The sequence below is a fragment of the Actinomyces israelii DSM 43320 genome (assembly GCF_000711965.1).
GTDB classification, from domain to species: domain Bacteria; phylum Actinomycetota; class Actinomycetes; order Actinomycetales; family Actinomycetaceae; genus Actinomyces; species Actinomyces israelii.
In genome coordinates this window covers 1-57671 of sequence record NZ_JONS01000004.1, presented here as the reverse complement: position 1 = coordinate 57671, position 57671 = coordinate 1, and the positions used below count along the sequence as shown (strand labels likewise).

52 protein-coding genes and 2 pseudogenes (1 of these 54 running past the window's edge) are annotated in these 57671 nt (G+C 69.1%); 27 read left to right on the top strand and 27 right to left on the bottom strand.

The genetic code is table 11. From position 1 onward, the window contains the following. Positions 1-237: the 3' end of an alpha/beta fold hydrolase gene (locus O145_RS16355; protein WP_052374583.1), read on the top strand. The gene continues 414 nt to the left of window position 1, outside the view; the window shows 237 of its 651 coding nt (coding positions 415-651); its start codon lies off the left edge, out of view; its stop codon occupies positions 235-237. Positions 238-514: 277 nt separating this feature from the next. Here O145_RS16355 and O145_RS02880 read toward each other — a convergent pair whose 3' ends face one another. Next, positions 515-1141: an HAD family hydrolase gene (locus tag O145_RS02880; RefSeq protein ID WP_052374581.1), complete on the bottom strand. Its 627-nt coding sequence runs from the start codon at positions 1139-1141 to the stop codon at positions 515-517. A gap of 551 nt (positions 1142-1692) precedes the next feature. Between O145_RS02880 and O145_RS02875 the strand changes: the two genes are divergently transcribed. The 5 genes from O145_RS02875 to O145_RS02855 all read left to right on the top strand — a co-directional run bounded on the left by O145_RS02875 (position 1693) and on the right by O145_RS02855 (position 7958). Then, on the top strand, positions 1693-2760 hold the full coding sequence (locus O145_RS02875; protein ID WP_043559517.1) for a LacI family DNA-binding transcriptional regulator: 1068 nt from the start codon (positions 1693-1695) through the stop codon (positions 2758-2760). A gap of 101 nt (positions 2761-2861) precedes the next feature. Further along, on the top strand, positions 2862-4190 hold the full coding sequence (locus O145_RS17905) for an ABC transporter substrate-binding protein (RefSeq protein ID WP_043559514.1): 1329 nt from the start codon (positions 2862-2864) through the stop codon (positions 4188-4190). A 6-nt stretch (positions 4191-4196) separates the two neighbouring features. Beyond that, a complete protein-coding gene (locus O145_RS17900; RefSeq protein WP_043559512.1) occupies positions 4197-5153 on the top strand; it encodes a carbohydrate ABC transporter permease in 957 nt (318 codons plus the stop codon). After that, positions 5146-5985, top strand: a complete 840-nt coding sequence (locus O145_RS02860; protein ID WP_043559508.1) for a carbohydrate ABC transporter permease — start codon at positions 5146-5148, stop codon at positions 5983-5985. Before O145_RS17900 ends, O145_RS02860 begins: the two co-directional genes overlap by 8 nt. Before the next feature lie 56 nt (positions 5986-6041). Further along, a complete protein-coding gene (locus tag O145_RS02855; protein WP_052374580.1) occupies positions 6042-7958 on the top strand; it encodes a cellulase family glycosylhydrolase in 1917 nt (638 codons plus the stop codon). 54 nt (positions 7959-8012) lie between these two features. Here the strand turns inward: O145_RS02855 and O145_RS02850 are convergent, their stop codons facing one another. Then, positions 8013-8447, bottom strand: a complete 435-nt coding sequence (locus O145_RS02850) for a hypothetical protein (protein WP_156966573.1) — start codon at positions 8445-8447, stop codon at positions 8013-8015. 152 nt (positions 8448-8599) lie between these two features. Here O145_RS02850 and O145_RS02845 point away from each other — a divergent pair, with 152 nt between their 5' ends. Together O145_RS02845 and O145_RS02840 are read left to right on the top strand one after the other, a co-directional pair. Then, positions 8600-9232 (top strand): SGNH/GDSL hydrolase family protein, encoded by a 633-nt coding sequence (locus O145_RS02845; protein WP_043559503.1) that lies wholly within the window; start codon positions 8600-8602, stop codon positions 9230-9232. Positions 9233-9331: 99 nt separating this feature from the next. Beyond that, on the top strand, positions 9332-10351 hold the full coding sequence (locus O145_RS02840; RefSeq protein WP_043559501.1) for a LacI family DNA-binding transcriptional regulator: 1020 nt from the start codon (positions 9332-9334) through the stop codon (positions 10349-10351). Between the two features lie 81 nt (positions 10352-10432). Here the strand turns inward: O145_RS02840 and O145_RS02835 are convergent, their stop codons facing one another. The 4 genes from O145_RS02835 to O145_RS02820 form a co-directional block, all read right to left on the bottom strand. Then, a complete protein-coding gene (locus tag O145_RS02835) occupies positions 10433-12514 on the bottom strand; it encodes a PTS sucrose transporter subunit IIABC (protein WP_229118318.1) in 2082 nt (693 codons plus the stop codon). A gap of 206 nt (positions 12515-12720) precedes the next feature. Further along, the gene (locus tag O145_RS02830; protein WP_043559497.1) at positions 12721-14271 is read right to left on the bottom strand and encodes a glycoside hydrolase family 32 protein; all 1551 of its coding nucleotides are present in this window, start codon (positions 14269-14271) and stop codon (positions 12721-12723) included. A gap of 96 nt (positions 14272-14367) precedes the next feature. Beyond that, on the bottom strand, positions 14368-14604 hold the full coding sequence (locus O145_RS02825; protein ID WP_043559494.1) for a hypothetical protein: 237 nt from the start codon (positions 14602-14604) through the stop codon (positions 14368-14370). After that, positions 14601-15839, bottom strand: a complete 1239-nt coding sequence (locus tag O145_RS02820; RefSeq protein ID WP_043559491.1) for an inorganic phosphate transporter — start codon at positions 15837-15839, stop codon at positions 14601-14603. Before O145_RS02820 ends, O145_RS02825 begins: the two co-directional genes overlap by 4 nt. Positions 15840-16144: 305 nt before the next feature. Here O145_RS02820 and O145_RS02815 point away from each other — a divergent pair, with 305 nt between their 5' ends. Next, the gene (locus O145_RS02815) at positions 16145-17737 is read left to right on the top strand and encodes an Hsp70 family protein (protein WP_043559490.1); all 1593 of its coding nucleotides are present in this window, start codon (positions 16145-16147) and stop codon (positions 17735-17737) included. An 82-nt stretch (positions 17738-17819) separates the two neighbouring features. On the opposite strand, the gene O145_RS02810 is transcribed toward O145_RS02815, so the two are convergent. The 5 genes from O145_RS02810 to O145_RS02790 form a co-directional block, all read right to left on the bottom strand. Next, positions 17820-18761: an aldo/keto reductase gene (locus O145_RS02810; RefSeq protein WP_043559487.1), complete on the bottom strand. Its 942-nt coding sequence runs from the start codon at positions 18759-18761 to the stop codon at positions 17820-17822. A gap of 87 nt (positions 18762-18848) precedes the next feature. Beyond that, on the bottom strand, positions 18849-19367 hold the full coding sequence (locus tag O145_RS02805; protein WP_043559485.1) for a MerR family transcriptional regulator: 519 nt from the start codon (positions 19365-19367) through the stop codon (positions 18849-18851). Between the two features lie 355 nt (positions 19368-19722). Further along, positions 19723-20196, bottom strand: coding sequence for a DUF151 domain-containing protein (locus O145_RS02800; protein ID WP_043559482.1), 474 nt, complete (start codon positions 20194-20196; stop codon positions 19723-19725). Positions 20197-20292: 96 nt separating this feature from the next. Then, entirely contained in the window at positions 20293-21039 is a 747-nt protein-coding gene (gene ftsR / locus O145_RS02795) for a transcriptional regulator FtsR (protein ID WP_404975915.1), read from the bottom strand. Continuing rightward, entirely contained in the window at positions 21036-21488 is a 453-nt protein-coding gene (locus tag O145_RS02790; protein ID WP_043559479.1) for an FHA domain-containing protein, read from the bottom strand. Before O145_RS02790 ends, ftsR begins: the two co-directional genes overlap by 4 nt. A 285-nt stretch (positions 21489-21773) precedes the next feature. Between O145_RS02790 and O145_RS02785 the strand changes: the two genes are divergently transcribed. Then, on the top strand, positions 21774-23792 hold the full coding sequence (locus tag O145_RS02785) for a variant leucine-rich repeat-containing protein (protein WP_156966572.1): 2019 nt from the start codon (positions 21774-21776) through the stop codon (positions 23790-23792). Between the two features lie 91 nt (positions 23793-23883). Here O145_RS02785 and gndA read toward each other — a convergent pair whose 3' ends face one another. Next, positions 23884-25359, bottom strand: a complete 1476-nt coding sequence (gene gndA / locus O145_RS02780; protein WP_043559472.1) for an NADP-dependent phosphogluconate dehydrogenase — start codon at positions 25357-25359, stop codon at positions 23884-23886. 282 nt (positions 25360-25641) lie between these two features. On the opposite strand from gndA, the gene zwf reads away from it, so the two are divergent. From zwf to O145_RS02755, 5 genes are all read left to right on the top strand, one after another. Then, positions 25642-27138 carry a glucose-6-phosphate dehydrogenase gene (gene zwf, locus O145_RS02775; RefSeq protein WP_229118317.1) on the top strand — a complete coding sequence of 499 codons (1497 nt, stop codon included), beginning with the start codon at positions 25642-25644 and terminating at the stop codon, positions 27136-27138. Beyond that, positions 27135-28121, top strand: a complete 987-nt coding sequence (locus O145_RS02770) for a glucose-6-phosphate dehydrogenase assembly protein OpcA (protein WP_043559466.1) — start codon at positions 27135-27137, stop codon at positions 28119-28121. The genes zwf and O145_RS02770 overlap by 4 nt, the downstream gene beginning before the upstream one ends. Then, a complete protein-coding gene (pgl, locus tag O145_RS02765; protein WP_043559463.1) occupies positions 28118-28897 on the top strand; it encodes a 6-phosphogluconolactonase in 780 nt (259 codons plus the stop codon). Before O145_RS02770 ends, pgl begins: the two co-directional genes overlap by 4 nt. A 135-nt stretch (positions 28898-29032) precedes the next feature. After that, a complete protein-coding gene (locus O145_RS02760) occupies positions 29033-30031 on the top strand; it encodes an HNH endonuclease family protein (RefSeq protein WP_084682329.1) in 999 nt (332 codons plus the stop codon). A gap of 9 nt (positions 30032-30040) precedes the next feature. Next, positions 30041-30508 carry an RNA-binding S4 domain-containing protein gene (locus O145_RS02755; protein ID WP_043559459.1) on the top strand — a complete coding sequence of 156 codons (468 nt, stop codon included), beginning with the start codon at positions 30041-30043 and terminating at the stop codon, positions 30506-30508. A 36-nt stretch (positions 30509-30544) separates the two neighbouring features. On the opposite strand, the gene O145_RS02750 is transcribed toward O145_RS02755, so the two are convergent. Beyond that, a complete protein-coding gene (locus O145_RS02750) occupies positions 30545-31399 on the bottom strand; it encodes a Cof-type HAD-IIB family hydrolase (RefSeq protein WP_043559457.1) in 855 nt (284 codons plus the stop codon). A 61-nt stretch (positions 31400-31460) separates the two neighbouring features. Between O145_RS02750 and O145_RS02745 the strand changes: the two genes are divergently transcribed. After that, positions 31461-32141 (top strand): DNA-3-methyladenine glycosylase I, encoded by a 681-nt coding sequence (locus tag O145_RS02745; RefSeq protein WP_084682328.1) that lies wholly within the window; start codon positions 31461-31463, stop codon positions 32139-32141. A 49-nt stretch (positions 32142-32190) separates the two neighbouring features. On the opposite strand, the gene O145_RS02740 is transcribed toward O145_RS02745, so the two are convergent. Further along, a complete protein-coding gene (locus tag O145_RS02740) occupies positions 32191-33501 on the bottom strand; it encodes an anaerobic C4-dicarboxylate transporter family protein (protein WP_043559454.1) in 1311 nt (436 codons plus the stop codon). A 247-nt stretch (positions 33502-33748) separates the two neighbouring features. Between O145_RS02740 and O145_RS02735 the strand changes: the two genes are divergently transcribed. The 9 genes from O145_RS02735 (at position 33749) to O145_RS02695 (ending at position 45738) form a co-directional block, all read left to right on the top strand. Beyond that, on the top strand, positions 33749-34966 hold the full coding sequence (locus O145_RS02735) for an ROK family transcriptional regulator (RefSeq protein WP_043559451.1): 1218 nt from the start codon (positions 33749-33751) through the stop codon (positions 34964-34966). 146 nt (positions 34967-35112) lie between these two features. After that, a complete protein-coding gene (locus O145_RS02730) occupies positions 35113-36021 on the top strand; it encodes a TIM barrel protein (protein WP_043559447.1) in 909 nt (302 codons plus the stop codon). Further along, entirely contained in the window at positions 36018-37220 is a 1203-nt protein-coding gene (locus tag O145_RS02725; RefSeq protein ID WP_043559443.1) for a Gfo/Idh/MocA family protein, read from the top strand. The genes O145_RS02730 and O145_RS02725 overlap by 4 nt, the downstream gene beginning before the upstream one ends. Positions 37221-37318: 98 nt before the next feature. Further along, on the top strand, positions 37319-38740 hold the full coding sequence (locus O145_RS02720) for an extracellular solute-binding protein (RefSeq protein ID WP_458859317.1): 1422 nt from the start codon (positions 37319-37321) through the stop codon (positions 38738-38740). Positions 38741-38746: 6 nt separating this feature from the next. Continuing rightward, a complete protein-coding gene (locus tag O145_RS02715) occupies positions 38747-39670 on the top strand; it encodes a carbohydrate ABC transporter permease (protein WP_043559437.1) in 924 nt (307 codons plus the stop codon). After that, positions 39667-40533 (top strand): carbohydrate ABC transporter permease, encoded by an 867-nt coding sequence (locus O145_RS02710; protein WP_084682325.1) that lies wholly within the window; start codon positions 39667-39669, stop codon positions 40531-40533. The genes O145_RS02715 and O145_RS02710 overlap by 4 nt, the downstream gene beginning before the upstream one ends. Then, positions 40530-41618, top strand: a complete 1089-nt coding sequence (locus O145_RS02705) for an ABC transporter ATP-binding protein (protein WP_043559434.1) — start codon at positions 40530-40532, stop codon at positions 41616-41618. Before O145_RS02710 ends, O145_RS02705 begins: the two co-directional genes overlap by 4 nt. Further along, a complete protein-coding gene (locus tag O145_RS02700) occupies positions 41615-44446 on the top strand; it encodes a glycoside hydrolase family 38 N-terminal domain-containing protein (RefSeq protein WP_156966571.1) in 2832 nt (943 codons plus the stop codon). Before O145_RS02705 ends, O145_RS02700 begins: the two co-directional genes overlap by 4 nt. Further along, positions 44443-45738, top strand: coding sequence for a CehA/McbA family metallohydrolase (locus O145_RS02695; protein WP_052374577.1), 1296 nt, complete (start codon positions 44443-44445; stop codon positions 45736-45738). Before O145_RS02700 ends, O145_RS02695 begins: the two co-directional genes overlap by 4 nt. Before the next feature lie 97 nt (positions 45739-45835). Here O145_RS02695 and O145_RS02690 read toward each other — a convergent pair whose 3' ends face one another. The 4 genes from O145_RS02690 to O145_RS02675 form a co-directional block, all read right to left on the bottom strand. Continuing rightward, the gene (locus O145_RS02690; RefSeq protein WP_043559431.1) at positions 45836-47581 is read right to left on the bottom strand and encodes an SWIM zinc finger family protein; all 1746 of its coding nucleotides are present in this window, start codon (positions 47579-47581) and stop codon (positions 45836-45838) included. A gap of 146 nt (positions 47582-47727) precedes the next feature. Next, complete coding sequence (locus tag O145_RS02685; protein ID WP_043559429.1) at positions 47728-48114, bottom strand: DUF4259 domain-containing protein; 387 nt, start codon at positions 48112-48114, stop codon at positions 47728-47730. A gap of 714 nt (positions 48115-48828) precedes the next feature. Then, positions 48829-49830, bottom strand: coding sequence for an alpha/beta hydrolase (locus O145_RS02680; RefSeq protein WP_052374576.1), 1002 nt, complete (start codon positions 49828-49830; stop codon positions 48829-48831). Between the two features lie 62 nt (positions 49831-49892). Further along, a complete protein-coding gene (locus O145_RS02675) occupies positions 49893-50159 on the bottom strand; it encodes an NAD(P)H-dependent oxidoreductase (RefSeq protein ID WP_267489908.1) in 267 nt (88 codons plus the stop codon). Between the two features lie 136 nt (positions 50160-50295). Between O145_RS02675 and O145_RS18860 the strand changes: the two genes are divergently transcribed. Then, the gene (locus O145_RS18860; RefSeq protein ID WP_338072404.1) at positions 50296-51018 is read left to right on the top strand and encodes a transposase family protein; all 723 of its coding nucleotides are present in this window, start codon (positions 50296-50298) and stop codon (positions 51016-51018) included. Positions 51019-51586: 568 nt separating this feature from the next. On the opposite strand, the gene O145_RS19515 is transcribed toward O145_RS18860, so the two are convergent. From O145_RS19515 to O145_RS02660, 9 genes and pseudogenes are all read right to left on the bottom strand, one after another. Next, a complete protein-coding gene (locus tag O145_RS19515) occupies positions 51587-51712 on the bottom strand; it encodes a hypothetical protein (RefSeq protein ID WP_267489903.1) in 126 nt (41 codons plus the stop codon). A gap of 78 nt (positions 51713-51790) precedes the next feature. Beyond that, positions 51791-51919: a hypothetical protein gene (locus O145_RS19510; RefSeq protein ID WP_267489902.1), complete on the bottom strand. Its 129-nt coding sequence runs from the start codon at positions 51917-51919 to the stop codon at positions 51791-51793. A gap of 80 nt (positions 51920-51999) precedes the next feature. Continuing rightward, the gene (locus O145_RS19805) at positions 52000-52377 is read right to left on the bottom strand and encodes a lasso peptide biosynthesis B2 protein (protein ID WP_411265940.1); all 378 of its coding nucleotides are present in this window, start codon (positions 52375-52377) and stop codon (positions 52000-52002) included. Positions 52378-52427: 50 nt separating this feature from the next. Then, on the bottom strand, positions 52428-52688 hold the full coding sequence (locus tag O145_RS16990) for a lasso peptide biosynthesis PqqD family chaperone (protein ID WP_267489907.1): 261 nt from the start codon (positions 52686-52688) through the stop codon (positions 52428-52430). Between the two features lie 40 nt (positions 52689-52728). After that, the gene (locus tag O145_RS16985; RefSeq protein ID WP_084682321.1) at positions 52729-53376 is read right to left on the bottom strand and encodes an asparagine synthase-related protein; all 648 of its coding nucleotides are present in this window, start codon (positions 53374-53376) and stop codon (positions 52729-52731) included. A 270-nt stretch (positions 53377-53646) separates the two neighbouring features. After that, positions 53647-54561, bottom strand: coding sequence for an asparagine synthase-related protein (locus O145_RS17895; protein WP_156966570.1), 915 nt, complete (start codon positions 54559-54561; stop codon positions 53647-53649). A gap of 429 nt (positions 54562-54990) precedes the next feature. Beyond that, complete coding sequence (locus tag O145_RS16980; RefSeq protein ID WP_084682320.1) at positions 54991-55740, bottom strand: ABC transporter permease; 750 nt, start codon at positions 55738-55740, stop codon at positions 54991-54993. Next, entirely contained in the window at positions 55740-56483 is a 744-nt protein-coding gene (locus O145_RS02665) for an ABC transporter permease (protein ID WP_043559708.1), read from the bottom strand. Before O145_RS02665 ends, O145_RS16980 begins: the two co-directional genes overlap by 1 nt. 32 nt (positions 56484-56515) lie before the next feature. Beyond that, a pseudogene (locus O145_RS02660) lies at positions 56516-57355 on the bottom strand (ABC transporter ATP-binding protein); the annotation flags it as partial. A gap of 112 nt (positions 57356-57467) precedes the next feature. Here O145_RS02660 and O145_RS17890 point away from each other — a divergent pair. Then, positions 57468-57671, top strand: a pseudogene (locus tag O145_RS17890) (IS1634 family transposase); the annotation flags it as partial.

The following is a 57671-nucleotide window of genomic DNA, read 5'->3' as shown; positions in this document are numbered from 1 at the left end:
CCCGGCCTCGTCGTCGGCGGGACGGACGACCCCCACTGGGACGGCGGCCCCGCCCTCACCCCGGTGGCGGCAGACGTGCAGGTCTGGGATGTCCCTGGTGCCGACCACTCGCTGCAGGTGCCCTCATGGCGCGCCTCGGTACGCACCCAGTGCGAGGTCACCGACCGTGTCCTGGCGCTGGCGCGCGGGCTGCCTGCCGGGCGAGCCCTCAGCGGCCCAGGCGCGCAGGTGTCCTGACACTGGCGCGCATTGCTCACTGGCCTCCGGCTCCGGTTGACGGGCGCCCGGCCCGGCGCTGGCGGGGAAGTGGGCGGTTCGTATGGCGGCGCAGGTCGTCCTGGACGCCGTGCGCGCCGCCGGGGCGGCCCAAAGCGGCTCACGCGGGGCCGAGCAGGCCGATCCAGTGCCGATCCAGTGCCGGCGGCGCAGCGGCCCGTCGCCCAGTCGACGGCGGTCCTCCAGCACCCCGGGGAAGGCGAGTAGACCGGCCGGCACGTGGACCGCACTGAGCCTCTCAGAAGAACGGGATGAGGTCGCGCAGGCTGGCCACCACCGCCGTGCCGTCCACCGCGTCCCGTAGGGTGAGCACGGTGCCGGGGGAGACCAGGAGCGCGGCGTTCATCCCCGCGTTGGCGGCCGCGACCGCGTCGATGGGCCGGTCGCCGACGCACAGCACCTGGGTCGGGTCCAGGCCGTGGCGTCGGGCGAGCAGCAGATTCATCTCCGGGCTGGGCTTGCGCGCTGGCCCGTCGGGGGCGCAGACCATGTCATCGAGGTCGAGCCCCAGGACGGTGACGAGCATGGTGGCGCTGGCGCGATCGCGGTGGGTGGCCACGAGGTTGAGGCCGCCCTTCTCCCAGACCCGTGCGATGAGCTCGCGGGCGCCGTCCATGACCGGGGCGGGGCGGGTGCGCCACCGCGTCTTGAGCTCCTCGTAGGCGCGCTCCAGATCGGCGCGCGGCACTTTACGTGAAACCGAGAGCGACTCGATGGCGTGCGCGATCGAGTGCTGCGTCAGGGCGCCGATCTCACGCAGGTGGGAGGGATCGGTGTCCCCGTAGGCCGCCCGGCTCAGGGTGCGCACCACCTCGGGGTAGGTGTCGATGAGGGTTCCGCCCATGTCCCAGATAATGTGCTTCATGTCAGTAGTGTCCCTGGATGCGGGGCGGATGTCAGCGCTATCGGAGAGCCGCCGGAGGGCGGTCCGTCGAAGAGGGTGAGGCGACTCCATAATTAACCCCGCACATCGAGCGACCAGCCTGGGCCGGGCGCTGCTCGGCGCGCTGACCATAGCGCGCCCACCGGCCTCCTGCAGCGGGTCTGGGCAACTCTCCTGGGCATCTCTCCTGGGGAACGAGAGGGCACGACGCCTGCCGATGTCGGGCGCACTGGCAGCACCGATCAGCTTCCACCTGGTCTACCTCACCGCCAACCGCGTCGCCCTGGGAGGCCTGAGCCGGCTCGGTTCCGGCGTGAGAATCGAGCTCGCCAGTCCCGTTGCGATATCGGTGATATCATGAGGATGGATCGATCGGGTGGAGGCGCGCACATGGCAGCAGCAGTCGTCACGACCGTCGTCTGGGAGCCACTGCGGCCGAGCCCGGATCCCGCCATGATTGGCGGACTGAGCGCCTCGGGCCCTTTCGATCCGGAGCCTTGCGCCATTGACGCATCGCTCAACGGCAAGTAACCGTGCCCGCCCGGCCGACCATCTCCGACCTCGCCCGCGAGCTGCGCCTCTCGATCTCCTCAGTCTCCTGCGCGCTCAACGGCCGGCCGGGGGTCAGCGAGAAGACGCGGCGGCGCGTCATCGCGTACGCCGCCCGGGTCGGGTACCGCCCCAGCCTGTCGGCGCGCGCCCTGTCCCGCTCGCGCGCCGAGGCCCTCGGGATCGTGGTGCGCGACGAGCTCTCCGTAATCGGCACCGAGCCCTACTACCTCCGGTTCATCGCCGGAGTCGAGTCGGTCCTGCAGGACACGAGCGTCGAGCTCACCATCAAGCTCATCGACGCGGGCATCGACGAGGAGCTCGCGATCTACCGGCGCTGGGCCGCGGAGCGACGCGTCGACGGCGTCATCCTCCTCGACGAGCCCGTCGAGGACCCCCGGGTCCCGCTGCTGCGCGAGCTGGACCTGCCCGCGGTCATTCACGGGACGGCTCCGACCATGCACCCGGGCGCGCCCGCGGTACTGGTCGACGACGCCAGGGACGCGGTCACCGTCGTCGACCACCTTCACTCCCAGGGGTGCCGGCACATCCTTCACGCGCTCGGCCCGCAGAGGCACCGCCACGAGCTCCGCCGCCGCCAGTGCGTCGCGCAGCGCTGCTCGGAGCTGGGGATCCTCTACACGACGGCGATCGGCACCTACACGATCGAGCACGGCGAGCGGGCCGCTCAGGCCCTCGTCGCCTCCCGCGAAGGCCGACCCGACGCCATGATCGCCGCGAACGACCTCATCGCCGTCGGGGCCGCGCGCAGGCTCGAGGCGCTCGGCGTGAGCGTGCCGGACCAGTGCCGCATTGTGGCGTGGGACGACTCGGTCCTGTGCGCGGTCAGCACGCCGACCATCACCGCGCTCGACCGCCACCCGGAGCGGTACGGGGCCGACTGCGCCTCCATGCTCCTGAGCCTGCTGTCCGCGGGGGACTCGCCGGGCGGCGAGGACTCCCGTCTCCTCGGGCGGACCGATGCCGGCTCTCCGCTCATCGCCCGGCAGTCAACGCTGCGGGCCGCACCCGCACCCGCGGGCGACTCATAGCCGTGACCCTTGACTCGCCAGGCGATATCGCATACCGTCTAACCGAAGCGCTTCGGTTGACTACCCATCGCCGAAGGCCCCTAGGTTTCAAGGAGGAAACCATGGTTCACACCCTCACCCGTCGCGGCTTCGTCCAGGCGTCGAGCCTGGCCGCCGCCCTTGCCGCCATCACCGCCTCCTCCGGCTGCTCGGGATCGTCGTCGTCCGGCGGAGACTCGAAGACGCTCACGTACTGGGCCTCGAACCAGGGCACCAGTATCGACGCCGACAAGGAGGCGCTCACCCCGCTGCTGGAGACCTTCACCGAGGACACGGGCATCACCGTCAACCTGGAGGTCATCGGCTGGAACGACCTGCAGACCCGCATCCAGACGGCCGTCACCTCCGGCGACGCCCCGGACGTGGTCAACATTGGCAACACCTGGGCCGTCTCGCTCCAGGCCACGGGCGCGTTCCTGGAGCTCGACGACGAGGCGATGACCGCCGTGGGCGGGGCCGACAAGTTCGTCGCCACCGCCCTCGAGACCTGCGGGGCCGCCGAGACCGTGCCCACCTCGCTGCCGCTCTACGGCCTGGCCTACGGCCTCTACTACAACCGCAGGATGTTCTCCGACGCCGGGCTGGAGCCGCCCAGGACCTGGGAGGAGATGGTCGAGGCGGCCAAGAGGCTGACCAGCGCCGCCAACGGCGTCTACGGACTGTCCCTGGCCGCGGGCAGCTACACCGAGAACGCCCACTACGCCTTCATCAACGCCGCGCAGAACGGCAGCGACCTCTTCGACGACCAGGGGAGCCCGACCTTCACCGGGCAGGGCGTCGTCGACGGCATCCTGCGCTACCTGGACCTCATGCAGACCGACAAGGTGGTCAACACCTCGAACGCCCAGTACGACAACGGCACGGACTCCGTCGCGGACTTCGCCAACGGGAAGGCGGCGATGATCATCAACCAGAACAACGCCGACACGACCATCGCCGCCAACGGCATGACCTCCGACGCATTCGGCGTCGTCCCCTACCCGGCGCCCAAGGCCGCCGCCGCAGACGTCGCCAGCCATGTCGCCGGCATCAACATCTCGGTCTTCGCCGGCACGAAGAACCGGGACGGGGCGCTCCAGCTCGTCAAGTTCCTCACCGAGCCCGCCCAGCAGGCCACGCTCGGCAGCGCGTTCACGACGCTGCCCGTCCTCAAGGACGAGGCCCCGACTTTCACCGAGGACCAGGAGGAGATCACGACCTTCACCGAGGTCTACGAGAAGCGCTCGAAGCCGCTGCCGCTCGTGCCCGCGGAGGACCAGTTCGAGTCGACGGTCGGGCAGGCCATGAACGACATGTTCGCGAAGATCGCGACCGGCTCCGTCCTGACCGCCGACGACGTCCGCGCCACTCTTCAGAGCGCCCAGGACTCCGTCTCCGCCGCCATCGGCTGACCGGTCATGAGCACGCGCGCTGCCGGCGCGCGGGCCGGGCGCCTCCGGGACCGCCCGGCCCGCAAGCAGGGCTGGTACCTTCCCTACCTCATCATCCTTCCGGCCGTCATCTTCGAGCTCTTCATCCACGTCGTCCCGATGCTCACCGGCATCTGGATGAGCTTCAAGAAGCTGACCAAGTTCTTCATCAGCAACTGGGCCGCCGCCCCGAACGCCGGCCTCGACAACTTCCGCAAGGTCCTGGACATGTCGAGCTCGACCGGCCAGGGATTCCGCAGCTCCCTCCTCGTCACCTGCGCCTTCACCGTGCTCGTGGTCGGGATCTCCTGGGGCCTGGGAATGCTCGCCGCCGTCGTCCTCCAGCGCCCCTTCCGGGGCAGGGCGGTCGTCCGCACGCTCTTCCTCATCCCGTACGCCCTGCCGATGTACGCCGGTGTCATCGCGTGGAACTTCATGTTCCAGAAGGACAACGGCGCCATCAACCACATTCTCGTCGACAACCTGGGGATCCTCGACGAGGGCGCCTTCTGGCTCATCGGCGGCAACGCGTTCGTCGCCCTGGTCGTCGTCGCCATCTGGCGGTGGTGGCCCTTCGCCTTCCTCATGCTCATGGCGGGGCTGCAGTCCATACCGGACGACGTCTACGAGGCCGCCTCCCTGGACGGCGCCCGGCGGTTCCGCCAGTGGTGGTCCATCACCCTGCCGATGCTCCGCCCGGTCAACCTCGTCCTGCTGCTCAACATGTTCCTGTGGACATTCAACGACTTCAACACCCCGTACGTCCTGTTCGGCACCTCCCAGCCGGCGGCCGGGGACCTCATCTCCTTCCACATCTACAACGCCTCCTTCCTCACCTGGAACTTCGGCGCGGGCTCGGCGATGTCGGTCCTCCTGCTTCTGGCCCTGCTGGCGGTCAGCGGGCTCTACATCGCCTACCTGAACAGGAGGTCGGAGGATGCGTGACACGGCGGCCTTCAAGGCCCTGAGGCTCGTGGTCGTCGTCCTGCTGAGCCTTTTCGTGCTCCTTCCGCTCTACGTGATGGTCAGCTCCTCGCTCAAGCCGCTCCAGGACGTCCAGGGGGACTTCACATGGTGGCCCACGAGCCTGACGGTCTCTCCGTTCCTGGACATGTGGAAGACGGTGCCGCTGGGGAGCTACTTCCTCAACTCGATCATCGTGTCGACCATTGCGACGCTCTTCAGCATGATCATCGCGGTCTTCGCCTCCTACGCCGTCTCCCGCTACCGGTTCCACGGCAGGACCCTGTTCACGACGACGATCCTGTCGACGCAGATGTTCCCGGGCGTGCTCTTCCTCCTGCCGCTGTTCATCATCTTCGTCAATATCAACACGGCGTTCGGGATACAGCTCGTCGGAACCCGCGGTGGGCTGATCCTCACGTACCTGACCTTCTCCCTCCCGTTCTCCATCTGGATGCTCTCCGGCTACTTCAACGGCATTCCCCGCGAGCTCGACGACGCCGCCAAGGTGGACGGCTGCTCGCCCCTGGGGGCTCTTATCAGGGTGATCCTTCCGGCCGCCCGGCCCGGCCTGGTGGCGGTGGCCATCTACTCCTTCATGACGGCCTGGGGAGAGGTCCTCTTCGCCTCGGTGATGACGACCGACGCCAACCGCACGCTCGCGGTGGGGCTGAGGCTGTACTCGACCCAGACGGCGGTCTACTGGAACCAGATCATGGCCGCCTCGCTGGCCGTGTCCGTGCCCGTCGTCATCGCCTTCCTGATTCTCCAGAAGAGCTTCGTGGCAGGCCTGACAGCCGGCTCCGTGAAATAATCCCGCCCCCGAGAGCGCGACAGGAACGCGCCCCCGCCTATCACCCGAGGACCGCTATGCCCACCCGCCCCATGCACATGATCAACAGCTCCGGCCAGTCCCGGCCGTGGATCGGAGCCAACTTCTGGTCGCGCACGGGCGGTCCCAGAATGTGGTCGCGCTACGACCCCGGCATCGTCCGCGAGGAGCTCCGGGTCCTGCACGAGCACGGCCTGACAATGACGCGCTCATTCTTCTACTGGCCCGACTTCATGCCCGCTCCCGACACGATCGACGAGGGGGCCTGCGACCGGTACCGGGACTTCCTCGACGCACACCGGGAGGTGGGGATGGGGACGATCCCGACATTCATTGTCGGCCACATGTCGGGGGAGAACTGGGACCCGTCGTGGCGTCACGGCAGGGACCTCTACACGGATGTGTGGATGGTGGCCCGGCAGGCGTGGTACATCACGGAGCTGACCCGCCGTTTTCACGACCACCCGGCCGTCATCGGATGGCTCATCTCCAACGAGATCCCGATCTACGGGGGAGAGGGCGATGAGGAGGTCATAAGCGCCTGGGCCCTGCTCATGGTCGGTGCCGTGCGCGCGGGCGGCGGGCACCAGCCGGTGAGCCTGGGGGACGGCGCCTGGGGCGTCGAGACCACGGGGCACGACTCGGGATTCTCCTCGCTCACCTACGGCGAGCTGGTCGACTTCATCGGCCCCCACGTGTACCGGATGGAGAACGACCGGTTGCGTCAGCACCTCAAGGCCGCATTCGTGTGCGAGCTCGCCCAGGTCGCGGGCAAGCCGGTCATCATGGAGGAGTTCGGGCTGTCGAGCGACTTCGTCTCCGCGCGGGGGAGCGCGTCCTACTACCGCCAGCTGCTCCACTCCACGCTCGCGGCCGGAGCCTCGGGCTGGGTGGCCTGGAACAACACGGACTTCGACGACCTCAGGGAGCAGCGGCCCTACAGCCACCACCCCTTCGAGATGCACTTCGGCATCACTGACGCCGCCGGTGCGCCCAAGCCGCCGCTGGAGGAGCTGCGGATCTTCTCCGAGGAGCTGGCCGGGACCGACCTGGCCGGTCTCCGGCGCGCGCCGACCGCGACCGGGATCATCGTCCCGTCCTGCCTGACCGCCCGTTACCCCTTTACGACCGAGGAGGAGCGCGCGCTCATCGTCGACGCGAGCGAGCAGGCCTATGTCGCGGCGAAGGAGGCCGATCTCGCCCCGGGCATCGTCCACGAGCCCGAGGACGGCCTGGCCGGCGGCATCGAGAGCGGGTACGACCTGTACCTGGCGCCGTCGACCAAGCAGCTGGCCGCCGCCACCTGGCCCCGTCTGGTCGAGCTCGCGCGCGGCGGCGCCACCGTGTACGCGTCCTACTGCGCGGGCGAGACGACCGCCCAGCGCGGGCCCTGGTGGACCGGTCTCGACTGCCTGTTCGGGGTCGCCCAGGAGCTCACCTACGGGCTCAACGACCCCGTCGAGGACGAGACGGTGGAGATCACCTTCGTCGAGCCGCTCGGGCCGCTGCCCGAGGGCGCCACCCTGCGGTTCCGCGCCGCCGGCAACCGGGAGGCCCGTGCCTTCCTGCCCGTGCGCGCCCTCGACGGCGCCGACGTCGTCGCGCACGACTCGCACGGCCGTCCGGCGATCGTCGTCAAGCGCCACGGCCCGGGACGCGCGGTGCTGTGCACCTATCCGCTGGAGTACTTCGCCGCGCGCCTGGGGCGCGTCAACCCCGAGGACACGTGGCGGCTCTACGACGCGCTCGCCGAGCTGGCCGGCGTCCGGCGGCCCGCCCACGTCGAAGACCCGCGCGTCCTGGCCGACGTCCTGGTCGACGACGACGGCGGGGAGCTCGTCGTCGTCCTGTCGCAGCACGACGAGCCGGTCGAGCGGACCGTCATCCACGCGGACGGACGGCGCACGGAGATCCGGCTCCCGGGGCTCGGAGCCACCATCCTACATCGCCGATAATGCACATTATGACATTACAAGTGCAGGAGGAGGCGCCTGAGGACCCGCGGTCCCTCAGCCCCTGCGGTCGCCCGGCGCCGGGCGGTTCACCGACGAGCCGCGGGCCGGCGACGAGGTGAGCGTCCTGCGCGCCAGGCGGCGGGCCGTCCACGCCCCCCACAGGGCGCTCGCGGCGACGATCATGGTGAAGCCGCCCAGCGGCCACAGCACGACGGCGGCGAGGCCGCTGCTCAGCGCCACCATGAGCGCTCCAGCGACGAAGGCGACCGCCGCCCACACCAGCGCGGTGCGCCACACGGGCTCCAGGGCCCTGACGCTGGACGAGCCGAGCTCGACAGAACTCACGCGACAGCTCATGTGCACGAACATCGCGGGCCGCTCGCCCGCGTCGTCCCGGCCGGCGTCCAAGCCGCGCGGCGCCTCGATCGGCCTCCCGTCGGCGTCGATGTAGGTCACCGGAACCCCGTGCGTCCTGCCCTGCCCGCTCATGGCGGCAACGGTATGAGCCCGACCTTCATCGCTCCCCCGCATAGCCTGTGAACCTGCTGAGACACCTGGGACGTGTGGGACGAGATGGGACGAGAAGAGGCCGCGGGCGCACCTCACCGGCCCGCGACGTTCCGTGGCCGTATGGTCGGTGGGTGTCCTCCGTACCGCGTCCGCAGTCCTTCCCCACCGCCGTCTTCCTCGGCGACTCGGTCACCACCGGGTGGCGGGCCGTCACCCACCCGCGCAACCGGTGGAGCTCCCTGGTCTGCGAACACCTGAGATGGCGCGAGGCGAACCTCGCCGCTGACGGCGTGGGCTTCTTCGCCCGCCGCGGAGGGCGCCTGCCCGGAGGCGACCGCGCCCCGTCCTGCCGCGACGCCATCTGGCTCGAGGCGGCGCTGCGCGCGGAGCCCGACGTCCTCACCGTCAGCCTGGGCCTGAACGACGCCGCCTTCCTGCCCTCCCAGCTCGACCTCGTGCGGCAGGCGGTCGACCATGACCTGTCGTTCCTCGCCGCGCGCCTGCGCGGCACGCCCGTCGTCGTCGCCCCCTACTTCCCGGCGCTCGGCACCGGACCGCGCTTCGGCGTCGTCAGGCGCATGGTGCACGAGCGGGCCACAGAGCTCGGACTGACCTCGACCGATGCCATGAGCACTGCGATCAACGGCGAGCAGGACAGGCTCTCGATGGACGGCATCCATCCCGACAACGCCGGCCACGCCGCGATCGCACGTGCCATGATCGGCTACTATGAGGGCTTTGTGCCCGCGCTGTGCCACGCGTGACCTCGGCAATCCTGCCGCACGGTGACGCGGTCTTCACCAGATGGTGGCACCCTGGCATAGGCTTAGGCGGCATTTGTCTGATAACCCGAGGAGACCATGATGAGCTCGCGCCGAGAGCCGACCCTGGCTGACGTCGCTCAGGTCGCAGGCGTCTCCTTGACGACGGTCTCCCGCGTGCTCAACAACCGCGGCTACCTCAGCCAGGGGACCAAGGACCGCGTCGCCGACGCCATCGCCGAGCTCAACTACCGGCCCAACCAGGTCGCGCGGGCGCTGCACGGCAAGTCCACCCACATCGTCGGGGTCATCGTCCCCACCGTGGCCCTGCCCTTCTTCGGCCAGGTGGCGGCCGAGATCGAGAACGCCCTGGCGGACCACGGCTACCGGATCCTCGTGTGCAACTCGATGGGCCGGGCGGACCGTGAGCGCGAGTACCTCGACCTGCTCGTCTCCCACCGCGTCGACGGCATTATCTCGGGCGCCCACAACGAGACCCTGCCCGAGTACCGCACGGTGCGCATGCCGCTGGTGACCGTCGACCGCCTCCTGTCCCCCACGATCCCCAACGTCGCCTGCGACAACGAGGCGGGCGGGCGCGCGGCGACCGAGCACCTGCTGGCGCGCGGGGCGCACAGGCCCGCGCTGCTCACCTCGCGGACCGGGCCGCACAACCGCCGCGAGGCCGGCTACCTCGCCGTGCTGCTCGGAGCCGGAGTCGAGCCGGTGGTGCGCACGGTCGACTTCCACACGCCGGACTCCGAACGGGCTGGACTCATTGAGGCCGGCTTGGACTCCATGCCCGCCGATGTCGACGCCGTCTTCGCCACCGACGACCTGACGGCGGCCGCGGTCCTGGAGTGGGCCCGCAAGCGCGGTCGCAGCGTGCCTGGGGACTTCAAGGTCATCGGCTTCGACGCCACGGCGGCGGTGCGTCGGGCGCTGCCGGGACTGACCACCATAGAGCAGCCGATCGCCGACCTGGCCGCGTGCGCCGTCGACATCCTGCTCAGGCAGATCGACGCCCGCGCCGAGAGCGCCGGCGACGCCGAGCCCCCTGCACCCAGGAGCCTGTCCCCCGCTCCCCTGCCCGTCCGGCTCCTGGCGGGCAACACGACCTGAGGCCGTCGGCCGCCACTCGATGACGGCGGTGGCCCGCCCTGGACCAGGGCGGGCCACCGCCGTGGCGCCGGACGGGAGAGGTCAGGAGGCGCTGCTGCCGGCCGGCTCGGGGGTCTTCTCCTCGCTCTCGGCGGCCTCGACGACGTAGAGCGCGTCGCCGCGTTCGACGTCGCCGGTGCGCTCATCGGCGATGCCGGCGAAGGATGCGCCGTTGGAGACCACGATGGGCGTCACCGTCTCGTAGCCGGCCTCCTTGACCGCGGCCCAGTCGACATCGACCAGGACCTGGCCGCGGCGGACCTTGTTGCCGGCCTTGACCTTGGGGCTGAAGTGCTTGCCGTCCAGCTCGACGGTGTCCATGCCGACGTGGATGAGCAGCTCGACGCCGCTGGCCGAGCGCAGCCCGTAGGCGTGACCGGTCGGGAAGGCGACGAGTACCTCGCCGTCGACCGGGGAGACGACCGGCCCCTCGGCGGGGGCGACGGCGAGGCCCGGGCCGAGCATGCCGGAGGCGAAGGTCTGGTCCTTGACCTCGGACAGGGGGACGGCGCGGCCCCGGATGGGAGAGGTGACGGAGAAGTCCGCCGCGGCCTCCTCCGGGATCTCGATATCGGCCTGCGCGGCCAGGATCTCGGCCTCGAGGGCGGCCTCGTCCACGTCGTCGGCCTCACCGGCGAGCGAGGCCCTGCCGCGGGTGGAGCCGTAGGCGAAGGCGGCGGCGAAGGCGACGATGAAGACGATCGCCTCGAGGAGGAGGTACTTGGGGATGTCCTCAGGGACGATGGAGGCGAAGCCCATGAAGCCGGCGGCTCCCAGGGCCTGGGAGTGGATGCCGAGCAGGGCGACCGCGGCCCCGCCGAGGGAGGCGACGCCCATGCCGATGTAGAAGGGCCAGCGCAGGCGGAGGTTGACACCGAAGATGGCGGGCTCGGTGATGCCCATGACGGCCGAGGCGCCACCGGCACCGGCCAGAGCCTTCATCTTGGCGTCCCTGGCCTTGAAGAAGACGGCCAGCGTGACGGCGCCCTGGGCGACATTGGCCATGGAGGCGATCGGGAAGATGAAGGAGCCGGGGCCGCCGTTGCCCATCTCTGCGATGAGCGGCAGCTCGACGGCGGGGAAGGACTGGTGCAGGCCGGTCACCACGATCGGCGAGTAGACCATGCCGAACAGGAAGCCGCCGATCGGGCCCAGGGTGTTGTAGGTCCAGGCCAGGCCGTCGGTGATCCAGTCCGACAGCACGCGGGTGACGGGGCCGACGACGACGAAGGTGAGGAAGCCCGTCGCCAGCAGCGTGGCGAGCGGGGTCAGCAGGAAGTCGGTCGTGCCGGACAGGCGCTTGTGGAGCCACTTCTCAATGACCGACAGGATCCAGGCCACGCAGAGCACCGGGATGACCATGTTCTGGTAGCCGATCTTGTCCACGTGCAGGCCGAAGAGGCTCCAGTTGTCCACGGCGCTGGTGATATCGCAGCCGTCGGAGCCGATCACGCAGGACGTCGTCCCCTTGAAGATCCAGAAGTTCGCGCGCGCCGTGCTGTTGCTCATGGAGTCGGCCGGGAGCAGCGAGGTGGAGACCATGGCGGCGCCTATGGCGGCACCGAGGTAGACATTGCCGCCGAAGCGCTTGGCGGCGGAGTAGCCCACGAGCACGGGCAGGAAGGCGAAGGCCGCCGAGGAGATCATGTTGATCAGGTCGGCGTAGTCCTTCAGCCAGGCCCAGCGCTGAACCAGCGACTGGCTGCCGAACAGGCCCTCGGCTGTCAGGACGTTGTTGAGCGCCATCATAAGACCGCCGGCGATCAGGGCCGGCAGGATCGGGACGAAGATGTCCGCGATCGTCTTGATGAACCGGGAGACTGGGTTGCCGCCCTTGGCGGCCGCCTCCTTCGCCTCGTCCTTCGAGACCTCCTTGACACCGCCCTTGGTGATCATCTCGGAGAAGACATTGTCCACGTCGCCGGGACCGACAATAATCTGGAACATGCCTCCCGCGATGAAGGTCCCCTTGAGGTCGGGGTCCTTGTCGAGAGCTTTCTGGTCCACCTTGTCCATGTCGTTCAGGACAAGGCGCAACCTGGTTGCGCAGTGCGCCGCTGCACTGATGTTCTCTGCGCCGCCGACATACGTCAGGACGTCTTTCGCCACTCGGGCGTGGTCCATCGCCACCCGGGTTTCCTTTCTCTGGGGCCTGGGCGCTCGGCGGTGAGCTCAGAGGGGAGATGACGCGTGGGAAACAACCGTGAGACCCGGGCGTCCAGACCTTGTGTCAAACGATCGTCATAGTATCGTTGAACAGTGGTTCGTTGCAAGCGTAAGTGAGAAGTCAGTCTCATGCGGGTGCCGGACCCCAGGGGCGTCCGGCGTCCTCAGTCGAGTGTCCGCGCCCCGGCCCGCCGCAGCCTCAGGACGCCGTCGGTCCTCACGGTGGCGCCCGAGGCGTCGGGAGGCAGGAAGCTGCGCAGGGTGAAGGCGATATCACCGTCGCCGACCAGGACCTCGGTGATCGAGCGGTCGTGGAGCACCTCCAGGCGCGGGCGAACCCGCTCGGGCAGCGTGACCCGCCGCCTCGCGCCGTGGATGGCGTACCTCGACGTCGTCCGGTCCACCACCAGCTGCGCGCCGGAGGCGGAGGCCACCAGGTCGATATCGACGCAGCACGACTCCTCCCCGATGCGCAGGCCCCACCGGCCGGCCTCCCCCGTCGCCTCGAGACTCTCTGCCTCCATCTCAAGGTGCCAGGAGCGATGCCCCCGGAGCTCGGCGACCCGGGCCCGCCCCGTCACCGGCACCCCGCCCAGACCACTCACCCCAGGTGCCGCCGCGTCGTCGGGAGGCGGAAGCGCCAGACGCTGGATGAGGCGGCCCGCGCGCAGGGTGAGCGCGCGGGGAGCCGTCATGGCGTGGGCCCAGCCCCCGGAGTCGACGCTGGGCTGGTCGTCCTCGTCGGCGTTGCCGGCCCACCCCATGAGGAGTGCCGGCCCCGGCCGCGAGGGGTGCCTTGCGAAGACCTGCGGCGCGTAGAACTCGAAGCCCCGATCGACCTCTCGGATCTGGCCGTCGCAGTCCCGCAGCTCGTTGCCCACCAGGCGCCCGACCGCGTAGACGCAGGGGAAGACGTTCTCGTACCCCTCCTCCTGGGGCCGAATGCCCTGGGGGCAGAAGATGAGGACGTCGCGCTCGCCGCCGGTCGTCTCGTCGGGCAGGCGGACAATGCCCGGGCACTCCCACATGTAGCCCAGCGAGTCGAGGGCGCCGTGCGCGTCGGGGAAGCGCAGCTCGCCCTCGAAACGCCATGCGGCCAGATCGGTTGACCGGTACAGCAGGGCCGCCCCCGTTGCGTCCAGGCGCTGCGCGCCCACGATCATCCGGTAGGCGCCCGGCGCGTCGGGGTCGCGCCACACCTGCGGGTCGCGGAAGTGGGCCGTGTAGCCGTCGGGGCGCTCGATAATCGGGTTGCCGGGCCACTTGGTGAAGCGGGCCAGATCAGGACTGGTCACCAGCGCCTGGGTGGAGGTGCGCACGCCGGTCACCGGGTCCTTGAGGTTGCCCGTGTAGAACAGCTGGAAGCGGGCGCCGGCCGGCGCGCGGGCGGCCTCGTCGTCGTCGAGCACGAGGGCGCCGCCCGAGTAGGCGCCGGAGCGGTCGTAGGCGGAGTCGGGGACGATCGCGGGACCGTGCTGGCTCCAGGTGAGCAGGTCGGGCGAGGAGGCGTGCCCCCAGTACACGAGCTTGCGGCCGGGGTGAAAGGGACCGAGCTGGTAGAAGACGTGGTAGGCGTCCCCGTCGACGAGCAGCCCGTTGGGGTCGTTGAGGCGCCCGATGGGCGGAGCCAGGTGGATCAGGGGGTAGTCCGGGTCCCGGCTCGCACGGGACGAGGCGATCGTCTCCCGGGCGAGCGCTGCGAGGTCCTCCGCCATGAGCGAAGGGTAGCAAGCCCCGCCGTCGGAATCGACGGCCGTTGGCCGCCTGCTCGGATCCGTCAGAAACCCGCGCGCGGCGGCCGCGCTGAGACCTCAGTGGTAGTAGGGGATCATGAGCCACAGGCCGAAGAGGACGATGCCCAGGGCCAGCGCCAGGAAGAAGCCGGCCGCCAGCTCGGCGGCGCGCAGGCCCCTGACCTGCCCGGCCGTGCGCTTGAGCCGGGCCTCGCCGAGCATGCGGACCGCCGAGGAGGTGATGGCCAGGACGAGGCCCGTGCCGAGCACGGTCACCGCCGCGACCAGCCCGAGGGACGCCCAGTCGATGCTCATGCGACGCTCTCCCTCTGCTGCGGCGCGGCGGTGGTGACCGTGGCCGCGCCGACGAGCTCTTTCTTGACCTCGTTGAGGGTCTTGGGGGCGCGGCCGAGCTCGGGGTCGGGCTGCTTGGCCACGACGACGGAGTCGGCGTCGTTGACGTTGGAGAAGTCGACCCGGTTGTGGCCGGCCTGGCGGATAATGATCCAGGCCCCGGCCAGGAGCAGGACGATGACGGCGATAGTGCCCGGGACGCCGCCCCTGACGGCGATCAGGGACGTCACCGCGCCCACCACGGCGGCGCAGGGCAGGGTGACGAGCCAGGCGATGCCCATCTTCCCGAAGGTCCCCCAGGACACCTTGGCCCCTCTGCCCACTCCGGTGCCCAGGATCGAGCCCGTGCAGATGTGGGTGGTGGACAGGGCGAAGCCCAGGTGGGAGGAGGCGAGGATCGCCACTGTTGAGGCGGTCTCGGAGGCGAAGCCCTGCGGCGGGTCGATGTGGACCAGTCCCTTGCCCATCGTGCGCATAATGCGCCAGCCCCCCGAGTAGGTGCCCAGGCCGATGGCCAGCCCGGCCGCGCCGACCACCCACCACTGGGGGCCGGTCCCCGTCTCCTGGTAGCCGGCGGCGATCAGGACCAGGGTGATGACGCCCATGGTCTTCTGCCCGTCGGAGGTGCCGTGGGCGAGTGCCACCATTGATGCCGAGATCCGCTGCCCGTTGCGGAAGATCGTCTGACTGAAGCGGTCGGTGGGCCGGGCGATGCGGTAGGCGATCCAGGTGGCCAGCGCCGACGCCGTCCCGGCCACGCAGGGGGCGATGATCGCGGGCAGGATGATCTTGGAGATCACCGTGCCCCAGTGCACGCCCTGGATGCCCGCGGCCATGATGACGGCGCCGATCAGCCCGCCGAAGAGCGCGTGCGAGGAGGAGGACGGCAGTCCGAAGAGCCAGGTGGCCAGGTTCCACAGGATCGCGCCGGCGAGGCCGGCGAAGACCATTGCGGGCGCCGCCTCGATGAGCGCGTCGTTGAACATGCCGTGAGAGATCGTCTTGGCGACCTCCGTGGAGATCATGGCGCCGATGACGTTCAGCACGGCCGCGACCAGGACAGCGCGCCTGGGAGTGAAGGCCCCGGTGGCGACGGATGTCGCCATGGCGTTGGACGAGTCGTGGAATCCGTTGGTGAAGTCGAAGACCAGCGCGGTCGCGACGACGACCACCACGATGAACAAGGTTGCAGTCATACTATTCTCGGTCGGGTGAGCGGATCTGGGTCCCGGGTGCGGCTGACGCCGATCGGGCCGGGGATCCGGACCGCACGGACGCGGTCCACCTTCATTGTTACCAGCGGCCGACCCCGCCCGACAGCGAGATTCTGACTGTTCACCAACTGTTCACCCGGTCCCTCGGCGGTGCCGGAGACGGCACCGCGGCATCCGTCGCCGCCCGACCCGCGTGAGCGGCCGCTCGCCGTCGGCGAAGCAAGACGAGGCCGACTCCCCAGCGCGCCCTGAGCGTTATATCGGGACAGCAACGATAGGGTCGGACCATGGCAGCCCGAAGTGGAAGCACACGCTCTTCCAAGTCCCGGAAAGGCCGCACCGCGGCCACTTCTCACCTGGACCTCGGAATCGACCTGGGCACGACCAGAACGGTCGTCGCCCGCGCCGACCGGGGCAACTACCCTGTTCTGTCCTTCACCGATACGAACGGCGACTCCCACGACTACTACCCGTCCCTGACGGCGCTGACCGATGACGGCCTGGTGCACGGCTTCCGCGCGCGCCAGGCCGCCCGCGAGGGCGCTCCGCTCCTGCGCAGCCTCAAACGCACCCTGGCGGCGCCGTCGGTCAGCGCGTCGAGCACGGTGACCCTCGGCGACCGCACGCTGAGCGTCGGCGAGGTACTCGTGTCCTTCCTGACCGACCTGCGCCGGCAGATGGCCACCTCCGGGGTGCTCGACGGCGCCGACCCCGGCAGCGAGGACGCGCACGTGGTGGTCGCCGTGCCCGCGCACGCCTACGGGGCGCAGCGCCTGCTCACGCTCGACGCCTTCCGGGCGGCGGGGTTCCACGTGACCGCCATGCTCAACGAGCCCAGCGCCGCCGGCTTCGAGTACACCCACCGCAAGGCGTCCACCGTGTCCTCCCGGCGCACGCGCGTCCTGGTCTACGACCTGGGGGGCGGAACCTTCGACACCTCCCTGGTGGACGTCAACGGGCCCTCGCACGAGGTGCTGGCCTCCCGCGGGCTGGGCGACCTAGGCGGCGACGACGTCGACCTCATCCTGGCCCAGCTGGTGCTAGCGCGCGCGTCCGTGGACGAGGCCTCCCTGAGCGGCACCCAGCTCGGCGACCTGCTCGACCAGTGCCGCGACGTCAAGGAGGCCCTGGCGCCGCAGTCGCGGCGCATGGTCGTCCGCGTGCGCGACAACGACGTGGTGCTGCCCGTGGCGGACCTCTACGAGGCCACGACGCCCCTGATCCAGCGCAGCGTGGACGTGATGGCGCCCCTGGTCGGCAGGCTGGAGGACGGCGGCCCGGACCTGACCGACATCGCCGGGATCTACCTCGTCGGCGGCGCCTCGGGCCTGCCGCTGGTGCCCAGGATGCTGCGCAAGCGGTTCGGACGCCGTGTCCACCGCTCCCCCTACCCGGGGGCCTCCACCGCCATCGGCCTGGCGATCGCCGCCGACCGTGACGCCAACGTCCGGCTGACGGACCGGCTCTCGCGCGGCTTCGGCGTCTTCCGGGAGGCCGACGGCGGCACGCGCACCTCCTTCGACGCGATCCTGACCGAGGACTCCATCCAGAAGGGCGGCGGGGTCAGCGCCACCGTGGCCACACGCCGCTACCAGGCGGTCCACAACATCGGGCGCTACCGCTTCGTGGAGTGCGCGGGGGTCGACGACGACGGCGAGCCCCGCGGGGAGCTCGCGCCCTACGAGGACGTCCTGTTCCCCTTCGATGCCTCATTGCGCGATATCGACGACCTGTCCTCGATACCTGTGACGCGCACGGGCGGCGGCCCGCAGATGGAGGAGCGCTACGAGGCCGACGAGTCCGGCCTGGTGCGGGTGACGCTGACCGACCTCAGCGACGGCCACAGCCGCACCTACGTCCTCGGGCGCCGCACCGCCTGAGGACCCCGGCACCCGGAGTCATGAGGGCGGGGGCGGGCCGGCCCTCGGGCACGGCCCGCTCTCATCCGCGTAGACGGCCTGTTCAGACGGCGCCCGACAGCGAGGTGAGCCGGTCGGTCTCCTCCGGTGCGAGTCGAAGAGTGAGCGCCGTCAGGATCGGGGCGAGCTGTTCGGTGGTGCGGGCCGAGGCCAGCGGGGCCACCACGCCGGGGCGGTCGCGCAGCCAGGTCAGCGCGACCGCGGCCGGCTGCGTGCCGTGGGCCGCTGCGATCTCGCGCAGCGCGTCGACGACGGCGAAGCACTCCGGGCGCATGTAGTCCGCCACCATCGAGGAGCGCGCGGTGGTGGCCGCCTCGCCCCGGCGGTACTTCCCGGTCAGGAAGCCCGCGGCCAGCGAGAAGTACGGGACGAGCCCCATGTCGTGGGCGGCCGCCGTCTCCCCTCGGTTTCCGGGCCCCTCGACGTCGCCGCGGTGGAGGAGGTTGTAGTGCGGTTGGAGCGCGACGGGCGCCTGTGCCCCCATGGACTCGGCGATGGCGCACCACTGCTCGATGCGCCGGGGGTCGTAGTTGGACAGCGCCACGTAGCGGGTCTTGCCGGCGGCGCGGAGCTCCTCGAAGACCGCCACGGTCTCCTCCAGGGGCGTGTCCGGGTCGTCGAAGTGCGCGTAGTAGAGGTCGACGTAGTCGGTGCGCAGGCGCGCCAGGGACTCCCCGAGGGCGGTGCGGACGTTGTCGGGCGCGAGTCCGGCCCGGTCCGGCTTGGTGGAGACCTTGGTGGCGATGACGACGTCGTCGCGGCGTCCGCGCCTGCGCAGCCACGAGCCGATGATCGTCTCGGACTCTCCCCCGGCGTTGCCGTCCGCCCAGGCGGAGTAGCCGTCGGCCGTGTCGATGAAGTTGCCGCCCTCGCCGGTGTAGGCGTCCAGGACGCGGCGCGAGGCCTCCTCGTCGGCCGTCCAGCCGAAGACGTTGCCGCCCAGTCCCATGCGGCTGACATCAAGATCCGAGCTGCCAAGTTTCATTGCGGAGCCTTTCTGCTCAGGTCGTGTAGGAACTGTGAGGTGAGGGCGCGGGGCGATCGGCACCGCCCGCCGCCGACACGCGCTCGCTCAGCCGAGCCGGCACTTGGCGGCGCGACGCTTGGCCAGCTCGTCCTCAATCACCGGGGGCCGGTTCGCATGGTCGACCGGAAGCTCGGACAGGGAGCCCTCAACCTCGTGCCATACGCGCCCCACGGCGATGCCGAAGACGCCCTGGCCCCCCTGGACGAGGTCGATGACCTCATCGGCGCTGGTGCACTCGTAGACGGAGGCGCCGTCGCTCATCAGCGTTATGGAGGTCAGGTCCTCCACGCCGTGCTGGTGAAGGGCGTTGACCGCGGTGCGGATCTGCTGGAGGGAGACGCCGGTGTCGAGCAGCCGCTTGACGATCTTGAGCAGCAGGATGTCGCGGAAGGAGTACAGACGCTGAGAGCCTGAGCCCCTGGCGCCTCGGATGGAGGGCTCGACCAGTCCGGTGCGGGCCCAGTAGTCCAGCTGCCGGTAGGTGATGCCGGCGGCGCGGCAGGCGATTGGTCCGCGGTAGCCTGTGTTGACATCAAGCTCGGGAAGCGGGTCGCCGAAGAGCATCCCCTGGCCGCGCTGAAGTGCTGGGGCATGAAGACTGGCCTCGTTCGCGCTCAACTGACCTGCTCCTGTCGGAATGGGGGCGTGCGCGCTGGGCGCGCCCCGTGGCGGTGGGGGTCGGGCGGGTGTCCCCGACCAGGACCCACGATAGGGCCACTGCCCGCGGTGCTCAATGAAGGGCGCGCCGCGTCCGCCTGTCGAGGATGTCTCAATCTCAGGGCGAGGTCAAGTTTTGCCGCATTCTGTTAGCGATTTGCGGCCTGATTGCAGGGCAAACGGGTGGATCCCCTACGACAGAGCATGTGATTCACATCACATTATTCGTCACATGCGTCACTTCCGTCTCGCGTGTCGCGGATCAGGCTGACGACGCCGCCTCATCGACCGCCACCGCCTCCAGCTCCCGGCGCCACTGCGCGAAGCGCAGGCACAGCCCCTGAGCATCGAGGTCCAGCCCCCGCAGCCGCAGGAGCCCTGCGGTCGCCACCACGGGACGGCCCAACGACTGCGCCGCGACCAGCGCCTCCGCCGGCGAGCACGGGACCCGGTGCTCGATCTCGCCCTGAAGGAGCACCACGCAGGCGCACAGCGCCGCATCGGCGTCGACATCGAGCTCGACAGCACTGACGCGGCCGCCCAGCGCCCGGCACGTCTGCCCGAGCAGAGTCGTCCAGGTCAAGGTGCGCATTACCTCGCTGGCCTCACCAGAGCTGAGCAGCAGGCCCTCACGAGGGGTGACGGGGACTGCCACCATCGCAGGACCGCCGTCCTCAACGAGGATGGCGACCAGGCCGTTCTGGGACGTTGTGGAGCGGACGCTCACCAGTGTCATGGTGCTCACGGACCCAAATCTACGGGCGCGCGGGCGCCGTGTCCGGCGAACGGAGGCGGAACCTCGACCGGTTCGGTCCCTCCCCGGGGGCGCCTCTCAGCCCAGCGCCGAGACCGCCTGGTGGAGCAGAGCCGTGTGCAGGTCCGCGAGGACTCCGGCGAGCTCGGAGGCGGCGTCCTCGGCGGCCGTGCTCGACCGCAGCCGCTTGTACCGCACAGCCAGGTCGACGACGTCGGCCTCGCGCTCGGCCGCGGCTCGCACCGAGCGCAGGTTGCGCAGAGGAATGCCGAGCCGGTGCGCGCGCAGTGCAAGCGACACCGTCCGCAGGGAGCGCGCGTCGAAACGGCCGTGGGCGTCGGGCGCCACGACGCCGATCGCAACCAGCTCCTCCAGCTGGGCCACGGAGGCGCCGGCGTGGTGGGCCAGCGATGCGGCGTCCAGGCTGGTGCCCACCACCGCATGGCCGCCGGCCGCGACCACGCGCGGGACCGGGGAGGGCTCGGGCGCCTGAGGCGAGGCATCCAGCTCGGCGAGCCGCTGCCGGATGACCGACAGCGGCAGATACTCGTCGCGCTGGGCCGTCAGCGTGTAGCGGAGCCGCTCGACATCGGCCTGGGAGTAGCGCCGGTATCCGTTGCCGACCCGAAAGGGGGCGATGAGACCCTCCCCCTCGAGGTAGCGGACCTTCGACAGGGAAAGGGCCGGGAACTCCGCCTTGAGCCGGTCCACCACCTCGGAGATCTTCATCTCCGGCTTGCGGGAGACGTCTCGGGGCCAGGGCGGGACCTCGGCGTCGGCCGCATCGCGCTCAGCGGGACGACGGCGTGCGGGGACGGCGCTCACTGCGCAGCCGCGCCCGCGACCGGGCCGGGGTGGTAGGTCATTCGGTACTTGCCGATCTGGACCTCGTCGCCTCGACGCAGAGCGGCCTGCTCGACACGCTGGCGGTTGACGTAGGTGCCGTTGAGCGAGCCCGAGTCGCGCACGGCGAAGCCTCCCTCGGGCAGCGCGAAGAAGATCGCGTGCTTGCGCGAGACCGTCACGTCGTCGAGGAAGATGTCCGCGCGCGGGTGACGGCCCACGGTCGTCTCGGCCGCGTCGAGCAGGAAGCGGGCGCCGGTGGTCGGGCCCTGCTGGACCAGCAGCAAAGCCGTTCCTGCGGGCAGGGCGGCGATCGCAGCGCGATCCTGCTGCGACAGTCCGATAAGCGACGCAGCCGAATCAGCACTGAAATCCATAGCACCGAAGGACTGGGTCGTGCTGGGATCCGGCTCGATCGGAGTGCTCGGCATCTGTTCCCCTCGGGTCGGGCGGCGCGGGTCGCGCCGGTGTGGTCACACCATACCGTCGCGGCGCGTGCCACTGACAATATAATCGCGTTCTCTACGCTCAGCGCGTTCCAGGCCGCCGCTGCTGCCGGCCGGGACGCCCATCGCCCCGGCGCCCGGAGCAGCGGGCACGACGCGGATGCTGTATCAGAAATTGTATCTGGTGAGGAGGCGCACGGCTCACTATCCTGAGTGCCGTGTTGCGGTCCGCACGACCCGCTTCTCTATGTCATCCCACGGAGGTAGACGATGACTGATCCCGCCGGTCCCCCCAGCCCCCCAGGCTTCTCCCCCGAGCAGGCCTCCGATCCCGGCACGAGTGCCCATGACATGGCCAGGATCGCCGCTGAGCGTCCCGACCTGTGGCCCGCTCTGGCGGCCAACCCGGCGCTCTACCCGGATCTGCGGCAGTGGCTCGGGCAGGTCGATGACCCGGCGGTCAAGGAGGCCCTGGCCGCTTCCGAGCTCCGGGCGGACTCGATGCGCGCCGAGCAGACTGAGACTCAGGCGGAGCCGGCCCCCGCTCCCATGCCCACGCCCCTTGCCCCGCCGCCTCCGCCCGCCGAAGGCCAGGGCGCCCCCACGCCGCTGCCGGCGTCGGCTGCGTCGGCCCCGGCTGTCGCCTTCAGTCAGGCTCCGCCCCCGCCCGTCTCGCCCGTCCGGGGCGGCCGCAAGCGATGGACCAGAAAGACCCGGGGCATTGCGGCCGCGGTGCTCGCCGTCGCCCTGGTGCTCGGAGGCGGCGCCTACACCGTCTACTCCCACTTCTTCCAGCGCGGGGCCTCCTCCCCCGAGGCCGCCATGGACTACCTGTCCCAGGCCGTGCAGGACAAGGACGTCATGACCCTGTTCAAAATGGTGTCGCCCGCCGAGATCGACACCGTCTCCGACTCCGCCGAGGCGGTACGGAAGAACGACGGCGGCGATACCGACAAGTCCTCCAAGACAGATCCCGACAAGCTCATGTCCAAGGACGCGCTCGACAGCTACCTGAAGGCCATCAATGTGACGTCTTCCAACATGGAGTACTCCATCGACAAGAAGTCCGACAGCCTGGCCATCGCGACCGTCTCCTCCTGGAAGCTCAAGGTCAATGTCGACCAGAGCCTGGCCACGACGCTGCGCACCCGCTACGAGTCGGCCAAGGGGGAGCCCCTGGACGGGGACGAGAAGGACTTCTTCAACGACCTGGATTTCTCGGACGCGTCCTACAACGGCGATGTCGCCAAGAGCTTCTCGGACGACATCCCGCTCGAGCTCGTCATGGTCCAGGAGGACGGGCGCTGGTTCGTCTCCCCGACGATGACCGTTGCGCAGTGGGCCTACCGGGAGCGGGCGCGCTATGACGATAACATCAAGACACCGAGCTACAAGGCCGACTTCACCTCGGCCAAGGGGGCGTCCTCGGCCGAGGACGCGGTCGAGAAGCTGACCGACGCCGTCCTGGACGCCCGCCGTCCCAGCGACCTGCTCGACGACAACGTCGTCGGCATGCTCTCTCTGCCCGAGCGCCGCCTGGCCATGGTCTACGGACCCACCATGATCGGCGAGGACCAGGAGTTCTCCGAGAGGGCCTCGAAGTCGGTGCAGATCGACTGGAACCTGACCTCCACGAGCATCGGCAGCGGCAAGACCGTCGTTCACCCCGGCAGCTCCACGGTGACCCTCCACCCCGATGACAGCAGCCGGAAGGTCACTCTGGCCTTCAACGACGGCAAGGTGGACGTGACCACATCCGCGTCCGAGAACAACACCGCATCTGTCGACTTCACCCGTCAGCTCGCCAATCCCGATCACCTCGGAGTGGTGGTGGAGAAGAGCGACGGAACCTGGCACGTGTCCTCCTCGGGGACGATTGTCAACATCTTCAACCTGCATCCCTCGCAGGGCGCTCTCAACAAGCTCGCCGACACCCTCACCGACTGGGGGGTGGACTCCGATGACGCCGACGACTTCGCCGAGGAGGTCACCCAGTCCGCCGCGATCGCCACGCCCATTCTCGTGGTCGCCGACGTCGCCCAGCAGCTCAAGGACCTGGAGTGGGAGGACCACTCGTACTCCTCCCCGAGTCGCCCGCCATACGGCTCGTCGTCGAACAGCAGCCTGAGGAGCTCGTGCTCCGCCGGGAACATGGCCGACTGCGACAGCCTCTACTACAGCTCCTCCTACGGAAGCGACGATGAGGCCTTCGGCAAGAGCTGCGGAGGACGCAGCTACTCCATGAGGTACGGGGGCGACTGCAGGTCGACATACGGCTCCCGCTACTGACTCACCGGCCGGCCCGCACCCCTGGACGGGTGCGGGCCGGGCCCGGCGGCCGTCTCAGGCCGGTGAGGAGGAAACAGGCCCGGTCGCCCGGTCAGTCCCACTTCTCCTCGGGGCGGCCGTCCCGGGCCCACAGGACGTGGTAGACGCCGGCGGGGTCGTCGACCCGGTGGTAGGTGTGGGACCCGAAGAAGTCGCGCTGCCCCTGGATGAGAGCGGCGGGCAGACGCGGTGCGCGGAGCTGGTCGACGTAGGCCAGCGAGGACGCGAAGGCCGGGGCGGGCACGCCCGTCAGGGCGGAGGTCGCCACCACCTCGCGCCACGCGGGCAGCACCGTCTCCAGGGCCCGGGCGAAAACAGGCGCCGTCAGCAGGCCGGCCGGCTCGCGGCCGTCCTCGTAGACGCGGGCGATATCGTCCAGGAAGCGGGCGCGGATAATGCAGCCGGCGCGCCAGATGCGCGCCATGGCGCCCAGATCCACATTCCAGCCGTCCCGCGCGCTGGCGGTGGCGATCTCGTCGAAGCCCTGGGCGTAGGCGGCGATCTTCGAGCCGTACAGCGCCTGCTTGACCGCCTCGACGAAGGCCGCGGTGTCCTCATCGGAGTCGAAGGCGATCGTGCGGGCCCCGGCGTCCAGGTCGGCCTCGCGCACGGCGGCGCGGGCCGCGGCCGAGGAGGACACGGCGCGCGCGAAGGTCGCCTCGGCGATCGCCGGCACCGCGGTCCCGAGCTCCAGCGCGGTCTGGGTGGCCCACACGCCCGTGCCCTTCTGACCGGCTGCATCAACGATCACGTCGACGAACGGCTCGTCGGTCGCGGGGTCCGTGCGGTCGAGGACCTCCGCGGTGACGTCGATGAGGTAGGAGTCGAGCTCGGAGTCCTTCCAGGAGCGGAAGACCTCGGCGATGGCGGGCACGTCGAGCCCGGCGACGCGCCGCAGCAGGTCGTAGGCCTCGGCGATGAGCTGCATGTCGGCGTACTCGATGCCGTTGTGGACCATCTTGACGAAGTGGCCGGCGCCGTCGGGCCCCACGTGCGCGCAGCAGGGGGCGCCGTCCACGTGCGCGGAGATGGACTCGAGCATGGGGCCGAGCCGGTCGTAGGACTCCCTGGTGCCCCCGGGCATGATGGAGGGGCCGAGCAGAGCGCCCTCCTCCCCCCCGGACACGCCCACGCCCACGAAGTGGATGCCGTCCCTCCTCAGCTCCGCCTCACGACGCTGGGTGTCCTTGTAGAAGGTGTTGCCGGCGTCGACAATGATATCGCCGGGCTCGAAGAGCTCGCGCAGCTGGCCGATCACCGCCTCGGTGGCCGCGCCCGCCTGGACCATGATGATGGCCACGCGCGGGCGGCGCAGAGAGGCCGCGAAATCGGCCAGCCGCGTCGCCGGCACGAAGTCGCCCTCGGTCGAGTAGCGCTCCATGAGACGCTCGGTGCGGGCCCGAGTGCGGTTGAACACGGCCACGGAGTGCCCGTGACGGGCCAGGTTGCGGGCGAGATTCGCCCCCATCACCCCCAGCCCGTAGACGCCGATGTCCGCGCTCGACGGGGCCGGGACAAAATCGCTCATGATGCTCCTCTCCCGCCCGCGCTGAGATCGGCGGGCGACCATGGTGCGCAAAGGGCCTGCGGGGAGCCTACAGCAACAGCGAGCACGGGAAGCAGGGCGCGCCCGGGCCAGGCACGGTTCTTGTCCCGCCCGGGTGCTCGACGTCTAAGGTGGAACTCGTATCCTGTCCGGGACACACACCACCACAGGAAGGCACTCGTGGACGACTCCCCCGCCCCGACACCCGGCCGCAACGCACCGGCCACCGGTCTCAACCCCCTGCTGGACTCCCGCGATCTGCGCATGCCCCGGATCGCCGACCCGTGCGTGCTCGTCATGTTCGGCATCACCGGCGATCTGGCGCGCCACAAGCTGCTTCCGGCCATCTACGACCTGGCCAACCGCGGCCTGCTCTCGCCGAGCTTCTCCCTGGTCGGCGTGGGCCGGCGATCCTGGAGCGACGATGACCTGCGGGCCTACGTCGCGCAGGCGGCGCGCGCAGGTGCGCGCACCCCCTGGCACCAGGCCATCTGGGACCAGCTGGCCGCCGGCATGCGCTTCGTGGAGTTCTCCTCCTTCGAGGACGACGGCGCCTACTCCCGCCTGACCGCTGTCGTCGCGGATCTCGACGCGACGCACGGCACCAACGGCAACCGCGCCTTCTACCTGTCGATCCCGCCGGGCTGGTTCCCGGCGGTCACCCAGCGCATCGCCGCCTCCGGCCTCGTGGACGAGTCGCCGGGCTCCTGGCGGCGCGTGGTCATCGAGAAGCCCTTCGGCCACAACCGGGCCAGCGCGGCCGAGCTCGACGCCCTCGTGGGCCGGATCGTGCGGCCCGACGACGTCTTCCGCGTCGACCACTACCTGGGCAAGGAGACCGTCCAGAACATCCTGGCGCTGCGCTTCGCCAACACCATGCTCGAGCCGCTGTGGAACCATCGCTACGTCGACCACGTCCAGATCACCATGGCCGAGGACATCGGCATCGGCACGCGCGCTGGCTACTACGACACCATCGGCTCGGCCCGCGACGTCATCCAGAACCACCTTCTCCAGCTGCTGGCGCTGACGGCCATGGAGGAGCCGACCTCCATGACCGCTGCGGCCGTGCGCGCGGAGAAGGAGAAGGTTCTGGCCTCTGTGCGCCTGGAGCGCCGCGGCGAGCTGGACCTGGACGCCACGACCGCCCGTGGGCGCTACGACGCCGGGTTCCAGGGCGGCGTCCCCGTCAGGGGGTACCTCGAGGAGGACGGCGTCGCCCCCGGCTCGCGCACCGAGACCTTCGCGGCCATCCGCCTGGAGATCGCCAACCGCCGCTGGGCGGGTGTGCCCTTCTACCTGCGCACCGGCAAGCGCCTCGCCCGCCGCGTGACCGAGGTCGCCGTCGTCTTCGAGCGGCCGCCCTTCCTGCCCTTCGACGGCGCCGCCACCGCCGGGGTGGGCGCCAACACGATCGTCCTGCGGATCCAGCCCGACGAGGGCGTCACCATGCGCCTGGCCTCCAAGGTCCCCGGCTCCCACATGGAGCTGCGGGACGTGTCCATGGACTTCGGCTACGGCGGCACTTTCAACGAGGAGTCCCCCGAGGCCTACGAACGGCTGATTCTCGACGCCCTCCTCGGCGACGCCCCGCTGTTCCCCCACCAGCGGGAGGTGGACCTGTCCTGGCGGATCCTGGATCCGGTCATCGATCGGTGGGCCGCCGCAGGCGAGCCCGACGGATACCGGCCGGGCTCGTGGGGACCGGCGTCGGCCCACCAGCTCCTTGCCCGCGACGGCCGTACCTGGAGGCGCTCATGATCACCACCCTCACCGCCACGACCACCGACCGCATTGTCTCCGCCCTCCTGGCGGAGGGGGGCGCCTCCGGCGGCTCCCACGTGCTGACCCTCATGATCGACACCGACGCCGCCGGGCTGGAGGACGCCCTGGCCGCAGCGCACGGCGCGAGCCTGGACCACCCGTGCCGCATTGTCGCGGTGGTCCGCCCCGACCCCGAGGACGACGCGGCCACCGGGCCCCGGTCGCGCGACGGGCACGTCCCCTCCGACCTGCCCGGCCACCTCGACGCCGAGATCCGGGTGGGGCACGACGCCGGTGCCGGCGAGACCCTGGTCCTGCGGCCCTGGGGGGAGGCCGCCAAGCACACCGACACCCTCGTCGTCCCCTTCCTGCTGTCCGACGTCCCGGTGGTGACCTGGTGGCCGACGACTCCGCCCGTCTGCCCGTCGACGAGCCCCCTGGGACAGCTGGCCTCCACCCGCATCACCAACACCCCGGCGCTCGACGACCCGGTGACGGCGCTCAAGGCGCTCGCACCGTCCTTCACCCCGGGCGACATCGACCTGGCCTGGACCCGGACCACCCTGTGGCGGGCCATGGTCGCCTCGACTCTTGACCCGGTGCTGCGCGAGGGGACCGTGCGCGGCATGGTCGTCGCCGGAGAGCCGGAGAACGCCTCCATCGCCCTCATGATCCAGTGGCTGGGGCTGCGCACCGGGGTGGGGGTGGAGCAGGTCGACGTCCCCGGCTTCAGCGGCATCGCCTCGATCACCGTGACCACGCCGGCGGGCGAGATCGTGATCGCCCGCACGGACCAGGAGCGCGCCACCATCACCCGCCCCGGGGGCGGCGCCCCGCAGCTCGTCACCATGCCCCGCCGCGAGCCGATCACCACCATGAACGAGGAGCTGCGCCGGCTCACCCCCGACCTCGTCTTCGGAGAGGTCCTGGCCTCCTTCGCCGCCGAGTGCTGCCACGAGCCCGGAGGGGGCCGTCGGTGAGCACCGCCGGCACGATCGAGCAGAGGGCCGCCGGCCTGCCCGCGGCGAGTATTGTGCGCCGCCCGTCCTTCGACGAGGCCTGCGCCCTGGCCGCCGGGCGGACCGCGGGCCTTCTCGCCGAGGCGGCGGCCGCGCGCGGCGCCGGCCACCTCGCCCTGACCGGCGGCTCGGCCGGGACCGCCCTGGCGCGCGCCCTGCCCGCGGCTCTCACCGCCGCCGGGATCGTCCCCTCACGGGGCCTGGAGAGCATTCACCTGTGGTTCGGCGACGAGCGCTTCGTGCCCGCCGGGCACGCCGACCGCAACGACCTGCTGGCCGCAGGACTGGTGGAGGCGGGCGTGCCCGAGACCAACGTCCACCGCCTGTGCGGCCCCGAGAGGGCCGCCGACGTCGAGGACGCCGCCGGACGCCTGGCCGCGGACCTGGCCGCGGCCGGCCCCGCGCAGGGGCGCTTCGACGTCGTGCACCTGGGGGTCGGGCCGGACGCGCACGTCTGCTCCCTCTTCCCCGGGCACCCGGCCGCACGGACCACCGGGACCGACGTCGTCGCGGTGCGCTCCTCCCCCAAGCCCCCGCCCGAGCGGGTCTCGCTGACCTTCGACGTCCTGCACCGCTCCCGGTGCCTGATGCTGGTCGCCGGCGGCAAGGGGAAGGCGGGGGCGGCCCGCGCCGGTCTGGGGGCCCCCGATGCGGCGGCCGCCCCGGCGTCGTGCGCCCGCGGCCTGGTCACGACCTGGTACCTCGACGACGCCGCCGCTGGCGCTCTGGGCGGTTGAGCGCGACGGTTGACGGGCCGGTCCGGCGCCGCGCGCGGCCCGGCCCGTGTGGACGGGCTCAGCGGGCGCGGGCCGCGTACCCTTGGCGCATGCGCCCCCAGCCGCCCGACCCGGCCGTCCCCGTCAACCGCTGACATGCTCGCTGTACCGAATGCGCTGCGCGCCGCAGCCGTCGCTCTCTCGGCGGCGCTGGTCGCCGCGGGCCCCACCGCGCCCGGGCAGTGGGACGACCGCGGGGACCAGGCTCTCAGCGCCGCCGACGCGCTGACGGCCCTGGACTCGCTTCCGGCCGATGCGCCGGCAGCCGTCTCCTGGGGCGAGGGAGGGTCGCGCACCGGCTGGTTCGGACAGGCCTGGGAGGACGTCGACGGCGACGGCTGCGACACACGCAACGAGATCCTGTCCCGGGACCTCACCGATGTGGACTACTCGCGCGCCAAGGGCATCCAGGGCCGCGACCAGGGGGTCGGGCAGGGGGCGGCCGTGTGCCCCGACGCCACGGTGTGGTCCGGCACGCTCCACGACCCCTACACGGGGTCCACCATCGAGTTCCAGCGCGGGCAGGGCACCTCCGAGGCTGTCCAGATCGACCACGTGGTGCCCCTGAACTATCTCTACGCGCACGGCGCCTGGGCGTGGGACCAGCGCACGCGCCTCCTGGTGGCCAACGACCCCCTCAACCTGCTGGCCGTCGACGGAAAGGCGAACCAGGCCAAGTCCGCCTGCGGCCCGGCGACCTGCCCGACGGGCTCGACCGAGACCGGCTCGTGGGAGACCGCGTCCGGTCGGGGATGGTGGCCCCCGAACGACTCCTACAGGTGCACCTACGCCGCCCGGTTCGTCTCCGTGGCGGCCGCCTACGACCTCGGGCTCCCCCAGGCCGATGTCGATGCGCTGCGCACGACGCTGACGGACTGCGCGGCGGGGGGCGACGGGGCTCCCTCGGCCCTGGAGCGCGCGGCCGGCACCGCGCAGAGCACCGTCGAGGTTCTCAGGTCGACCCCCGCGTACCGGCTGGCGGCGATCATCGGGACCGCTCTGGTCGGAGCCGGCCTCATGGCGCGCTCCAAGCACGTCCTGGGGGCCGGCCGGCGAGCCGGGAGGCGCCGCAGACGGCGCTCTCGCCGCCGGTAGGATCGGGCCATGAGCACCAGGCAGTCACGAGGCGCACGGCCGCCCGGCACGACCGGGGCCGGCGGCAGCGGGCCCGCCTCGGCGAGGATCGACGTGTGGCTGTGGAGCGTGCGCCAGGTCAAGACGCGCTCGGCGGCGACGGCGGCCTGCCGCGCCGGGCACGTGCGCGTCAACGGGGAGACGGCCAAGCCCGCCCAGCACGTGAGAGTCGGCGACGAGGTCCGCTACCGGGTCGACGGCTTCGACCGGCACCTCATTGTCGAGCGCATCCTGCTCAAGCGCGTCGGGGCGCCGATCGCGCGCGCCGCCTACACCGATGTCTCCGCACCGCGCCCCTCCCCCATGGACGTGCCGGCCGCCATTATCCGCGACCGGGGGGCGGGCCGCCCCACGAAGAAGGAGCGCCGCCGGCTCGACGCCCTGCGCGCCGCGCCGAGCGAGATCGACATCGAGCACATTCTCGACGGCGACCGCTGAGGGCGCGGCCACCGGAGAGGCGGCCGGGCCTCAGCGTCACGGCAGGCGGTCCAGAAGGGCCTCGATTGTGCGCAGCACCCCGTCCTCGGTGTTCGCCGGGGCGATGTAGCGGGCGCGGGAGATAATGCCCGGGTGGGCGTTGGCCATCGCGAAGGACAGGTCGGCGTGGTCGTACAGCTCGGCGTCATTGAGGTAGTCCCCGAAGACCGCGGTCTGGGCCGGAGCGACGCCCAGGCGCTCCTGCACGGCGACGAGCGCCCGGCCCTTGGAGGCCGAGCGGGCCATCATGTCGACCCAGTGCGCGCCTGAGACCACGGCCTGCACCTCGGGCACGGCGGCTGCCAGGGGGCCCCGGCACTCGGACTCGGCGTCGCCGAAGGTGTAGACGGCGATCTTGATGACATTGCCCAGGGGAAGATCCAGGAGATCCCGAACCGGGTCGAGGGCCGTGTAGTAGAGAGCGCACTGGCGGACGAAGCGCTCGTCAATGCGGTCGACGTAGGCACGGTTCCTGGTGGCGACCACGACCCCGACGTCGAGCCCCTGCTCGCCCAGCGCACGTGTCGTGCGCACCGCGGCGGCGGCCTGGGCGCGGGTGACCGTCTCGCAGTGGATCTCGGCGGCGCCCTGGACGACGACCGTGCCGTTCTCCGCGATCACCGGGCTGTCGGCGATCGCGGCGCCGAAGGTCGCCCTGAGGTTGTCGAGCTGGCGGCCCGAGGCCGGCACGAGGACGACGCCGCGCTCGCGCATGCGCGCCAGGACGGCGTCGAAGCGGGGCGGGAGACGGCCCTCGCCGTCGAGCAGGGAGCCATCCATGTCGGTGACCACCAGCCTGAGGTCCACGGGATCGGGAAGAGCGCTGAGCGGGGTCGGAGCGGGAGGGGTCATGACCCGATCCTTCCAGATCCGGCTCGCCGCGCGGCGCCGGGTGCGGTGAGACACTGGACCCATGGCCGACTCGCCCAGGACGCTCCGCTCCCCCGGTGGCCCTGTCGGCCCTGGGGTCGCGCCCGCCGAGCGGAAGCAGGCGTCCGCCGACCTGGTCGTGGGCGCGGACGGACTCGCCCGGCCCGCCTGGGCGGCCTCGGACCCGCTCCTGCGGGAGTACTACGACACCGAGTGGGGCATGCCGGTGCGCGACGAGCGCGGCGTCTTCGAGCGCGTGAGCCTGGAGGCCTTCCAGTCCGGGCTGTCGTGGGCCACGATCCTGCGCAGGCGGCCCGCCTTCCGGGAGGCCTTCGCCGGCTTCAGCCCGGACGCCGTCGCCGCCTTCGACGACGATGACGTCGCCCGGCTCATGGCCGACTCCTCCATCGTGCGCAACCGCGCCAAGATCCTGGCGACGCTGACCAACGCGCGCGCCACCGTCGCGCTGCGCGAGGACACCGCCGTCGGCGGGCTGGCCGGCCTGGTGTGGTCCTACCGGCCGGAGCGCACCCCCGAGCCGCGCCGGGTGGCCGACATCCCCATGCGGTCGACCGAGTCGGCCGCCCTGGCGGGGGAGCTCAAGCGGCGGGGCTTCCGCTTCGTGGGGCCGACGACCTGCTTCGCGCTCATGGAGGCCATCGGGATCGTCGACACCCACCTGCTCGGCTCCCACCGCCGCGGCTCGTCGGGAGTGTGGGGCTGAGGGCCGGGGAGGAGCGCGGCGCGGACCGGGCGCACCGCGCGGGAGACTCTCAGACCACCAGCTGCGCCAGGAGGAATCCGAGTACGACGCAGACGACGATCGAGACCGTTCCCGGCAGGACGAAGGGGTGGGCGAAGACGTTCCTGCCCACGCGCGTGGAGCCGGTGTCGTCCATCTCCATGGCCGCGACCGTCGTCGGGTAGTTCGGCAGCAGGTAGTAGTTGGCGACGGCGGGGTAGCTCGCCAGCAGCGCCACTGCGGGCAGGCCGAGGCTCACCATGAGCGGCATGAAGGCCGTCGTCGTCGCCGCGTGGGAGAACATGAGCGGAGCCGTGAAGTAGAAGAACACCGCGGCCAGCCACGGCTGGGACTGCAGGGGCGCCGACAGCGCGTTGGAGATGGTGTCCGTGTAGTGGTTGACGAAGGTGTTGCCGAGCCAGGCCAGGCCCATAATGCAGATGGCGGCGGTCATACCGGCGCGGAAGGTGTCCTGGGTCGCGATCGCGGCGGTGTGCTTCTTGGCCACGAGGCAGATCACGATGGCGGTGACCAGCATGATCGTCATAATGGCCGCCGTCGAGTCCATTGGCGGGTTGTCGACGATGCCGAGCTCCTTGGAGGTCACCGTCGCATAGGCGACGACCAGGACGAGGGAGACGAGGAAGATGATCAGGCCGGACACTGCGCCGGGCGCCGCCCTGTAGTCGTCGGAGCCCGCCGCGCTCGTCTTGAGGAGCCCCTTCGCCCTGCGCTCCTGGTAGACCGGGTCGTCCTCGAGCTCCGATCCCTGGCGCGCGGCGACGACGGCGCCGACCGCCAGGCCGATGAAGGTGGTGGGCAGGACGACGGCGAGGCAGGCCAGGTAGCCGACGTCCAGGGGCGCCAGGGCGACGACGAGGGCGACCATGGCCGCCGAGATGGGCGAGGCCGCAACGCCCACCTGCGAGGCGACGACCGCGATGGACAGCGGGCGGGAGGGGCGGATCCCGTGCTCCTTGGCCACATCGACGATGACGGGGATGACCGAGTAGGCGGTGTGGCCGGTGCCGCACATGACGGACATGAGGAAGGTGACGAAGGGCGCCAGGAAGACGACCTGCCGGGGGTGCCTGCGCAGCAGGAGCTCGGTGAGGTGGACGAGGTGGTCCATGGCGCCAACCACCTGGAGGGCGGCCACGGTGCAGATCACCGACATAATGATCCCGATGACCTCCCAGGGGACGCCGTCGGTCGAGATCTGCACGCCGGTCGCGGCGAGGACCAGGATGCCGGCCGCACCGGCCAGACCGATGCCGATGCCGCCGAGCCTGGCGCCGACGACAATGAATAGCAGGACGACGAGTAGGTGGAACCAGATCATGGGCGGTCTCCCTCCGCTCCGGGGCAGCGGTTGCCCCGATGATCATGCGCCGGCCCCGCGCCAGGGCGTCCGGAGCCGCTGGGCCGGCGGAACATGACCGCACAGTGGCGGCGCAAGGCTCATTTTATGCGGCGTTCTGTCATCTCGCCGGCTTTTGACACGGAAGGAAGCGGCTTTTCGGTCGCAGCGGGGCGCTCCTATGGTAAGCGTGTGCCGGATGGCACGAGCTCCACGGAAGGGCGGTTCAATGAGGACGGGCACCAGTCTGGTCGACCTGGGCAAGTACAACGAGAACGTCGTCATCCACGCTTTCCGCCGCCTGGGCGCCTCCAGCCAGCGGGACGTCGCCGCCTCGACGGGGCTGTCGGTGCAGGCGGTGTCCACGATCGTTCGCGGCCTGGTCAGGCAGGGGCTGTTGACGGAGGTGGGGACCAGGATCAGCGGGCCGGGGCGCCCGCACACGATCCTCAACATCGTCGGCTCGGCGCGCATCGCCGTCGGGGTGCACATCGACCCCTCCCTGATCACGGCCGTCGCGCTGGACCTCAACGGCGAGGTGGCGGCATCCGCCTCCTCCACCGACGTCGACTCCGACGACCCGCGCTCGGCAATGGCGAATGTCGCCGCAATGGTGCAGCGGCTCATCCAAGAGAGCTCCATCGACGACCAGCAGCTGGCGGGCACCTGTCTCGCGCTGCCGGGACCGGTGGACCCCTCGACCGGAGCCCCTGGCAGCGCCGTATGGCTGCCGGGCTGGGCCAAGGTGCCCCTGGGCGAGGTCCTGGGAGAGCGCCTGGGGAGGATGCCCGTGCCGGTGGTCAAGGACACGCTGGCGGCCGTCATCGGGGAGAACTGGGTCCGGGGCGGCGAGTCGCTGGAGTCGACCATGGTGTTCGTCTACATCGGGACCGGAACCGGGCTCGGGCTGTCCGTCAACGGCGAGGCCGTGCGCGGGTTCTCGGGCAACAGCGGCGAGGTCGGCACCATGATGACGGCCCTCGGCTCGAACGCGCCCGGAGAGCCCCCGGGCATGGCCAACGACCCCGCCGTCCTCGTCGCGCGCGCCCACGGTCTGGGACTTCAGCCCGAGCCCCTCCCGGCACGGTCGGACTTCGTGGCCATTGAGCGCCGTTTCGCCGGCCTGTGCGCCATGGCCGCCCAGGGGGCGGACCGCGCGGACCGGCTCCTGACAACGGCGGCGGAGCGGATAGCCGAGCTGGTCATGATGGCCACCGAGCTTCTCGACGCCGACACGGTGGTGTTCGGCGGTCCGTACTGGCACCTGCTCGAGCCGTGGTACGCCCCCGCCGTCAAGCGCGCGGTGAGGCGCCCCTCCGCCCGAGGACCGCATCCTGTATCGGTGCTCTCCACGGCGATGGGCGACCATGTCGGCGCCATCGGCGCCGCATCGGTCGTGCACGACAACCTCTACGTACCGCGCGCGCCGAACTCGACCGACCACTGAGCGCGGGCGCGGATCCGGCTTCGCGCCGGAGGGAGCCACGGCTGGTAACGGCCTGGGAGGAGCCTTGACACGAATTAATCCATACTTCAGACTAATCCGTGACGGCGTCACGACGACGTGCCGCCCCTCGCGCCCGTGGGAGAGTCATGATCACTGTTGCCAACGCCCCCGTGTCGTACGGGGTCTTCGACCTCGCCAGGCCGGACCTCGTCCCTCCTCCAACAGGCGGCGAGCTGCTCGACGCCGTCGGCGCCGCCGGCTACGACGGCATCGACCTGGGGCCCCGCGGCCTGCTCGGCACGGGAGGCGACCTGGTCGAGGCGCTCGCCGCCCGCGACCTGCTGCTGTGCGGGGGATGGATCGATCTCCCGTTCGCCGGGAGCGACGCCGAGTTCGAGTCCGCACTCGCCCTGGCGCTGCCCGTGCTGGAGGATCTCGCCCTCGTCGCGCGCACCCAGGACGGACCGGCTCCCAGGCCGACGCTGGCCGACGCCGGGGACGCCCTTCGCCGCGCCCGGCCCGGCGGAGGCCCGGCGCTGGAGGCCGACGCGCGGATGTGGGCGGCCCTCGTCAAGCGCGTCGAGCGCGTGTGCGCGCTCGCGCGGGGCCTCGGACTGACGCCGACGTTCCACCACCACGCGGCGACCTACGTGGAGACTCCCGCCGAGATCGACAGGCTGCTGAACGACACGTCGGTGGACCTCACCTTCGACTCCGGTCACCTCCTCCTCGCCGGAGGCGATGCTCTGGCCGACTTCGACCGGTGGCGCGCCCGCATCAACCACATCCACCTCAAGGACGTTGACACCGCCGTCCTCCCCCGGGTCGCGGGACGGCCGGACGCCCTGCGCCAGGTGTGGGAGAGGCGCGCGTTCACGGCCCTGGGAGACGGCGACCTCGACGTGGCCGGGCTGATGGAGCGCATCCTCGCAGGCGGCTACGACGGGTACCTCGTCGTCGAGCAGGACGTGGTCCTCCTCGACCGGCGGGACGTCGAGCGAGCCGTGTCCGACCAGGTGCGCAACCGCGACATCCTGCGCAGGTGGATCCCGTGAGCACCACCCCGATACGCGCCGCGCTGGTCGGCCTGGGCTGCATCTCCCAGGCCGTGCACCTGCCCGTCCTGCGCCGCAACCACCGGCTCGTCGCCATCGAGGCCCTCGTCGAGCTCTCCCCCGCCCGCCTGGCGCGCCACGCCGAGCTCAACGGGGTGCCCGCCCAGAACCGCTTCGGCGACGTCGGGGCCCTGGTCGGGGCCATCGAGGAGGGACGCGTCCACATCGATATCGCGATCCTCGCCACCAGCGGCAGCCACGTCGATGACGCCCTGGCCCTGGTCGGCGCCGGGGTGCGCGTTCTGGTGGAGAAGCCGCTGGCGCTGTCGCACTCCGAGCTCGACAGGCTCGAGACCGGCCTCGCCCGCCTGGGGGCCGATCCCGACGAGTGGATTCGCGTCGGGTACATGAAGGAGTACGACCCCGCGACGGCCCGGGCCCGCCACCTCATCGACGGGGTGCGTCCCCGCCACCTCCGCGTCGAGGTCCTCCACCCCACCGACGCCAGCCAGCTCCGCTTCGCGCGCCTCGACCCGCCGGACGAGGACGTGGCGCCTGCGGTGACCGCGGCGCTCGCCGCGCGCACGGACGAGGCCGTGCGAGACGCTATCGGCGGCATCGCCTCCGACGACACCATGCGCCGCCTGTACACGAACGTCATCCTCGGCTCGGTCATCCACGACATCGCCCTGACGCGCGTGCTCGGACTCCCCATCGAGGAGGTCCTCACCGCGGTGCACGCAGGGGGCTCCTTCCCCGGGAGCATTGTCGCGCAGGGGATGATCCGCCCCTCGACGACCGAGGACGGGCCCTGCGGAAGGGCGGTTCCCTGGCACCTCGGGTGGCACTTCATCGCGGGCTACCCCGAGTACCGCGAGCGCGTCGTCGTCCACCACGACAAGGGGACCATCGAGATCGAGTTCGCGACCCCGTACCTGCTCAACGCCCCCACAACCCTGCGGATCCGCTCAGCGGCCTCACCTCTGGGGAGCGCCACCAGCCAGTCCGTCTGGCCCCAGGAGGAGGCGTTCGAGCGCGAGCTGTACGAGATGGTCGCGCTCGCCCGCGGCGAGGGGCGCGCCGGATCCGTGCTGCCCGCCTCCCGCGCCGACCTGGCGGCCGCCCAGCGGCTGTGGAAGGCGTGCGCGACCAGCGCGGGAGTCATACCCGACCCCGACTCCGAGGCCGCCTGGAGCTGAGGCCCCGTTCACGACCCGCCCCGCCCGGGCCCGCTCGCAGGCCGCGGGCGGACCGCGGCTGGACCAACAACACTACGGAGGTAACGACAATGACAGCGATGACAGCGATGACACCGATGACACCGATGACACGGCGCACCGCGCTCACGGGCGCGGCAATGGCGTCGGCATCGCTCCTGCTGGGGGCGTGCGGCTCGAAGAAGCAGTCCGGCCCGGGCTCCGAGACGCTGACCATTATGACCAACGCCATCGCCGGCGGGAAGAACGCAGCGGAGGCCACGTGGATCGAGGAGTGGGTCATCCCGGGTTTCAAGGAGGCCCAGCAGAGCGCCGGGAAGGACGTCGACGTCGTCTTCGAGGCCCAGGGCGTCGACGACAAGGACTACAAGACGAAAGCCGCTCTCGACTTCCAGTCGGGCAAGGGGGCCGACATCGTCGCCCTGGACGGCATCTGGATCGGGGAGTTCGCCCAGGCCGGGTACATCAAGCCCCTCGACGACGTCGCCGGGGAGGCGGCGTCCTCCTGGGACGGGTGGGCGCAGATCCCCGAGACCATCCAGAAGGCCGCCTCCTTCGACGGCAGGCGCTTCGGCGTGCCGCAGGGCGCGGACGGACGGGTGATCTACTACAACAAGAGCATCTTCTCCAGGGCCGGGCTCCCCGCCGCGTGGCAGCCGACGTCGTGGGAGGACATCCTCAGCGCGGCCCGCGCCATCAAGGACAAGGCCGACGGCGTCGTCCCCGTGCAGCTCAACGCGGGCACCGCCATGACCGAGGCCTCCACCATGCAGGGCTTCCTGCCCATGCTCATGGGCACCGGACAGCCCCTGTGGTCCGACGGCGCCTGGGCCGGTGACACCCAGGGCATGAGGAAGGTTCTCGACCTCTACAAGACGATCTACGTCGACGAGGCGCTCGGGGACCCGGTCCTCCAGCAGGAGGCGTCCGGGCGGGACACCTCCTTCCAGGAGTTCGCGGCCGGACGCATCGCCATGCTCTTCGAGGGCGACTACTTCTGGCGCTCGGTGATCAACCCGGCCGAGGGTGTGGGAACCGCCCCGATGACGGACCGGGACACCGCGGTCGGATACGCGAAGATCCCCGCCGTCAAGCCCGGCGCGGGCGTCAACGGGCAGGACTTCGTCTCCATGTCCGGCGGCACCGCCAGGGTGCTCAACCCGGGCTCGTCGAACCCGGGGCTCGCATGGGAGCTGCTCGCCTTCATGAGCTCCGCCGAGGCCTTCGAGGCCCGCGCGGCCGGCACCCTGTCGATCTCGCCGCGAAACGACGTCAATGCGGAGCTGCTCGCCTCCGACCCGATGCTCTCCTTCGTGTCCGAGCAGGTCCTGCCCATCACGTCCTACCGGCCCGGCCTGGCCGAGTACCCGGAGGTGTCCTCCCTCCTGCAGCAGGCGACCCTCGACGTCGTCATGGGCACCGCGGTCGATGACGCCGTGAAGACCTATGTGTCGGGCCTGCAGGGGATTGTCGGCTCCGACGCGGTCAAGAGCGGGAGCTGATCCGCGGTGGCCTCCACAGCGACCGCGGCTCCGGGCGCGCCGAGGCGGGCCCGCAGCCGCGCCGAGGACGTCGCCGGCCTGGGCAGCGTGCGGGCGCTGCTCTTCGTGGCCCCGGCTCTGACCGTCATCGCGCTGTTCCTCCTCTTCCCGGCGGTGTGGACGATCTACCTGGGGCTGACCAGCTACAGGCTGACCGGCCTGGCCGCCTCCAGCACCGACTTCGTGGGGGTCGACAACTACCTGGCGACCCTGCGCGACCCCGCCTTCTGGAGCTCCCTGCGCCTGACGGTGCTGTTCGTGGCCCTGTCGGGAGTCGTCGGGCAGTCCGTCATGGGCTTCGCCCTGGCGTGGTCGACCCGGCGCATCACCGGGTGGGCGCGCACCCTCCTGGAGTCGGTGGTGCTCTCGGCATGGGTGATTCCCGGTTCGGTCGTCTCCTTCCTGTGGATCGCCCTGCTCGACCGGCGCGGGGGAACGCTCAACGCGCTGCTCCACCTTCCGGGCAAGGCATGGCTCATCGAGCACCCGCTGGCGGTCATCATCGTCTTCAACATCTGGTGCGGCACCGCCTTCTCCATGCAGCTGTTCTCCTCGGCCCTGTCCGCGGTGCCGCCCTCTCAGCTGGAGAGCGCGCGCATGGCCGGGGCCTCCGGCTTACAGCAGCTGCGCGACGTCGTCCTGCCCACGATCAGGGGCCACATCCTGACCAACACCCTGATGATCACGTTGTGGACCTTCAACACGTTCACCCCCTACCTGCTCACCGCCGGCGGGCCGGGGCACCGCACGGAGATCATGTCGGTGTACATCTACAAGACGGCGATTCCCGGCGGACAGCTGGGCCGCGGGGCGGCGCTGTCCGTGCTCATGCTCGTCATCAACCTGGTCATCGCCCTGGCCTGCATGAGGGTCGGAAGGAGCCGACGATGAGCTCATCCGCACCCCGCCGCGGCCCTGCGGGCACGCTGGTGGGCGCGCTGCGCAGGACCGCCGGGCGGATCGTCTTCGCCGTCGCGGTCGCCGTGATCGGGGTCGTCTTCGCTCTTCCCCTGGCGTGGCTGCTGGTCGCCCCCTTCGACGCGAGCCCGACCATGTCGGTGAAGTGGCCGCGCTGGACGCTGTCGAGCTTCCACCGCCTGATGGACAACCCCTACGCCCTCGGGTCGATCGTCAACTCCCTGATCATCGCCCTGGGCACGATGGCGGTCGTCATCGCGCTGGGCACACTCGCCTCCTACGCGCTCTCCCGCGTGCGCGTCCCCGGGCGCGACGCGCTCCTGTACGCCATGCTCCTGCTGTCCTCGATCGTCACGGGGACCGCGGCCATGGTGCCCACCTTCCAGCTGATGAACCTCATCGGCCTGATCAACACCCATACCGGGGTGATCCTGGTGCTGGCCGGAGGCCTGCTGCCCACGGTGGTGTTCATCCTCAAGGACTTCATGGACTCGGTCCCCAGGTCCTACGAGGAGTCCGCCCGCCTGTACGGGGCGGGGCCGGGCAGGATCCTCGCCGACGTCGTCATCCCCGTGGCCCGTCCCGGGATCGCCTTCGTGGCGATCTGGGCGGTCGTCCAGGTCTGGGGCAACTTCCTCGTCCCCTACCTGCTGCTGCGCGACCCGGCCGGTCAGCCCGCGGCGGTCCTCATGTACACCTTCTACACCGAGTCCGGGCAGGCAGATCTCAGGCTGATCTCGGTGTTCGCCCTCATCTTCGCCCTGCCCGTCCTCGTCATCTACTTCGTCGTCAACAGGAAGTTCGGCTTCCGCTTCTATGGAGGTATCAAGTCATGACCGCCACGATCGTCATGGAGGGCCTCGTGAAGCAGTACCCCAACGGGGTGCGCGGAGTCGACGGGGTGGACCTGTCCATCGCCGAGGGCGAGTTCTTCGCGCTGCTGGGCCCCTCGGGCTGCGGCAAGACGACGCTCCTGAGGTCCATCGCCGGCCTGGAGAGCATCACCGAGGGGACCCTTCATATCGGCGGGGTCGATATGACCGGCGCCGAGCCCGGGCGGCGGGGTGTGGCCATGGTGTTCCAGGACTACGCCCTCTTCCCCCACATGAATGTGTTGGACAATATCGCCTACCCGCTGCGCGTGCGCAGGGTCGCCAAGGCCGAGCGCCGGCGGACCGCCGCCGACACGGCGGGCAAGCTCTCCCTGGCCGAGCTGCTGGAGCGCAAGCCGGGCCAGCTCTCCGGCGGGCAGCAGCAGCGCGTCGCCCTCGCCCGGGCGATCGCCACCGGGCCCGACGTGCTCCTTCTCGACGAGCCCCTGTCCAACCTGGATGCCCGGCTGCGCCTGGAGGCGCGCACCTTCCTCAAGGAGCTGCAGCGCGACCTCGGCGTCACCTCGGTCTTCGTCACCCACGATCAGGCGGAGGCCCTCGCCCTGGCCGACCGCATCGCCGTCATGCGGGACGGCAGGATCCAGCAGGTCGGCACTCCCCAGGAGGTCTTCCACCGGCCCGCCAACGAGTTCGTCGCCTCCTTCATCGGGTCGCACCCCATGAACCTCAACAGCGGCGTCGTCCGTGAAGGGGCGATCGAGTCCATGGAGGCGCGGATCCCCCTGCCCGAGAACACGAGGCGCGAGCTACCCGATGGGATGAGAGTGACCTGGGGCGTGCGACCCGAGTACGTCGAGTGGTCCGCCGACGCCGTCGCGCACGCCGTGGGCGGCCGGGTGCAGACGGTGGAGAACCTCGGGGCCCAGAACCTGCTCACCATGCGCTCCGGGGAGGGCCGTCTGCAGGCCGTCGTCGGCGAGGACCCGCTGCCCGAGCGGGGCCAGCGGTGCTGGTTCACGTTCCCGAAGGCCAAGACCCTGGTGTTCGGGTCCGATGGCGGCGAGCTCATTGCGGGAGGGCGCCGGTGAGGGCGACGGAAGCAACGGGAGACAGCAGCGCCGGTGCAGCCGACGCCCCCACCGCCATGTGGATCATCCCCCACACCCACTGGGACCGGGAGTGGTACGAGCCCCACGACATCTTCCGCGCCAGGCTGGTGAGGATGATCGACGGCCTGCTGGACCTCCTGGAGCGCGAGGGGGACTACCGCTTCACCCTGGACGGGCAGGCGGCCGCGTTCGAGGACTATCTCGCCATCCGCCCGGAGAACGCCGAGCGGCTGCGCGCGGCGGTCGCCCGCGGACAGCTGGGTATCGGCCCCTTCCTCATCCTCCTGGACGAGTTCTGCTGCGACGGGGAGACCACGGTGCGCAACCTCGAGCTGGGCATCCGCTCCTGCCGCGCCGTGGGGACGGAGATGCGGGTCGGCTACCTGCCGGACATGTTCGGCCACGCCGCCCAGATGCCGCAGGTGCTGCGGGGCTTCGGCCTGGCCGATGCCGCACTGTGGCGCGGCGCGCCGGCCGGGGTGGACCGCGACGCCTTCCGCTGGCGAGCCCTGGACGGCTCCGAGGTCCGGGTGGAGTACCTGTGGGACGGCTACGGGTCCGCCCTGAAGCTCCTGGATCCTCCGGGGAAGCTCGACCGGCTCGTCTCGGACTACCTGGAGGCCAACGCCGGGCGGCTGCGCGGGCGCCCGCCCGCAGGCATGTACGGGACGGACCACATGAGTCCTCGGGAGGACCTGGTCGACCTCGTTCGCGCCCACAACGCCCGCCGCCCCGGGGCGCGGCTGACGGTGGCCACGCTGGGCGAGGTCGTGGCCTCGCGCGCGCACGACCGGGCGAGCCTGGAGGCGCTCCCCCTGGTCGTCGGCGAGATGCGCTCCCACGCGCTGGGCAACATCCTGCCGGGGGTCCTGTCCATCCGGACGAATATCAAGGCGGCGATGGCGGGCGCCGAGCGCGCCCTGACCGCCGCTGAGCGCCTCGACGCCGTCGTCGGGGGCCCCTCCCGACGGGCCCTGCTCGAACGGGGCTGGAGGCTGGTCGTGGAGTCCTCGGCGCACGACTCGGTGACCGGCTGCGGCGTCGATGCGACAGCGGAGGAGGTCGAGACGCGCCTGCACGTCGCCGCCCACACGGCCGGGGGCGCCATCGACATCGCCCTGCCGCGCCTGACGGCAACGGCCCGGCAGGGGGAACTCGTGGCCTTCAACCAGTCGGGGTGGGCGCGCCGCGTCCAGGGCGAGATTGTGCTCGACGGCGCGCCCAACGCCCTGCCCGGAGGCGCCCAGCTCCTCGAGGAGCTTCCCACCGTCATCGGGGACGAGTGGATGCCGGCCTCGGCCGTGCGCCGGGTCCTGCGCAGGATCCACGGCCAAGAGCTCTTCGGCAGGCGCATCCGCGGGTGGTCCTTCCCCGGGGCCGCCGAGCTCGTCTTCGAGGTCGGCCGGGTCAGCGACGAGGACTTCGACCTCGACGACTTCACCGGGGAGCTCGACCGCCGGCTGGCCGACGCCGATCCGCAGCGGCCCTGGCACGTCCGGACCCTGGTCGCCCCATCGTGCAGGGTGCTGGTCGCCGGCCGGGCGGAGGGCACCGCGGCAACGGTGCTGGGCGGGGACGGCGCCGCCGTCGACCATCCGGTCCGCGTGCGCGGGCGGAGCGTGTCCAACGGCCTGGTGCGCATCGACGTCGACGACGACGGCCTGGTGCGCATCGAGGACGTCCCCAGCGGCCGGGCCATCAGCCGGGCCCTGGCCGTCGTCGACGAGGGCGACCGGGGGGACTCCTACAACTTCGGGCCCGTCGGCTCCGGGGCGGTCGCCGCGCCGGTGAGAACGCGGGTGGTGGTCGATGAGCCGGGGCCCCTGCGGGCGCGCGTCCTCGTCCGGCGCACCTACCGCCTGCCGGAGGGGCTGGACGCCACTCGCTCGGCCCGCTCCGGGGCCCTGCGCGACCAGGTGGTCGACCTGCGACTGGAGGTCCGGGAGGGCGAACGGTTCGTGCGCGTGCGCGCGTCCCTGGTCAACGAGGTCGGCAACCACCGGCTCAGGCTCCATGTGCCCACCCTCGCACGGGATCTCGACGGCTCGGTGTCCGCGGGACAGTACGGCGCGACCCGGCGCGGGCGCACCGGCGAGGGCGGGTGGGGGGAGTACCCCCTGCCGACCTTCCCCGCCACGCGCTTCGTCCACGCCGGCGGGGTCGCGGTCCACACCCGCCGGCTCATGGAGTACGAGGTCGTCACTCCCCCGGGCCCGGGCCCCACGGAGTCGGACGGCGCGGGGCGGCCCGACGAGATCGCCCTGACGCTGCTGCGCGCCGTCGACCTGATGAGCGTCAACGTGCACCCGCTGCGCGAGGAGCCCGCCGGGTCCGAGTGCCCCGTGCCGGGCGCCCAGTACCTGGGAACGAGGGTCGAGACCGACCTCGCCGTCGACCTGTCGTGCCCGGCGTGGGACGACTCCAAGATCGTCCGGCACTCCGACATCTTCCGCTTCGAGCCCGTCGTCGCGCACGGTGCCGCACGCGACGGGGAGGAGGCAGCGGAGGCCGTCGGGCCCGTGGTGGCCACCCTCGGGCGCGTCGCGCTGGAGTCCCTGCGACGCCTCGACGACGGCGCCCTGGAGGCCCGTTTCGTCAACTACCACCACCACGCCGAGCCGCTGCGGGCCCGGATGGCGGGAGAATGGGACAGGACGGACCTGACGGGAGCGGTCCTCCAGAAGAGGATCGACCCGTGGGACCTGCCCGTCCCGGCGTCGTCGATCCTCACCCTGCGCACCCCGGGGAAGGCGACGGCCCCGAACAACATTCCGAAAGACGCTCCGACGGGCAAGGAGGACCAATGACAGTTCTGCGGCGCATGACCGCCCACCTGGGTCTGGTCGACCAGGCCGAGGACCGCTACCCCCGTCTCCCCTTCGAGGTGCCGGCCGGCGCCGAGTCCATCGGCGTGACCATGGATGTCGCGAAGCCGGGCGCGGCCGGCGAGGGCGCCGTGATCGACCTGGGCCTGCTGGGCCCCGACGGCCTGCGCGGCTGGTCCGGAGGGGCGAGGACCTCCTACGTGGTCGAGCGCGACGACGCCACTCCCGGCTACCGCCCGGGCCTGGAGGAGGGGATCTGGGCGGTGCTGCTGGGGCTGCACCAGGTGCCCGCGCAGGGCGTGGACGTCACCGTCACGGTGGTCTCCCCCGCCCCGGGGCACCCGGACCACGGCCCGCGGGAGGCCCCCGCCCCGCGCCTCCTGCGGGGCTCCGACCGGGGCCTGCCCGCCCCCGGGGGCCTGACCTGGTACGCGGGGGACCTCCACAACCACAGCCTCCACTCCGACGGGGACCTGTCGCTGTGGGAGCTGGCGAACGAGGGCGTCAGGTCCGGGCTGGACTACCTGGGCTGCACCGACCACAACACCACCAGCCACCACCCCCATCTCGCCTCCGTCTCGCGCCGCCACGGCATCACCCTGGTGCCGGGGCAGGAGATCACCACCCACCGCGGGCACGCCAACGCCTGGGGCGAGATCGGCGTCATCGACTTCCGCGACGACGCCCGGACGTGGGTGGAGGAGGTCGAGCGGCGCGGCGGCCTCATGTCGATCAACCACCCCGTCTCAGACGACTGCTCGTGGCTGCACCCCCTGGAGCGCATGCCGCCCGGGGCGGAGCTCTTCCACGGCACCTGGTACCGGAACCTCACGGACACCTCGGTCCTGGCCTGGGCGGCGATGCTGGGCAGGAGTGTCGTGGTCCTAGGCGGCGGGGACTTCCACAACCGCTCGACTCCCCTGCGCCCGGGGATGCCCACGACGTGGGTCGCGGCCGAGGAGTGCAGTCCGGAGGCCCTCCTCGAGGCAATGGCCGCGGGCCGGACCACGGTGACCGCAAGCGCTCGCCGCATCCACGACGGCGAGGCCCGCCCCGTCCTGCTCGAGGCTCCCGCCCTCGTGCGCCTCGGCGGCGTGGACGGGCACGACGCGGATGATCTCATGGCCGTGGACGCGGCGGGGACCGTGCTCGTGGACCGGCTCGGTGGGCGCCTGGTGATCCGGGAGGAGGACCAGGTGGTCCGGGCGCCGGGAGGCCGGGGGCCCTACCGGCTGGAGACCGCCGAGCGGTGGGTCCTCGCCCTGTCCGCCTGAGGCGGGTCTCCCGGCCGCGCCGCCGCGTCGAGGGCCTGCAGCAGGTTCGGGATGTGCGGCGCGTGCCGGGCTCCGGGGGCAGGCGGGCCGCCGGTCCTCACAGACCCGCGCGGTCGAGCTCGTCGCGCACGGTCGGGCGGTGCCGGTAGGTCTCCCGCAGGTCGTCGACCCAGGCGTTGAAGGCTCTCAGGTGCCGGCCGGCGTGCTGGTCGTCCGCCGTGACGGCGATCCGCCGCATGCAGGAGGCCATGGCGACCGCCTGCTGGGCCGAGGGCCGACCGGTCTTCCGCAGGACCTCTTTGACGCGGTGACGGTACAGGTCGATGGCGTCGTCGGGGCGGGGCTGGGGCTCGGCGTCGGCGAGGGCCTGCCAGGTGCAGTCCGCGCCCCAGCGGTCCGCGGCCGCCCAGGCGCGGTCGACGTCGTCGATGTGCAGGGCGAGGGTGATGACCGTGTCCCCGGTCCGCCAGTCCTGGCTCTCGGCCCACTCGAGGGCGGCCCTCTGCTCCTCCTCCCGGCGGTCGAGCCGCTCGGCTGTGGCGAGGAGGAAGTCGAGGGTCTCCGGCGTCGGGCTGGAGCGGAACAGGCCGCGGGCGAGGGCGAGGGCGTCCTCGCTGCGCCCGTCCTCCAGGTAGAGGTCGACGGCGCGAGCGGGGTCGACCTCGTAGGAGGTGCCGGCTGCGGCCCAGTAGCGGAGGTTGGCGCCGATGACCTGGGAGTCGGCGACGGCGCAATCGAGGCAGGCCATGGCCTCGCGGCGCCGGCCGGCGGCCAGGAGCCGTTCGATCATGGCCGCGTACCGGGGGCGTGCGCCCCCTGAGAGCAGGTCGATGGCGCGGTCGACGTCGTCATCGTGGTCGGCCAGCTTGAGGAGCATGCCGGTCAGCTCGTAGTCCCGGGCCCGGCCCTCGTCGCCGGCCTGCCTTGCGGCGGCGTTGACAATGCGGCGGTACTCGGCCAGTCCCTCCTCCCCGAGCGCGGGGAGGAAGTCGTTCAGGGCGATGTTGGGCCATCCCGGTGAGGTGAGCCGGAAGTCGGCGAGCCAGAGGCCGAGCTCGGCGCCGTCGGGGTTCCCCTCGCAGCAGGCCCGCGCATAGAGGTCGATGGCACTCTGGCACGTGTTCGACACCGCGCCGCTGGAGTCGTCGATGCTGTTCTCGAGCTGCGCGCGCAGGCGGGTCGCGATGTGCAGGAGGGCGGGGGCCGCGCTGTCGGCTCCCTCGGGGTTGTCCAGAAGGGGCTCGAGCTCGTCGAGGAAGTCGTTGATCTCACCGGCGTAGGCGTCGGCCTCGTAGTAGTCGAGGACATCGTGTATGGAGGTCAGGGACCGGGCGGTTGCCATGAGCTCAATGTCGTCGGCATCGGCGGCGTCGGCGCCGTCCAGGGCGAGACCGGCCGCGTTCTCCAGGGCGCGGAGCGCGTCGGGGCTGGCTGAGGCGAGGGTGAGGACAAGGTCGCGCAGCTCCTCGTCGTACAGGCCCTCCAGGTAGGTCTCGACGGCGGTGGCGGACTCGGGCGTCAGGGCCGTTGCGGCCGGGCGGTCGGGGACGATGATGGTGTCGCGCGCATGGCTGAGGGCGGTCAGTCCGACCGCGACCATGTGCTCGCAGAATCCGTGGTCGGGGAAGTACGGGCACGTGCAGGTGCCGTCGATGCCGTCGCCGCGCCAGGTCAGGCGCACGTCGTGGGAGACGGTGCTGGTGACCGTTGCGGTCGTGCCGCCGGTGGAGGTGCTGGTGATGGAGACGTCGTCGATGCAGTCCTCGCCGCGCTCGTACACGGCGTCGCCGGCGGCGTCGAGCAGCGCCGTCTCGCTCAGGGCCCCGTCCAGGATGATTGCCATGCGTCAAGCGTCGCAGGCCGGCGGTGGGCGGGCAAGGAGCGGCTCCGTGTCAGGACGTCCCGGAGCGGCGGGGCCGGTGGGCCCTCGGCTGGCTCTCGGCCGGCTGGGGCGCCGTCGGGCCGGGTCGCGGCGGACCACCAGAGCCCTCAGCCCAGGCGCTCCAGGGCGGCCCGGGCGCCGCTCAGCCAGGGCTCCAGCTCGCCGGCCTCCTCCCAGAGCTCGTAGAGCTCGGAGTGGTCGGCGTCGGAAAGGACGCGACGCGCCTGCGCCGCGATGAGGGCCACCCGCTCAGGCGTGAACAGCGGGGCCAGGGGCGCGAGATCGAGGCCGTCTACCGGGGAGGGGTCGCCACCGTGCAGGGCCGCGGCGATCTCCACCAGCGCCAGGGCGTACTGGCCGCTGTCGGCCTCGACGTACTCCTGCCCCTCGTGCGACCATCCGAGCGAGTCCCAGGTGAAGGTCCCCGACCGCAGGTCCGCCACGAGGTCCAGCGCCCCGTCGTTCTCGAAGGTCCCAGTCCCCCATGCTCCCATGAAGGCGAGCGTAGCCGACGCGCTCCATCGCCGTTGCCCGGCCGCCTCCTCGTCGGGCTCGGCGGAGGAGCTCCTGCGCGGGATCGTCGCATGAGTTCGCTACTCCCGAGCTGCCACCCTGCCGCCGCCGTCTCCGCCGGCCTGCGCAGCAATCTGTGCGACCTGTGCGGGACTCCTGTCGCTGACTGCTAAGGGCGACGAGGGAGGCGTCATCGACTGCGCCGCCCGGGCCAAGCCGTCCGCCGCAACCGAATCAGGCGCCTCCCGGGGCGACGGTGAACGAAGCGTCTGCCCCGCACTACCTCGAATTCACCGTCTGCTACGGCATCCGCGGCTTACTAGAGCGCCCTGCGGATGCGCGCTTGCAGGGCACGCCCCAGGAGTGAGGCCGGACGATTGATTCCGGGGGAGGTGAGCAGGCCGGGAGCCCAACGTCAACGGAGGTTCATCGCGTGAACGCGCCTTTCTCTCATCCTTCTGACCTCTAGCCCCAGTAAGATGCGAGAAGGGTACGTTCACGCGGGAAAGGTACGTCCGCATTCTCCCACGTCCCGGGCGGACGACTGGCCGCGCTGCCCCCGGCAGCCTTTTCTTACCGAGATCGGTTCACCTTCCGTGGCGAGGTCGGTCCGAGGAGTCCGGCAGAGCACCTGGCGAACGCCAACCGGATGCAGGCCGATAGCACGCCCGACCCCGGAGGCAATCATCCAAGGGCTACAGGTAGCGTTCGAAGAACTCGATCAGCTTGTCGGCCTCCTGGGTGACGTAAGGCTCTTTCCAGTAGGTCTCGATGTGGGTGGCGCCGTCGATCAGGAAGCGCTCCTTGTGGCTGACTCCGGTGGCCCTGTCGAAGACGGCGTCGGTCATGTAGCGGGTGTCGGCGTCCTTACCGGCGATCATCAGCAGCGGCTGGCTGATCAGCTCAGCCTGGTTCTCAGCGTCGAAGGCCATCAGGTACATCAGGCTGCTGGTGGTGTAGCGCGGAGTGGCGTTGGGGTGGAAGTGGGTCATGCCGTAGTAGACCGTGCCGTCGCGGTACAGACCGGCGGGGATGTCCTCGAGCTGCTCCTGGGTCAGCTTCAGCCGCTGCGAGATGTGGGTGCCGGTGTACTCCACCTGACCGGTCAGCTCCTTGGCGCGGGCCTGCGCCGCCTGCTCCAGGCGCTCGGCGATGGTGTCCACCTGGGCGTCAAGGAATCCGTTGCGGCGGACGCGGCCGCTGTTGAACATGCTGACGGTGGCCACCGCCTTGATGCGCTTGTCGGTCTTGACCGCCTGGATGGTGTAGCCGCCACCCCCGCAGATACCAAGAGCACCGACGCGCTGGGCGTCGACACCGGGGTAGCCGCTGATGAAGTCGACCATCGCCCGGATGTCCTCAACCCGGTTGGCCGGTCGATCAGTCTGGCGCGGCGTGCCGCCGGAGGCGCCTTGGTAGGCGGCGTCAGCGGCAATGGTGATGAAGCCGTGCTCAGCCAGCTTCTGGGCGAACAGCCCGGCTACCTGCTCCTTGACCCCGCCGTTGGGATGGGCCACCACCACCGCCGGATACCCGGCTGTGGCACTACTGGCGCTGTGGCCCGCCGGGGTGTAGACATTGGCCGCGATATCAACACCATTGCTGGTGGCGTAACCGGCCGGATGAATATTGACCTGGCCGGGCAGGTTCTCGGTGATCGCGCCCCGGTAGACCAGGCCGAACTGATTATCTGACATAATGTGCTCCACATATGAGATGAGATTTACTATTACTGCGCCATGACGGCATCGCCTGGGAACTATGTGGCACTGCGCAGCAGGGCATTGACCTGCCTGATCGAGGCCGCATCCGAGGCGATGCCGACCAGCCGCATCCCCATCACCTCGGCGAACCGCCTCATCATATACTCCATCTGCGCCACCGACTCCGGCGTCGGGCCGCTCCCCTGAAAGAAGAAGACGAGGCGCTTCCCGGAAAGGTCCGGCATATTCTGTGACAACCGCTCCAGCAGCACTTTCAGCGAACCGCTGACCGTGTGCCAGTAGACCGGAGTGCCGAAGACAATGAAGGTTATTCAAGCGTGGATATAAAGAATGGGGCTCGGCGTGTTGGCCAGGTGACGACTCGTTGACCTGAGAGAATCAAGTTGCAACATAGAACCTTCTCAGGAAAACATAGAACCTTCTCAGGAACGAGACATCATGATCAAGGGTATCACAGGCCTGGACAGGGTACAGATAAGCAGGCTGGTGGAGCCGGTGCTGGGCGACAGCGAGATCGCCCTGGCGCCACGAGTCCTCAGCCCACTGGCAGCCGTACGGGCCACTTTGATGTATCTGCGCACCAACGCCTCCCAGGCCGGGATCGCCGATATCATGGGCGTGTCCCAGCCCACGATCTCGCGGACGATCTCGGTGATCACCCGGATCATCGCCGGGGCCCTGGGGCCCCTGCCGGCGACCGCGGAGGAGATCCCCCACGCCGGCGCGTACATCATCGATGGGACCCTCCTGCCGTGCTGGAGCTGGAAGGACCAGCCCGACCTGTGGTCGGGCAGGCACAGGCGCACCGGTATGAGCCTGCAGGTGCTGGTCAGCCTCACCGGGCACCTGCGGTGGGCCTCGGACCCCCCGCCCGGGGCCACCCGCGACTCCAAGGCCATCACCACCTCCGGCGTGCTCGAGCAGATCGCCCCCTCCTGCTGCATCGCCGATAAAGGCCACATCGGAACCGGGGTTGTCACCCCTGTAAGAAATCTCCTAACGGCGAGCCCACCCAGGCCCAGAGACAGGCGAGCAAGGCCCTGGGCAGAATCCGCTACGTCGTGGAGAGAGCCATCGCGCACATCAAGGCCTGGAAGATCCTGGCCCACGACTACCGACGACCCCTGCATACCTTCAAATAAACCATCACAACCACACTAGCCCTTTACACCTGCACCAACCCCTGAATAACCTTCATTGTCATCCTTCTCGAGCCCGTCCGTTTCGACAACGGCTGGCGCTCGTCAGGTCCGTCAGGCGGCGCTGACAACGGAAGCGTAGCACTGACCCCCTACAATCCCTAACACCCGTTGGAATTATGGCTGGAATTATGGAGTGAGTGGTTTTCTCGGACAGTGGGGACCCAGTGTCCGAGAAAAACCACTCACTCCAGTACTCCTGGCCGAGACACCGGGGAGGACCCCCACCACCGCCCACCCGACCTCCCACGCCCGGACCGACCCCCACCACCAGACGCTCAGGACCCTCCATACAGGCGAGTATACGGGGCGGGCACGTCTCCCACGCTGGCAGCAAGAGACTCAAACGAGCCGCGCCGCTAAAAATAGTGAAAATAATTTAAAATCGCATCAAAGACGCCGCTCCGCTGAAGCGAGTCTCGCCTACAGCATGTGCCGCCCCAGCGGAGGCCGGCGCCTCTAATTCTGACCTTCCGTCGGAGAATTAGAAAGCCAGAGTGTCAGCAACGTACTGACAATCGCAATCGCCACTAGCCCTCGTACGACCAGTCACGCAAGAACAGCACGTACTCGGTGTACGGGCCGAACCACTCTCCCGTCCGCTGGGCGAACTCTCCAATCCTCTCGATCACGGGGCTCTCGTAGGTCTTCTTCATAACCAACACCTCCTTCCGCCAATCATCGTCGTCGAAAACAAGAAAACAAGACGGTTTTCCAACACCTGAGTTTCGAGATCACCAAGGCCTGAAAGGCACATCCGCAATCAGCCACCACCCCTCGCGAGCGGCGCCAAGTCCGAAACCGGTCAGCGAGTTGAACTTACCGAGCGCAACCACTGAAGGCTCCATGTACTCCTTCATCACGACACATCACCTCCTCTCTAAACATAACGTGCAACCAATATCATCCTCTCTGAAATCAGAAAGGAGCTCATACAGTTCCTCTAAGCATCGACCCTCGACGACTCCGGAACCTTGAAGAACGCCTTGAAACTATCGACTGTGAATGGTTCATCTACCACGCGCCCTTCTGCTTCCACCCAGGCATGAGCAGCAAATGGCGGGACCACGGCGACTCCAACACACCACACCGGAACGTACCCCTTCCATCTGCACACCAACAGCACCGTAACCGAGCGGATCAAACACGCATCAGATCCTCGGCATAGAGAACTGGAAGACAGAACCGCATCCCGCACTTTCTGAACCTCAAAATATGAGCCAAGCCGTACCCCCGAGCAGAGCCTCGCCAACCTCGTTCGGAGTACTGTCGGACTCGATCGAACCATCAACCGCGCCAGTGAGACGAAAACCAGAATCACAAATCTATCTAGTGCTCTCAACCTAGCAACCGAGACCGGTCGAACCTGGCTCACAGCAAGCCTCCTTGCTTTAGAGTCTGAGAAACTGATTTGACATCCTCAAACGCTTTCTGTTCATCCACATCGTACTCAGACGCCAACGCGCTTGCCGCCTCACTCTCGGTGCCGCCACCCTCAAGAATATCGAGCACCAGCGATGCCGACCCATTTAACCGCCAATACATCCCACTTTCCAGATCGAGGGCGACATCGCCATAGCCTGTAGACACCCGTATCACCTTTCGCTTGTCGTCGTGATTTCGTGATCTCATCATGAACCGCCAGTCCTTCGCTTAGAGATACGTTGATTTCTCAGTACAAACCATGCGAATGCAGATTTCTCAGAAAAAGTCCTATATTGATGGCGGAAATGATAGAACCCGGCGGGCCGTCAGTCATGCTGGGAGCCGCTTCTCGCTGAAGTATTTCCTTGTTCACAAGCCCCGTGCCAAAAAGACCAGAATCTTCCAAGATCTCCATGACCTCACGGGCGTTGCCCCAGTATCCCCTAATAACCTGAGGGGACCCCCCTACCTTAGTAGTCCGGTGAAGGTAGTCGTCGGGCAGGAATCCCATCATGGCCTGCTTCATCAATGGCTTCCATTCCAGAGGACCATCTCGTTCCTCATACCGAACGGCAAGCACCGCCTCCACAACGCGATCATCCAGCAAAGGCGCCTCGTAGGAAACCCCACAGCAGTCTCCAACAATCTGGGTATTGCGGACCACGCGCCCCGCCTCAAGAATACTCAAACGGTCAAAATGCCCAGCTCGATCTGATGCAAGCGGACAATCCGCTTCTGCTGCCTCCAGAAAACTATTACGCAAGAGTTCTCGCGCCTCCGAAGTCAACCAAGAGGGAAACTGCGGCGGAACAAACCAAGAGTCGACCCGGACCCTTAAACCTGCTTCGCCATCATGATGAAAATCCTTTAGGCCTCCTGAGGCAAGATCTTTCAACCATTGACCGTACGATTATCGATTAAGTAGCTGTCTCAGCAACGAACATCGTCCGTATGCCTTCAGATCAGGGTCTGCACAAATTCTCCGCCAAGCAAATAAAGGCTTATTTCGTGCCAGTGTATGATTCCATACCGGAACCCCGCGTAACAAATGATCACCACCCGCACCATTAAGATGCATGCCTATCTGACTCTCCGCATCAAATTCGAGCGTGTATTGCATACGTGGCGCGGCGAGGGGAACCTGCGACGGTTCGTCGAAAACTATTTACATGTCGCGCAATCCGCCAAAGAATTGCGGAGCATCATCAATCGACTGAACTACATGGGCTTCGATCTCCGGCATGCTTACGATAGCTTTACGGGCCCAGCTCAGATCTTCTCTGCCTCCGGGGTCATCATTGAAATAGGTAACTGCGGTCGTTCGCCCCAACGTCGAGGAGAGATAGCAAATTGGAGTTGAGTCCAAACCTCCGGACAGGTCACAGGCAATATGATCAAATCCGACCCTTCTTGCCCCCACCGCCCTTGCCAATTCATCTCTAAGAAGTTCGGCCCCCTCCTCTCTTCTTAGGCGCGCCCCCGGTCTATTCCACCATTTTGCGCTCCGAAGGCACCCGTTCTTATCAACCAACAGGTACGTGCCACCAGGACAAGAAGATATCTGCTCCCACATCGGTCGGTCCGCAAGATGCTGGTCGGGAACGCTGGAAATTAGCTTCAACGCCAGCGCGGATCGATCTATCCTAGAGCGGCAGATGCTCGCGAGCATATCCGCCCTGTCAGAGATCAAAGGCATCCCGTTGACCTGACACGTGAAGAGACGGTATGTCTGGAACACCGGCCCGAAGGCAATAATGCTCTCCTCTCTGGAGGCGATAACAACGAAATTGCCGGCAATGCCATGTGTCAACACCGGTAGATCCGTAATAGTCTTCATCTTGCGAAGAATCTGCTCGAGTTGTCCAATATCCGCACTGCTGGATCCGATAACAACGATCTGCGTGTTCCGGTCTCTGGCATAGACAAGGCGACGCCCCAAAAGGCGTCCTACGACCCACGGTCTACCAGATGCATGATCGAACCGAACATACCCAGGACTCGAATAATCGGATTCGACAGGAATTGCCTCGGAATTACCATGATCCGGCAATACCAGCACGTAACTGCTCGGCTGCCACATTATACTTCACCTTCCTGCCTTCGTGCAGTTAATCGATATCGGAGGTCACTCGAACGAACAAGTCAGAATCTGCAGCTCGAGGACACAGTGAATACGCAAGACCTGCCAGCATGGAATACTTTCCATTGAATGCTTCGATTTTCCGCGCCGAGGCCTTGCGATGCAAAGCTTTCTCAGGACCTCGCCCATATCATTAGGTATCCTATGGCTTGTTCTTCAAAAGTTCTCCTATATAAAACGGCATTGCGTTTCTCCGACGCCCCAGCCTGATTATCTGTGTTTACGATCATTACCGCAATTAACATTCCTCTCCATCCGCACCGGCGATCAAAATCGCCAAATAATTCTGCGTCTCCCGCAAGACCAGTAGACCAAAGGACGAGACCGCCTGACGCCATCAATAGTTTTCACTGCACACCTGCACCAAACTCATATCCGCGCATCTGTCCGCTCGAGGATCAACGATGTCGCGGCTAAGAGGCAAAACGTGATAATTGTCGAGATACTTATCGTGAAGAAAACACTGGTTCTTGTGATTTCTTGGGCGGCGAAAGAAATTGCGGCTCCCCCTGATACTGCCCCCATCTGGGTGGCTTGAGTTGCGAACGCGTGGGGAAGTATCCATACTCCCGGGACGCGCATGAGCAGGAGGAGGGTGCCTATGCCTGTGAGAACAAGTCCCACAGCGACAGGAAGTGCGAACGAACGGGTCATCGAGGAGAGGGCGGATTGCAGGGCGCAGACCGGAGCGCAAGAAATCGCAATGAGCAGCCCCGCCATTAGATACCGCACGGGGAAAAACCCGGAGAGGTCAAGCACAAGGATGCCTGCACCAATGACAGAACAAACGAGGACCAGTTGCATCACGATTGCGAGCAACCAGATAGCCGCTCCCTTCCCGACGACGATGCGCCAGGCCCGTACAGGCGCGCTCATCAGCGCATTCCAATTAGAGCCCTGATGCTCCACGCGCCAGACGAGCGATGAGAGAACCGCAAGGCTTACCGGGAGAAGGGCCATGCCGTAGAATCCGACCGATCGGATCCACAGGAGTTGCCAGCTCTCGGGTTTCACGAAGACGCATGCACTGAGAACCGATGCCGTTGGAACGAATCCGACCACTGCCCAGCTCGTAGACCGTCGTAGTTTGAGAAGCTCTGTGACAACTGATTCTTTCATTACATCTCCATCTGGTCCAGGCGCAAAGTCGCACCCATGAAGAGCGCCCCGCCTATGACGGAGAGGATTAGAAGGCTCGCCGGATGCATGCTGAGCGGAACGATATCAGAGTTAACGAAGTCCCCTGGAATCACTAGACCGTAAGCCGTCCACGGAGTGAGGTGACGCACCCATATGGGCATGGCCTGGGAAAATGTGGCCAACAGGATTCCGATGATTCCCACGGCCATTGGCCCCAATTGGTTCTCAGTCCTCGCCGATATCAGCAACTGCACGCCCAAGACGCCGAGATTCACCACGATGAGCGAGATGACAAGACCCGACAGTCGAGCGACAGGAACCGGATAGGCAACCCCGGCTGCCGTCCCGAACACCACTACGAAAGCTCCCCAGAATATGGGCATGCTTGGTATAATGAGTCCCAGGGCGATGAACTTCGCCCGACACAGTTGTCCGGGTCCGGCACCTGCGGCTGACGATGACGTCCACGAGCTGCCGGAGTACTCGATCTCAACCTGGCGGCTTGCCAGGATTGCGATAAGGAGGGGCCCGGACAATTCGACGGATGAGTGAAGACTGATCAGGAGAAGATTCCATGCATGCTCATTGGAGTCCAACCGGTGTTCAGCCAGTCCCGAGTTCATGGCGCCTATGACAGTGAGTCCGACAACTCCGAGCAGCAGGAGGGCGGCAATCACTCCGACCCGCAGATGATGCATCTTCGCGTATTCGTTGCGCAGCATACGAGTACCGAAGGTCAAGACCTTTAAGGTACTCACAGTCCCCCTCCCCGGGTAAGGGCCATAAATACGGCTTCGAGGCTCTGCTCCTCCTGGTAGATAGAGTACACGTCGATACCCGCATCGACGAGACTCGCAACCACCCGTGCCGTGCGCCTCCGGTCGAGGCCGGATACCCGGAGTACATCACCCTCATGGGCCAGCGGCGCAGAACCGGCGATGCGCTCGGCGGCCAGGGCAGGGTCCGAGCACTCTACGAGAGTGTCCGGAGCGGCGGCGCTCATCAATTCAGTCCGTGACCCCTGGAAGAGCAGCCGCCCCCGAACAAGAATTCCGAGCACGTTGGCAGTTCGATCGATTTCGCCGAGAAGATGAGAGGAAACCATGACCGTGATTCCGTCCGATACCAATCGGCGCATGAGCCTGCGGATCTCCTCGATCCCCGCGGGGTCCAGACCGTTAGTGGGCTCGTCCAGAATCAGTAGCGAAGGACGGCGAACCAGCGCCATGGCTATACCCAGGCGCTGCTTCATCCCCAAAGAGTAGTCGCGCACCTTCTTGTCCATGTGACTAGCCATGTGCACCGCGGAGACGGCGTAGCTCACATCCTCCTCGTCAAGACCGAGCAGTCTTTGAATAATTCGCATGTTCTCGGCGCCGGTGAGATGACTGTAACCCGGCGGCGACTCGATCAGGGACCCAATATGGGCAAGGTGCTGTTGCCGCGATCGGCGAGTCATTGGTTCGCCGTCGATGAGAATCTGCCCCGCTGATGGCCTCACCAGGGACAAGATCATTTTCATTGTCGTGGACTTCCCGGAACCATTCGGGCCCAGGAATCCATAAACAGAACCGCGAGGAACTCTCAGGTTCAGACCTGACTCGTGACACTTTGGTGGGGTCTGGGTTTTGAGGTGGGTTTTTCGTTGGTATTCCGTGGTGGTTGTGGGTGTGCTGGCACACTAAGGGGCCGGTAGGGTGGGGGTGGTGAGCCCGTTTCTGCGTAAGGTCAAGACAGCCTCAGGGGCGATGGCGGTGCAGATCGCGGTCAAGGAAGGGCGCCGGGACAAGGTGATCGAGCACCTGGGATCGGCCCACACCGAGGCCGAGCTGGCTGCTCTGATGGAGATCGGCCGGCACCGCATTGCCCCGGACCAGTTGACCCTGGAGCTGACTCCCACGCCACCTGCG

Coding starts and splice junctions, on each gene's coding strand:
- O145_RS02830 (WP_043559497.1), bottom strand. CDS start 14,271: ATGGCGGAGGACCTCGCAGCGCTCGCCCGGGAGACGATCGCCTCGTCC.
- O145_RS02785 (WP_156966572.1), top strand. CDS start 21,774: ATGACTGATCCCGCCGGTCCCCCCAGCCCCCCAGGCTTCTCCCCCGAG.
- O145_RS02855 (WP_052374580.1), top strand. CDS start 6,042: ATGCCCACCCGCCCCATGCACATGATCAACAGCTCCGGCCAGTCCCGG.
- gndA (WP_043559472.1), bottom strand. CDS start 25,359: ATGAGCGATTTTGTCCCGGCCCCGTCGAGCGCGGACATCGGCGTCTAC.
- O145_RS02815 (WP_043559490.1), top strand. CDS start 16,145: ATGGCAGCCCGAAGTGGAAGCACACGCTCTTCCAAGTCCCGGAAAGGC.
- O145_RS17900 (WP_043559512.1), top strand. CDS start 4,197: ATGAGCACGCGCGCTGCCGGCGCGCGGGCCGGGCGCCTCCGGGACCGC.
- O145_RS16990 (WP_267489907.1), bottom strand. CDS start 52,688: ATGAGATCACGAAATCACGACGACAAGCGAAAGGTGATACGGGTGTCT.
- O145_RS02730 (WP_043559447.1), top strand. CDS start 35,113: ATGATCACTGTTGCCAACGCCCCCGTGTCGTACGGGGTCTTCGACCTC.
- O145_RS02810 (WP_043559487.1), bottom strand. CDS start 18,761: ATGAAACTTGGCAGCTCGGATCTTGATGTCAGCCGCATGGGACTGGGC.
- O145_RS02805 (WP_043559485.1), bottom strand. CDS start 19,367: ATGCTCTTCGGCGACCCGCTTCCCGAGCTTGATGTCAACACAGGCTAC.
- O145_RS02705 (WP_043559434.1), top strand. CDS start 40,530: ATGACCGCCACGATCGTCATGGAGGGCCTCGTGAAGCAGTACCCCAAC.
- O145_RS02860 (WP_043559508.1), top strand. CDS start 5,146: ATGCGTGACACGGCGGCCTTCAAGGCCCTGAGGCTCGTGGTCGTCGTC.
- O145_RS02690 (WP_043559431.1), bottom strand. CDS start 47,581: ATGGCAATCATCCTGGACGGGGCCCTGAGCGAGACGGCGCTGCTCGAC.
- O145_RS02720 (WP_458859317.1), top strand. CDS start 37,319: ATGACAGCGATGACACCGATGACACCGATGACACGGCGCACCGCGCTC.
- O145_RS02755 (WP_043559459.1), top strand. CDS start 30,041: ATGAGCACCAGGCAGTCACGAGGCGCACGGCCGCCCGGCACGACCGGG.
- O145_RS02880 (WP_052374581.1), bottom strand. CDS start 1,141: ATGAAGCACATTATCTGGGACATGGGCGGAACCCTCATCGACACCTAC.
- O145_RS02685 (WP_043559429.1), bottom strand. CDS start 48,114: ATGGGAGCATGGGGGACTGGGACCTTCGAGAACGACGGGGCGCTGGAC.
- O145_RS02735 (WP_043559451.1), top strand. CDS start 33,749: ATGAGGACGGGCACCAGTCTGGTCGACCTGGGCAAGTACAACGAGAAC.
- O145_RS02745 (WP_084682328.1), top strand. CDS start 31,461: ATGGCCGACTCGCCCAGGACGCTCCGCTCCCCCGGTGGCCCTGTCGGC.
- O145_RS02770 (WP_043559466.1), top strand. CDS start 27,135: ATGATCACCACCCTCACCGCCACGACCACCGACCGCATTGTCTCCGCC.
- O145_RS02760 (WP_084682329.1), top strand. CDS start 29,033: ATGCTCGCTGTACCGAATGCGCTGCGCGCCGCAGCCGTCGCTCTCTCG.
- O145_RS17895 (WP_156966570.1), bottom strand. CDS start 54,561: ATGTGGCAGCCGAGCAGTTACGTGCTGGTATTGCCGGATCATGGTAAT.
- O145_RS02680 (WP_052374576.1), bottom strand. CDS start 49,830: ATGTCAGATAATCAGTTCGGCCTGGTCTACCGGGGCGCGATCACCGAG.
- O145_RS02665 (WP_043559708.1), bottom strand. CDS start 56,483: ATGCTGCGCAACGAATACGCGAAGATGCATCATCTGCGGGTCGGAGTG.
- O145_RS02820 (WP_043559491.1), bottom strand. CDS start 15,839: ATGACTGCAACCTTGTTCATCGTGGTGGTCGTCGTCGCGACCGCGCTG.
- zwf (WP_229118317.1), top strand. CDS start 25,642: ATGCCCCGGATCGCCGACCCGTGCGTGCTCGTCATGTTCGGCATCACC.
- O145_RS02790 (WP_043559479.1), bottom strand. CDS start 21,488: ATGCCGAGCACTCCGATCGAGCCGGATCCCAGCACGACCCAGTCCTTC.
- O145_RS02695 (WP_052374577.1), top strand. CDS start 44,443: ATGACAGTTCTGCGGCGCATGACCGCCCACCTGGGTCTGGTCGACCAG.
- O145_RS02710 (WP_084682325.1), top strand. CDS start 39,667: ATGAGCTCATCCGCACCCCGCCGCGGCCCTGCGGGCACGCTGGTGGGC.
- O145_RS02800 (WP_043559482.1), bottom strand. CDS start 20,196: ATGACACTGGTGAGCGTCCGCTCCACAACGTCCCAGAACGGCCTGGTC.
- O145_RS02850 (WP_156966573.1), bottom strand. CDS start 8,447: ATGAGCGGGCAGGGCAGGACGCACGGGGTTCCGGTGACCTACATCGAC.
- O145_RS18860 (WP_338072404.1), top strand. CDS start 50,296: ATGATCAAGGGTATCACAGGCCTGGACAGGGTACAGATAAGCAGGCTG.
- O145_RS16980 (WP_084682320.1), bottom strand. CDS start 55,740: ATGAAAGAATCAGTTGTCACAGAGCTTCTCAAACTACGACGGTCTACG.
- O145_RS02825 (WP_043559494.1), bottom strand. CDS start 14,604: ATGAGCATCGACTGGGCGTCCCTCGGGCTGGTCGCGGCGGTGACCGTG.
- O145_RS19515 (WP_267489903.1), bottom strand. CDS start 51,712: ATGAAGAAGACCTACGAGAGCCCCGTGATCGAGAGGATTGGAGAGTTC.
- O145_RS02740 (WP_043559454.1), bottom strand. CDS start 33,501: ATGATCTGGTTCCACCTACTCGTCGTCCTGCTATTCATTGTCGTCGGC.
- O145_RS02750 (WP_043559457.1), bottom strand. CDS start 31,399: ATGACCCCTCCCGCTCCGACCCCGCTCAGCGCTCTTCCCGATCCCGTG.
- O145_RS02835 (WP_229118318.1), bottom strand. CDS start 12,514: ATGGACCACGCCCGAGTGGCGAAAGACGTCCTGACGTATGTCGGCGGC.
- O145_RS17905 (WP_043559514.1), top strand. CDS start 2,862: ATGGTTCACACCCTCACCCGTCGCGGCTTCGTCCAGGCGTCGAGCCTG.
- O145_RS02840 (WP_043559501.1), top strand. CDS start 9,332: ATGAGCTCGCGCCGAGAGCCGACCCTGGCTGACGTCGCTCAGGTCGCA.